Source organism: Dorea sp. BIOML-A1 (genome assembly GCF_009875615.1).
GTDB classification, from domain to species: Bacteria; Bacillota; Clostridia; order Lachnospirales; family Lachnospiraceae; genus Dorea_A; species Dorea_A amylophila.
Map to the genome: position 1 here is coordinate 1 of NZ_WWSA01000022.1, position 49,844 is coordinate 49,844.

At 40.5% G+C, this 49,844-nt stretch carries 57 protein-coding genes and 4 pseudogenes; 14 read left to right on the forward strand and 47 right to left on the reverse strand.

The window, feature by feature from the left end:
- Positions 1 to 459 precede the first annotated feature (459 nt).
- The 4 genes and pseudogenes from GT508_RS09425 to GT508_RS09440 form a co-directional block, all read left to right on the forward strand.
- Positions 460 to 1,656 (forward strand): annotated as a pseudogene (locus GT508_RS09425) (BRCT domain-containing protein); the annotation flags it as partial.
- A 77-nt stretch (positions 1,657 to 1,733) separates the two neighbouring features.
- Positions 1,734 to 2,237 carry an NADAR family protein gene (locus GT508_RS09430; protein ID WP_023921566.1) on the forward strand — a complete coding sequence of 168 codons (504 nt, stop codon included), beginning with the start codon at positions 1,734 to 1,736 and terminating at the stop codon, positions 2,235 to 2,237.
- 21 nt (positions 2,238 to 2,258) lie between these two features.
- Positions 2,259 to 2,732 carry an LPD11 domain-containing protein gene (locus GT508_RS09435; RefSeq protein ID WP_005333427.1) on the forward strand — a complete coding sequence of 158 codons (474 nt, stop codon included), beginning with the start codon at positions 2,259 to 2,261 and terminating at the stop codon, positions 2,730 to 2,732.
- An 89-nt stretch (positions 2,733 to 2,821) separates the two neighbouring features.
- Positions 2,822 to 4,186 carry an ATP-binding protein gene (locus GT508_RS09440; RefSeq protein ID WP_005333425.1) on the forward strand — a complete coding sequence of 455 codons (1,365 nt, stop codon included), beginning with the start codon at positions 2,822 to 2,824 and terminating at the stop codon, positions 4,184 to 4,186.
- Between the two features lie 63 nt (positions 4,187 to 4,249).
- On the opposite strand, the gene GT508_RS09445 is transcribed toward GT508_RS09440, so the two are convergent.
- The 6 genes from GT508_RS09445 to GT508_RS09470 all read right to left on the reverse strand — a co-directional run bounded on the left by GT508_RS09445 (position 4,250) and on the right by GT508_RS09470 (position 6,666).
- Entirely contained in the window at positions 4,250 to 4,612 is a 363-nt protein-coding gene (locus GT508_RS09445) for a type II toxin-antitoxin system HicB family antitoxin (RefSeq protein WP_005333424.1), read from the reverse strand.
- Positions 4,596 to 4,853 (reverse strand): type II toxin-antitoxin system HicA family toxin, encoded by a 258-nt coding sequence (locus GT508_RS09450; protein WP_005333422.1) that lies wholly within the window; start codon positions 4,851 to 4,853, stop codon positions 4,596 to 4,598. Before GT508_RS09450 ends, GT508_RS09445 begins: the two co-directional genes overlap by 17 nt.
- Positions 4,854 to 4,855: 2 nt before the next feature.
- The gene (locus GT508_RS09455; protein ID WP_005333420.1) at positions 4,856 to 5,212 is read right to left on the reverse strand and encodes a hypothetical protein; all 357 of its coding nucleotides are present in this window, start codon (positions 5,210 to 5,212) and stop codon (positions 4,856 to 4,858) included.
- Positions 5,213 to 5,221: 9 nt separating this feature from the next.
- Positions 5,222 to 5,443 carry a DUF5348 domain-containing protein gene (locus tag GT508_RS09460; protein ID WP_005333419.1) on the reverse strand — a complete coding sequence of 74 codons (222 nt, stop codon included), beginning with the start codon at positions 5,441 to 5,443 and terminating at the stop codon, positions 5,222 to 5,224.
- A gap of 46 nt (positions 5,444 to 5,489) precedes the next feature.
- Complete coding sequence (locus tag GT508_RS09465) at positions 5,490 to 6,149, reverse strand: recombinase family protein (protein ID WP_040015506.1); 660 nt, start codon at positions 6,147 to 6,149, stop codon at positions 5,490 to 5,492.
- A 205-nt stretch (positions 6,150 to 6,354) separates the two neighbouring features.
- Complete coding sequence (locus GT508_RS09470) at positions 6,355 to 6,666, reverse strand: winged helix-turn-helix domain-containing protein (protein WP_023921561.1); 312 nt, start codon at positions 6,664 to 6,666, stop codon at positions 6,355 to 6,357.
- Positions 6,667 to 6,958: 292 nt separating this feature from the next.
- Here GT508_RS09470 and GT508_RS15065 point away from each other — a divergent pair, with 292 nt between their 5' ends.
- Complete coding sequence (locus tag GT508_RS15065) at positions 6,959 to 7,261, forward strand: winged helix-turn-helix domain-containing protein (protein ID WP_226861513.1); 303 nt, start codon at positions 6,959 to 6,961, stop codon at positions 7,259 to 7,261.
- A gap of 153 nt (positions 7,262 to 7,414) precedes the next feature.
- Here GT508_RS15065 and GT508_RS09480 read toward each other — a convergent pair whose 3' ends face one another.
- The gene (locus tag GT508_RS09480) at positions 7,415 to 7,939 is read right to left on the reverse strand and encodes a PadR family transcriptional regulator (RefSeq protein WP_005333410.1); all 525 of its coding nucleotides are present in this window, start codon (positions 7,937 to 7,939) and stop codon (positions 7,415 to 7,417) included.
- Positions 7,940 to 8,149: 210 nt separating this feature from the next.
- On the opposite strand from GT508_RS09480, the gene GT508_RS09485 reads away from it, so the two are divergent.
- Positions 8,150 to 9,505 carry an MATE family efflux transporter gene (locus GT508_RS09485; protein WP_005333407.1) on the forward strand — a complete coding sequence of 452 codons (1,356 nt, stop codon included), beginning with the start codon at positions 8,150 to 8,152 and terminating at the stop codon, positions 9,503 to 9,505.
- 130 nt (positions 9,506 to 9,635) lie between these two features.
- Here GT508_RS09485 and GT508_RS09490 read toward each other — a convergent pair whose 3' ends face one another.
- Both GT508_RS09490 and GT508_RS09495 read right to left on the reverse strand, forming a co-directional pair.
- Positions 9,636 to 9,824: a helix-turn-helix domain-containing protein gene (locus GT508_RS09490; protein WP_005333406.1), complete on the reverse strand. Its 189-nt coding sequence runs from the start codon at positions 9,822 to 9,824 to the stop codon at positions 9,636 to 9,638.
- Positions 9,824 to 10,264 carry a sigma factor-like helix-turn-helix DNA-binding protein gene (locus GT508_RS09495; RefSeq protein ID WP_023921559.1) on the reverse strand — a complete coding sequence of 147 codons (441 nt, stop codon included), beginning with the start codon at positions 10,262 to 10,264 and terminating at the stop codon, positions 9,824 to 9,826. The genes GT508_RS09490 and GT508_RS09495 overlap by 1 nt, the downstream gene beginning before the upstream one ends.
- Before the next feature lie 413 nt (positions 10,265 to 10,677).
- Here GT508_RS09495 and GT508_RS09500 point away from each other — a divergent pair, with 413 nt between their 5' ends.
- Complete coding sequence (locus tag GT508_RS09500; RefSeq protein ID WP_005333402.1) at positions 10,678 to 11,007, forward strand: helix-turn-helix transcriptional regulator; 330 nt, start codon at positions 10,678 to 10,680, stop codon at positions 11,005 to 11,007.
- Positions 11,008 to 11,157: 150 nt separating this feature from the next.
- Here GT508_RS09500 and GT508_RS09505 read toward each other — a convergent pair whose 3' ends face one another.
- Together GT508_RS09505 and GT508_RS09510 are read right to left on the reverse strand one after the other, a co-directional pair.
- The gene (locus GT508_RS09505; RefSeq protein WP_005333400.1) at positions 11,158 to 11,529 is read right to left on the reverse strand and encodes a hypothetical protein; all 372 of its coding nucleotides are present in this window, start codon (positions 11,527 to 11,529) and stop codon (positions 11,158 to 11,160) included.
- Positions 11,530 to 11,533: 4 nt separating this feature from the next.
- Positions 11,534 to 12,472 carry a ParM/StbA family protein gene (locus GT508_RS09510; protein WP_070097296.1) on the reverse strand — a complete coding sequence of 313 codons (939 nt, stop codon included), beginning with the start codon at positions 12,470 to 12,472 and terminating at the stop codon, positions 11,534 to 11,536.
- A gap of 181 nt (positions 12,473 to 12,653) precedes the next feature.
- Between GT508_RS09510 and GT508_RS09515 the strand changes: the two genes are divergently transcribed.
- Complete coding sequence (locus GT508_RS09515) at positions 12,654 to 12,998, forward strand: MazG nucleotide pyrophosphohydrolase domain-containing protein (RefSeq protein ID WP_008373991.1); 345 nt, start codon at positions 12,654 to 12,656, stop codon at positions 12,996 to 12,998.
- A 63-nt stretch (positions 12,999 to 13,061) separates the two neighbouring features.
- Positions 13,062 to 13,490: a hypothetical protein gene (locus GT508_RS09520; RefSeq protein WP_021865125.1), complete on the forward strand. Its 429-nt coding sequence runs from the start codon at positions 13,062 to 13,064 to the stop codon at positions 13,488 to 13,490.
- A 102-nt stretch (positions 13,491 to 13,592) separates the two neighbouring features.
- Here the strand turns inward: GT508_RS09520 and GT508_RS09525 are convergent, their stop codons facing one another.
- The 8 genes from GT508_RS09525 to GT508_RS09565 all read right to left on the reverse strand — a co-directional run bounded on the left by GT508_RS09525 (position 13,593) and on the right by GT508_RS09565 (position 22,224).
- Positions 13,593 to 14,039 (reverse strand): hypothetical protein, encoded by a 447-nt coding sequence (locus GT508_RS09525; RefSeq protein ID WP_008373995.1) that lies wholly within the window; start codon positions 14,037 to 14,039, stop codon positions 13,593 to 13,595.
- Positions 14,040 to 14,071: 32 nt separating this feature from the next.
- Positions 14,072 to 14,854, reverse strand: a complete 783-nt coding sequence (gene srtB, locus GT508_RS09530) for a class B sortase (RefSeq protein ID WP_161144118.1) — start codon at positions 14,852 to 14,854, stop codon at positions 14,072 to 14,074.
- Positions 14,851 to 16,071 carry a CHC2 zinc finger domain-containing protein gene (locus tag GT508_RS09535; protein ID WP_005333381.1) on the reverse strand — a complete coding sequence of 407 codons (1,221 nt, stop codon included), beginning with the start codon at positions 16,069 to 16,071 and terminating at the stop codon, positions 14,851 to 14,853. Before GT508_RS09535 ends, srtB begins: the two co-directional genes overlap by 4 nt.
- Positions 16,072 to 16,125: 54 nt before the next feature.
- Positions 16,126 to 17,073: a hypothetical protein gene (locus tag GT508_RS09540; protein ID WP_005333375.1), complete on the reverse strand. Its 948-nt coding sequence runs from the start codon at positions 17,071 to 17,073 to the stop codon at positions 16,126 to 16,128.
- Between the two features lie 83 nt (positions 17,074 to 17,156).
- Positions 17,157 to 19,394 (reverse strand): SF1B family DNA helicase RecD2, encoded by a 2,238-nt coding sequence (recD2, locus tag GT508_RS09545; protein ID WP_005333356.1) that lies wholly within the window; start codon positions 19,392 to 19,394, stop codon positions 17,157 to 17,159.
- Between the two features lie 51 nt (positions 19,395 to 19,445).
- The gene (locus tag GT508_RS09550; protein ID WP_005333354.1) at positions 19,446 to 20,504 is read right to left on the reverse strand and encodes a YqaJ viral recombinase family nuclease; all 1,059 of its coding nucleotides are present in this window, start codon (positions 20,502 to 20,504) and stop codon (positions 19,446 to 19,448) included.
- Positions 20,498 to 21,637: a hypothetical protein gene (locus tag GT508_RS09555; RefSeq protein WP_005333353.1), complete on the reverse strand. Its 1,140-nt coding sequence runs from the start codon at positions 21,635 to 21,637 to the stop codon at positions 20,498 to 20,500. Before GT508_RS09555 ends, GT508_RS09550 begins: the two co-directional genes overlap by 7 nt.
- Before the next feature lie 398 nt (positions 21,638 to 22,035).
- On the reverse strand, positions 22,036 to 22,224 hold the full coding sequence (locus tag GT508_RS09565; RefSeq protein ID WP_425458801.1) for a 2-ketoisovalerate ferredoxin oxidoreductase: 189 nt from the start codon (positions 22,222 to 22,224) through the stop codon (positions 22,036 to 22,038).
- 192 nt (positions 22,225 to 22,416) lie between these two features.
- On the opposite strand from GT508_RS09565, the gene GT508_RS09570 reads away from it, so the two are divergent.
- On the forward strand, positions 22,417 to 22,734 hold the full coding sequence (locus tag GT508_RS09570) for a helix-turn-helix domain-containing protein (protein WP_005333350.1): 318 nt from the start codon (positions 22,417 to 22,419) through the stop codon (positions 22,732 to 22,734).
- A gap of 400 nt (positions 22,735 to 23,134) precedes the next feature.
- Positions 23,135 to 23,977, forward strand: a pseudogene (locus GT508_RS09575) (site-specific integrase); the annotation flags it as partial.
- Between the two features lie 370 nt (positions 23,978 to 24,347).
- On the opposite strand, the gene GT508_RS09580 reads toward GT508_RS09575, so the two are convergent.
- From GT508_RS09580 to GT508_RS09610, 8 genes are all read right to left on the reverse strand, one after another.
- Complete coding sequence (locus tag GT508_RS09580; protein WP_003864626.1) at positions 24,348 to 25,061, reverse strand: helix-turn-helix domain-containing protein; 714 nt, start codon at positions 25,059 to 25,061, stop codon at positions 24,348 to 24,350.
- Between the two features lie 6 nt (positions 25,062 to 25,067).
- On the reverse strand, positions 25,068 to 25,220 hold the full coding sequence (locus GT508_RS14450) for a hypothetical protein (protein ID WP_192934807.1): 153 nt from the start codon (positions 25,218 to 25,220) through the stop codon (positions 25,068 to 25,070).
- A 303-nt stretch (positions 25,221 to 25,523) separates the two neighbouring features.
- Positions 25,524 to 25,751 (reverse strand): DUF5348 domain-containing protein, encoded by a 228-nt coding sequence (locus tag GT508_RS09585; RefSeq protein ID WP_064786715.1) that lies wholly within the window; start codon positions 25,749 to 25,751, stop codon positions 25,524 to 25,526.
- A gap of 83 nt (positions 25,752 to 25,834) precedes the next feature.
- Entirely contained in the window at positions 25,835 to 26,068 is a 234-nt protein-coding gene (locus tag GT508_RS09590) for a complexin-2 (RefSeq protein ID WP_173018017.1), read from the reverse strand.
- A gap of 106 nt (positions 26,069 to 26,174) precedes the next feature.
- Positions 26,175 to 27,317: a helicase RepA family protein gene (locus tag GT508_RS09595; protein ID WP_129794801.1), complete on the reverse strand. Its 1,143-nt coding sequence runs from the start codon at positions 27,315 to 27,317 to the stop codon at positions 26,175 to 26,177.
- Complete coding sequence (locus tag GT508_RS09600; protein WP_129794802.1) at positions 27,307 to 27,642, reverse strand: plasmid mobilization protein; 336 nt, start codon at positions 27,640 to 27,642, stop codon at positions 27,307 to 27,309. The genes GT508_RS09595 and GT508_RS09600 overlap by 11 nt, the downstream gene beginning before the upstream one ends.
- Positions 27,632 to 28,723, reverse strand: coding sequence for a site-specific integrase (locus GT508_RS09605; protein ID WP_129794803.1), 1,092 nt, complete (start codon positions 28,721 to 28,723; stop codon positions 27,632 to 27,634). The genes GT508_RS09600 and GT508_RS09605 overlap by 11 nt, the downstream gene beginning before the upstream one ends.
- Positions 28,723 to 28,911: a hypothetical protein gene (locus GT508_RS09610; protein ID WP_064786371.1), complete on the reverse strand. Its 189-nt coding sequence runs from the start codon at positions 28,909 to 28,911 to the stop codon at positions 28,723 to 28,725. The genes GT508_RS09605 and GT508_RS09610 overlap by 1 nt, the downstream gene beginning before the upstream one ends.
- Before the next feature lie 338 nt (positions 28,912 to 29,249).
- Between GT508_RS09610 and GT508_RS09615 the strand changes: the two genes are divergently transcribed.
- Positions 29,250 to 29,783, forward strand: coding sequence for a helix-turn-helix domain-containing protein (locus tag GT508_RS09615; protein WP_064786372.1), 534 nt, complete (start codon positions 29,250 to 29,252; stop codon positions 29,781 to 29,783).
- Positions 29,784 to 30,008: 225 nt separating this feature from the next.
- Here the strand turns inward: GT508_RS09615 and guaA are convergent, their stop codons facing one another.
- The 5 genes from guaA to GT508_RS09640 all read right to left on the reverse strand — a co-directional run bounded on the left by guaA (position 30,009) and on the right by GT508_RS09640 (position 35,716).
- Positions 30,009 to 31,556, reverse strand: a complete 1,548-nt coding sequence (gene guaA, locus GT508_RS09620) for a glutamine-hydrolyzing GMP synthase (RefSeq protein WP_044919655.1) — start codon at positions 31,554 to 31,556, stop codon at positions 30,009 to 30,011.
- Between the two features lie 81 nt (positions 31,557 to 31,637).
- The gene (locus GT508_RS09625) at positions 31,638 to 32,999 is read right to left on the reverse strand and encodes an MATE family efflux transporter (RefSeq protein WP_161144119.1); all 1,362 of its coding nucleotides are present in this window, start codon (positions 32,997 to 32,999) and stop codon (positions 31,638 to 31,640) included.
- Between the two features lie 106 nt (positions 33,000 to 33,105).
- On the reverse strand, positions 33,106 to 33,336 hold the full coding sequence (locus tag GT508_RS09630) for an HPr family phosphocarrier protein (RefSeq protein WP_161144120.1): 231 nt from the start codon (positions 33,334 to 33,336) through the stop codon (positions 33,106 to 33,108).
- A 125-nt stretch (positions 33,337 to 33,461) separates the two neighbouring features.
- Positions 33,462 to 35,006, reverse strand: a complete 1,545-nt coding sequence (locus GT508_RS14935; protein WP_161144121.1) for a response regulator transcription factor — start codon at positions 35,004 to 35,006, stop codon at positions 33,462 to 33,464.
- Positions 35,007 to 35,038: 32 nt separating this feature from the next.
- On the reverse strand, positions 35,039 to 35,716 hold the full coding sequence (locus GT508_RS09640) for a TetR/AcrR family transcriptional regulator (RefSeq protein WP_022415452.1): 678 nt from the start codon (positions 35,714 to 35,716) through the stop codon (positions 35,039 to 35,041).
- Between the two features lie 311 nt (positions 35,717 to 36,027).
- On the opposite strand from GT508_RS09640, the gene GT508_RS09645 reads away from it, so the two are divergent.
- On the forward strand, positions 36,028 to 37,197 hold the full coding sequence (locus tag GT508_RS09645; RefSeq protein WP_055181723.1) for a CD0519/CD1768 family membrane protein: 1,170 nt from the start codon (positions 36,028 to 36,030) through the stop codon (positions 37,195 to 37,197).
- A 215-nt stretch (positions 37,198 to 37,412) separates the two neighbouring features.
- On the opposite strand, the pseudogene GT508_RS09650 reads toward GT508_RS09645, so the two are convergent.
- The 15 genes and pseudogenes from GT508_RS09650 to GT508_RS09715 form a co-directional block, all read right to left on the reverse strand.
- A pseudogene (locus GT508_RS09650) lies at positions 37,413 to 37,574 on the reverse strand (sporulation transcriptional regulator SpoIIID); the annotation flags it as partial.
- Positions 37,561 to 39,120: a recombinase family protein gene (locus GT508_RS09655; protein WP_055284194.1), complete on the reverse strand. Its 1,560-nt coding sequence runs from the start codon at positions 39,118 to 39,120 to the stop codon at positions 37,561 to 37,563. The gene GT508_RS09655 and the pseudogene GT508_RS09650, both read right to left, overlap by 14 nt.
- A 138-nt stretch (positions 39,121 to 39,258) precedes the next feature.
- Positions 39,259 to 39,918 (reverse strand): hypothetical protein, encoded by a 660-nt coding sequence (locus GT508_RS09660; RefSeq protein WP_055284193.1) that lies wholly within the window; start codon positions 39,916 to 39,918, stop codon positions 39,259 to 39,261.
- A 33-nt stretch (positions 39,919 to 39,951) separates the two neighbouring features.
- Positions 39,952 to 40,476, reverse strand: coding sequence for a hypothetical protein (locus tag GT508_RS09665; RefSeq protein ID WP_055284192.1), 525 nt, complete (start codon positions 40,474 to 40,476; stop codon positions 39,952 to 39,954).
- Between the two features lie 6 nt (positions 40,477 to 40,482).
- Entirely contained in the window at positions 40,483 to 40,749 is a 267-nt protein-coding gene (locus GT508_RS09670) for an ECs_2282 family putative zinc-binding protein (RefSeq protein ID WP_055284191.1), read from the reverse strand.
- A gap of 15 nt (positions 40,750 to 40,764) precedes the next feature.
- Positions 40,765 to 41,469, reverse strand: a complete 705-nt coding sequence (locus GT508_RS09675) for an RloB family protein (RefSeq protein WP_055284190.1) — start codon at positions 41,467 to 41,469, stop codon at positions 40,765 to 40,767.
- A complete protein-coding gene (locus GT508_RS09680; protein WP_055284189.1) occupies positions 41,462 to 42,688 on the reverse strand; it encodes an AAA family ATPase in 1,227 nt (408 codons plus the stop codon). The genes GT508_RS09675 and GT508_RS09680 overlap by 8 nt, the downstream gene beginning before the upstream one ends.
- Before the next feature lie 191 nt (positions 42,689 to 42,879).
- Entirely contained in the window at positions 42,880 to 43,044 is a 165-nt protein-coding gene (locus GT508_RS14455) for a hypothetical protein (protein ID WP_172677227.1), read from the reverse strand.
- A 68-nt stretch (positions 43,045 to 43,112) separates the two neighbouring features.
- On the reverse strand, positions 43,113 to 43,901 hold the full coding sequence (locus tag GT508_RS09685) for an ATP-binding protein (RefSeq protein WP_055284188.1): 789 nt from the start codon (positions 43,899 to 43,901) through the stop codon (positions 43,113 to 43,115).
- Complete coding sequence (locus GT508_RS09690; protein ID WP_262568960.1) at positions 43,901 to 44,395, reverse strand: replication initiator protein A; 495 nt, start codon at positions 44,393 to 44,395, stop codon at positions 43,901 to 43,903. The genes GT508_RS09685 and GT508_RS09690 overlap by 1 nt, the downstream gene beginning before the upstream one ends.
- 657 nt (positions 44,396 to 45,052) lie before the next feature.
- Positions 45,053 to 46,777 carry a hypothetical protein gene (locus GT508_RS09695; RefSeq protein ID WP_161144122.1) on the reverse strand — a complete coding sequence of 575 codons (1,725 nt, stop codon included), beginning with the start codon at positions 46,775 to 46,777 and terminating at the stop codon, positions 45,053 to 45,055.
- Positions 46,778 to 47,059: 282 nt separating this feature from the next.
- Positions 47,060 to 47,173 (reverse strand): annotated as a pseudogene (locus GT508_RS09700) (sporulation transcriptional regulator SpoIIID); the annotation flags it as partial.
- 104 nt (positions 47,174 to 47,277) lie between these two features.
- Entirely contained in the window at positions 47,278 to 47,613 is a 336-nt protein-coding gene (locus GT508_RS09705; protein ID WP_138376411.1) for a hypothetical protein, read from the reverse strand.
- 13 nt (positions 47,614 to 47,626) lie between these two features.
- A complete protein-coding gene (locus tag GT508_RS09710; RefSeq protein WP_138376412.1) occupies positions 47,627 to 48,034 on the reverse strand; it encodes a helix-turn-helix domain-containing protein in 408 nt (135 codons plus the stop codon).
- Positions 48,035 to 48,187: 153 nt separating this feature from the next.
- Positions 48,188 to 48,769 carry a manganese efflux pump MntP gene (locus GT508_RS09715; protein WP_161144123.1) on the reverse strand — a complete coding sequence of 194 codons (582 nt, stop codon included), beginning with the start codon at positions 48,767 to 48,769 and terminating at the stop codon, positions 48,188 to 48,190.
- 355 nt (positions 48,770 to 49,124) lie between these two features.
- Here GT508_RS09715 and GT508_RS09720 point away from each other — a divergent pair, with 355 nt between their 5' ends.
- Positions 49,125 to 49,715, forward strand: coding sequence for a pseudouridine synthase (locus GT508_RS09720; RefSeq protein WP_226853323.1), 591 nt, complete (start codon positions 49,125 to 49,127; stop codon positions 49,713 to 49,715).
- Positions 49,716 to 49,844: the final 129 nt, after the last annotated feature.

The following is a 49,844-nucleotide window of genomic DNA, read 5'->3' on the forward strand; positions in this document are numbered from 1 at the left end:
ATATCGCCAGCCATAGCATGGCTGACGATACAAAAATTTATTATTTTTTATTGTCCTCTTGACGGGGAGCATACCACTGCATCACCCCTACAGTTCTGGCGGCTCATTTTATTATAAATAACCTCTCTTATTTCTATCAAACAATAGTGTTTGTATCCGCTTCAATGCCATGAGCATTTGCTCCGGGAATGTCTTAGTTAAACTTGAAAGAATTAGATTTTCATTCTCATTACACAAATATTATTAGATAACCAATTCAGAAATATCAATGCTCGCTTTCTTCCGTTCAATGTATTAGAAGGAATGGAGGATGTTCCCTTCCCGGACAGCAGAGCCTGCAAATTAGAAGGTTTAACACACCTGGGCTTTGGTTACTGCCCGTTTTTCTCAATTTCAGGAACCGGACTTTCAAAAGAATATGCGGAGAAATTCATTCAGGAATTGGTATCCACAGCAGCAAATTTACATCTTCCTATCGATGGCATTGTCATGATTTTTGACAGTCTCAGCTACTCCAAAAGCTGCGGAAAAACCGGACACCACTATAAGGACGGCCTCGCCTATAAGTTTGAGGATGATACCTACGAAACTTTCTTGCGTGAAATTGAATGGACACCGACCAGATTCGGAGAGATTGCTCCGGTCGGCATCTTCGATACCGTGGAGATTGACGGCTGTGATGTTTCCAGAGCTTCCCTTCATAATCTGACCTTTATCAAAAATCTGGAGCTTGTACCCGGATGCCGGATTCTTGTTTCCAAACGAAACATGATCATCCCACATATAGAGGATAATCTGGATCGTGGAAGGTATACCGACATCACGCCTCCGGTCTGCCCTTGCTGTGGTTCCAAAACCAGAACCTACAGCCGTAAGACCAGCGACGGTCGCACCGTAGAAACTCTGCATTGTGATAATCCGCAGTGCGACAGCCAGATCACAAGAAGGTTTGTCCATTTTGCCAGCAAGAAGGCAATGAACATCGAAGGACTGTCAGAAGCCACTTTAGAAAAATTCCTGAATCTGGGCTATCTGCACTCTTTTCAGGACATCTATCATCTGGAGGAACACCGGGAAGATATTGTGGCACTGGACGGATATGGTGAGAAATCTTTCGACCGCTTGTGGGAATCCATCAACGCCAGCCGGAGGACCAGCTTTGTCCGCTATCTGGTTTCCATGGATATTCCTATGATCGGCAGAACCAAAAGCCGGATTCTGGACACCGTATTTTCCGGAAATTTAACTGCATTTGAACAGGCGGCTGTCGGAGATTACGACTTCACTCAGTTAGAGGATTTTGGCGAAATCTTAAATCACAACATCCATTCCTGGTTTGCAGATGAAGCAAATCTTGATTTATGGAAAAACTTACAGAACGAATTCACATTTGAACAAAGAAAGGAAGAGACCATTATGACAAAAGAAAACAAATTTACAGGATGTACCATCGTAGCAACAGGGAAACTGGAGCATTTTACCAGAGACGGTATCAACGATAAGATTCTGGAGCTTGGTGCCAAACCTGGCAGCTCTGTAACAAAGAAAACCGATTACCTGATCTGCGGGGAAAAAGCCGGCAGCAAACTGGCAAAAGCCCAGAGCCTTGGTATTCCAATTCTTACAGAAGCTGAATTTTTGGAGATGATTGCATAACCATCTCTGCAATAGATGAGAATTATTTTGAGGTGTGGCTGAAAGGCCGCACCTCTTTTACAAAGGAGGAATTTATAATGAATCAAACAAATACAAGCAAGCGCATACCTACACAGATCAATGAATTTCGGGGAGATTATGCTTTTCTAAGCAATTTCTATCCGGCACCGGTCTCTTACATGGGACAAACCTATGCAAATAATGAAGCTGCTTTTCAAGCGCAGAAAACACTCTCTGCGAGAGAGCAACGCAAATTCTGTATTTTTCGGATGCATAATCCTTCTGATGCAAAGAAACTCGGCAGAGATCTTACATTACGCCCGGACTGGGAAAAAGTGAAAGTCCGGCTCATGTATGAAATCTGCATGTGCAAATTCATGCAGAACCCGGAACTCCGGGATAAACTTCTTGCAACCGGAGAGTCCACACTTATTGAAGGAAACAACTGGGGTGACTATTTCTGGGGCAAAGTCAATAACTGCGGAGAAAACCAGTTAGGAATCATCCTGATGGATGTACGTGCGAAGCTGCAGTGGAATGCAGAAACAGCGCCCAATAATATACCTCAATGTCTGCAATAAAGGAAAGGATGGTCTAATAGAATGAATGAAAATGCAAAAACAAAATTAGTGCTTGAGTATACTGGCATGGATGATTTTTCCTGTCCGGTATATAAGGACCAATTCGGAAAGTTGTGGAAGGATATTGACCTTGGCAAAGAGCCTGAACCGAATCTTTATTCTTTATCTTTTAACCATATTGATGGAGAACCTTCCCATCCCATACAGCAGGAGTACACATTTCATCCGGCTCCGTATCAAAGAAGTTCCTATGAATTCGAGTACCGGATGTTAAGTAAATTACAGTCTGACTGTGAATACTATCTGGGCTACGGAAATCGCAGTCCGTCTATCCTATGCAATCATAGCGTTCAAAACCATATTGCCCGTATGAAAGAATTATGGAATGGTTTTCCCACAGATCAGAAACCGGAATGGCTGACCTGGGAACAGCTTCTTCAGTACGAAAAAGTAATGACAGAAACCGGAATACCCGTGAAGAACTGCTCAGACTAGACAATTCATCATTTATCAGAAATTACCCTCTATATTATCCATTCATATTTTGATATAATAGGAACAGTTGAAAGAAAGGAGCATTTCCCATGTATCTGAAAAGAAAAGTTTACGATCAGCTTCTGGATTGGAAAAACGATACCGTCCACAGCACCTTGGAAGTGAATGGTGCCAGACAGGTCGGAAAAACATATATTATCAATAAATTTGCGGATGAGAACTTCAGGCACAAGATCTACATTAACCTGTTTGATTTGTCCGGCAAACAATTTATGGAATGTTACAAAAAAGCCACAGACTGGACTCCCGGTACAAAACGACCGGAGCAGCCGCTTCACGATGCTTTTAAACTCTTCGATCCGGATTTTGAAGATACCAACGATACAGTCATCATTATTGATGAAATTCAGGAATCCTCAGAGATATTCAACCGTATCCGAGAATTTACCCGCTATTTTCAAGCGCATTTCATTGTAACTGGAAGTTATCTGGGACGTGTACTGGAACCGGAATTCAAATTCTCCAGTGGAGATATTACCAGTATCCGTATTTATACCCTTTCCTTTAAAGAGTTTTTGGAAGCATTGGATGACCAGCTTTTTCAGAAGTATCTATCACTTCCACTGGATCATGCAGATGACACCGTACCGGAACTATATGACGAATTAAAGAATGTTTACGACATCTATAGACAGATTGGCGGCTATCCAAAGGTTGTGGAAACATACCTTAACACAAAAGACGTGGAAGCAGCTCAAAAAGAGCTTGTTAGAATCATCCGCATTTTCTTAAACGAATCTATGCGGTACTTTGATGACATCACAGATATTAGTGTTTTTACCAACATCTTTTTAAGCATCTGCCGTATTCTGCTTCGTGAAAAGAAAGGATTAGATGAGGACAGTATAAGTGAAGAACTGCAAAAGCTCGTTACAAAGAATTACTCCAGTAATCTTTCTAAAGCAACCTGCTATCGTGCTATCAACTGGCTTTACCATTCTGGAATCATCGGTTTCTGTGGCAAAATCACAGAACTGGACATCTTGAATTTCAAACCGGGAAGCCGCTGCTTCTTCATGGATCTTGGAGTTGCATATTATTATCTCTCCAGAACTGGTGCTACTGTATCAACTATGGATGGCTCATTGAACGAAAACTATGTTTACATTAACTTGTCCAAACGCCAGGAATTCCCGGAAGAAATTATCTTTGAGACACCGGCTTTTGCTACTTATAAAGGTGGTGAAATTGATTTTGTAGCTCAGACATTGAAAACTCACATCCGCTATCTGATTGAAGTTAAAGCCGGTAAGGGAACTGCATCTACTGCCTTGAAGGCATTGGAACAGGGGAAGGCCAATAAACTACTATATCTGAAAGGTGATACCAAAGGCGGAACCGTTGGAAACGTACAAACACTTCCTATCTATCTGCTAGAACAATATCATTTTTAATCAAAGAAAGAATACTTCGAGCCGCCCATCCGGACGGCTCTTTTCATCTATATTCTTGTATATTTATTTTACTAACAGCGCATCATTCTTTGAAAGAAGATATATACAGTATTGATTCATACTGATGCCTTCTTTTTTTGAGTGTTCCGCCAGATCCCGGTGTAAGCTGCGTGGCATCCTTATTTTAAACTGTCCCGAATACTCTTCCAGGCTTCCCGGTTCGTGAATCTCAATCCCTTCTTCCAGTGCAGCTTCTAACCATGCTTTTTTTGCATCCGCTGCATTTTCAACTGCCCTTTCTATCGTCTCTCCACAGGTGATGCATCCCGGCAGTTCCGGATAAGAAACCACAAATCCACCTTCATCCTTATCTTCCACAATTTCCATGCGATAGGACATTGCCAAATAATCATTCAGTGTCTTCATCGTTTTTCGCCTCACTTTCTACAATCTGCTTTACCATTTCAACATAAATTTTCTTGATTGGTTCGTGTTTCGGTATTGTTATCGGCTGGCATCCCGCTTTACGGAATGTATAATGGCTGCTCCCACTTCTCGGAGCATTTATCTCATATCCATAACTTTCTAATACTTTTCTTAGTTCATCAAAACGAAGGTCTTTCGATAATGAGCAAATTCTTGTCAATAGTTTATCCCATTTCGACATCTTTAATGCCTCCTATCTATAGTATATGTGGTGTCATATGTGGTGTCAATCTGTTTTTCATCTTTCTTGGTCAAATAAGGCTGCAGCTCTTTCTTAGCAGCCGTCACAAATTCTTCTTTTCTCGAACTTACCATATAAATCTTCCAGAGCATCAGATTCAGCTTTTCCGCATCCACTGCTTTGCATTTCTTTTTAATCATGCGGATAAACGGATAGATTACCGTATCCGATAACTTGTTCCCAGCAATCAACATCGTTCCATCCGTTCCATATACCTCATACAGACATTCCAAAATACTCCCCAAATCTGTCACCAATCGGAATGCCGGCTTTTCATATTTCTTTTTAGCTTCCATCATATGCTCCTCCTACATTCGAACCGTCAGTCCACTGAGACTCGTCTTAGGAAGCCCTACCAGATACCAGTCTTCATCCATTTCAATCCGAACCGGAATCCATGCATCCTTTACCTTCACATCAAAACATTCTCCGCAATGAAGACCTCCATAATAAGATTCAATCCCAAACCGGATATCAAATCTTCCCATTGATGGATCATAAATTAAAGTACCTATTCTCTTTTCACTCATATTTCTTTCCTCCTGAAATTCTTTGGTCTATATAAGTAATAGGACTTTAATTTGCAGAATTTGAAAGTTCCGGGTATTTTTCATAAAAAGTTTTTCGATAGCGATAAAAAGTTGAGTGCGTCATTCCCAAATTTTTACGAAGCTGTGTAGGTGTCGTTTCTCCAGAAACTACGCTTTGAAAGTTCTCATCAAAAGTTTCCTGCTTCATCACACTTGGTCTTCCATAATCATCCCATTCGCCCCGCAATTTCTTCGCTTCTATCCCTTCCCGCTGTCGCTTCTCCTTTTTCTCCAGCTCTGCCTGCGCCATAGAAGCATAAAGCTCCAGCATCATGTTATTGATTGTTTCCAGCATCATCCTTGCCATCGCATTATCCATCACAGATAAATCCATAAGCGTAGTCGGCAGTTCCAGAACCATAAGCCGCACTCCCATGTTCTTAATCCGCTGGATCTGTTGCATGGTGTCATACTTGTTTCTTCCCAGTCTGTCCAATTCTGTAACAATCAAAATATCTCCCGGCCGCAGGACATCCTCCACTAAAACGGTATATCTCGGACGATTAAAATTCTTCCCTGTCTCCTGATCCGTAAAAATATTCGTAAGTGCCATCTCATGCTCGTTACAGTACCGCTCAATTTCCTGTATGCCACGGTCAAGATGCTGCTCCTTTGTACTGGTACGGTGATATCCATATATCTGCATCCACATTTCTCCTTTCCATGTCCCAAAATATCCACACTTTTATTGGTATATTTCAAAACTGTGTGTGTAACCTTTTTGAAATATAATCCCTCTTTCCGGAACGTACTTCTAAAATGTATACATTTTGGGATATGTTTCTTTTCTATTTCTGTACGTACCAGAGCCGAAAAGTGCAACAAATATGACAAAAAACTCCCAGAGGATGTTACTCCCCTGAGAGTGGTTGAAACTTATAGCCCACACCTCGGACGGTGCGGATGTAATTCCAGTTCCGTGAATCTACTTTTAACTTTTTACGAAGCTGGCTAATGCAGCACATAACCGCATTAGCACAGTCAATCGGTTCTTCCTTCCAGACATTACGATAAATCTCCTCGTGAGAGAATACCCAGCCAGGATGTTCTGTTAGATATTTTAGTACCGTAAATTCTTTCAGACTCAATTCAATCTTTTGATCATTCATAAAAACAGTATGACAGCGAATATCTATCTGTAGGTTTTTGTCTTTGTAATGCAATTTACTTTCCTCCTAATCTGTTTCACCTTATCACAGCTAATCTAAAATGCTATTATTAGACTGCCAAAACTCAAATTCAAAACCAGAGCAATGCTTTACCTGCAAATAGTCTGGTAATAGACCAGTAGAATCGCAATAGCTGCAAGAGCCAGAAACGGCAAACACATAATTACCGGGGCAGAGTGAAGTGATAAATAAGAACCACTGATTTTTTAGCATTTCAGCCGGATATACAAGCCATCCCCATAGATTGGTGACCGTTACTGTTAAAATTACAGCACTGCCTATATATGTGGCAGCTCCTTTCCGGGTAAAGTTAAAGTCGCAGACCTTTACGACCTACGGCTTAATAGTACGAAAAGACATTAACTTTTCTGTAAAAGAATTTGATGTACTTTATATGCTATATTCTAATCCAGGGATGGCTTTTACTAAACAACAGATTTATGAAGCAGTTTGGCATGAAAAAGCAAATGGTTATTTCCACGCCGTGGAAAACACTATTTTTCAAATACGCAAGAAGATAAAAAAGTATTCCAGCGACAAGAATTACATAAAAACAGTAGTTGGATATGGGTATAAATTTGAAGTTTAATCTGCAGGATATAAGGAGCACCGGGTTTGAGGGAGATTCCCCACTAAGAAAATTTCTATGTTCTGGCTACAAAGCCGGAACATAGGTCGGCATCCATCCCTGTTTCTTCCCAATCCTGCAGACCTAATAAGAAATCAGCTAGTGACTTCTTCATCAAAAGTCTTTTTTTAGAGAAATAATCCATTTTTCAATAGCATCCGCCAAAACTATCTGCTGTTGCAATACTGCCATACCAGTCTTAGGGATTTCCGGATCATTCTCTTTCTCTCGAAGATTTTCCTCCAGATAAGTTTTTAATATTTCAATATTTTCCTCAATACTGGCAATACATGATTGTTGACTTTCAGGCGGTAACTTATCCAAATTTACAATTACTGCATTAAAATCTAAAAAAAAGTGAATGGGTTTAGAGGCTGTTTCCATCATAAGCTTTACAAATTCTTTTTCGCCTTCATCTGTTAATGAATAAACTGCTTTTTCAGGCATCTTACCTTCTTTCACAATTTCTCCTTTAATGAAGCCTTTTTCCTCCAACTGAATTGCTTTTTTGTAAATGGATGGTGTACTGATTTTTACCCATTTTGATATATTACGATATTCCACTAATTTTTGAATATCATAGGCTCCCATCGGTTCCTTTTTCAATATTCCTAACACAATTAAATCTATTGTAGCCATAGTTCACCCACTTTCTATATCCACGAAAGCTATAAAATACTTACGGTTATATATACTGTAATTTATAGTATTTGATTTTATACCTCTTGTCAAGGAAATTGCAGGATACACGCTTGACAACTACTATAAATTATAGTAGTATTCTCTCACGTAGTATACTATAATTTATACTACTATAATTTATATTCTTAATTGAAAGGAGTATTTGAAATGAACAAGAATAACAACAAAATGGATTTATTAGGAAATGCACCTGTTCCCCAAGCACTAATGGCTCTTGGTATACCGATAATGATTGGTATGCTTATTAACGCTCTCTACAATTTGGTGGATGCTTATTTCATAGGAGGACTTGGCGAGAGTCAAATGGGTGCAATTTCCATTGCGTTTCCTTTAGGACAAGTAGTTGTTGGTTTAGGTCTGATGTTTGGCAATGGTGCCGCCTCCTACTTATCAAGACTTTTAGGGCGAGGAGATAGGGAAGCTGCAAGTAAAGTCGCCAGTACTGCATTATACAGCAGTGTTTGTATTGGCGCAGTTATTATTATCGGAACTGCAATTTTTTTGAAACCTATTTTAACCATGTTAGGTGCAACAGACACGATTATGCCATACGCCCTTTCTTATGGAAGAATCTATGTTATTTCATGTATTTTCAATGTATTTAATGTAACGATGAACAATATCGTTGCAAGTGAAGGCGCCGCAAAAACAACTATGTGTGCATTATTATTAGGAGCTGTATTGAATATTGGTTTAGATCCTATTTTCATCTATACTCTCGACATGGGGGTTGCTGGTGCGGCAATCGCTACAGCAATTTCTCAAATGGCTTCTACTCTTGTATATTTAATTTATGCATTACAGAAAAAAAGCGCTTTTACATTTTCCATTAAGGAATTTTGTCCTTCTAAGCAGATCATAACTGAAATTCTGAAAATCGGTATACCCACATTGACTTTCCAGCTTCTTACAAGCCTTTCTATCGCATTCATAAACCGGGAAGCTAATATCTATGGAGATGCTGTTATCGCCGGAATGGGCGCTGTTACAAGAATCACTTCAATGGGAACTCTGGTTGTGTTCGGCTTCTTAAAAGGTTTCCAACCAATTGCCGGCTTTAGCTATGGTGCCAAAAAGTTTGATCGGCTCAGGGAAGCAATTAAAACTTCTATCTTATGGTCAACAATATTTTGTGTAGTTGTGGGATTGACAATAGCCCTATTTTCCACACAGATTATTTCGCAATTTACAGAAGGCAATACAGAGATGATTTCTGTAGGTCAAAAATCGCTAATGGCAAATGGATTTTCCTTCTTCGTATTTGGATTTTACACAGTGTATTCTTCTCTGTTTCTTGCACTTGGAAAAGGCACCGCCGGATTCGTTCTTGGGGCTTGCCGACAAGGTATTTGCTTTGTTCCGATCATTCTGTTGCTCCCATCATTCTGGGGCATAAATGGAATACTATATGCACAACCGATTGCCGATGTAATTTCTGCTATTGTTACTGTGTTTATGGCTCTACATCTTCATAAAGAACTGGCAACAACAAAAGAGCATTAAAGCATCAGGCAACATAATAGATCAACACCGTCTGCCGCTTCGAACTGAGGCAATATCACCCTTCAAAAAACAATCACTCCCAGAGGATGTTACTCCCCTGAGAGTGATTGCAGCCTTTGTTTAAGATAACTTACTCAATTATCTGGAATCTCTGGATACACTGAAGCAATGTACTTACCAGTTCCTGATACAGATCTTCATCAAATCTGCCATTCACAATCGCATTCTTAATTAAAAGCGGCTTATATATCTCTAAAATCTTCAGTACCGCATCTGCATTTCCTTCTTTTGCCTTTAAAAGTAATCGTTCAAAATTCATTAGTTTTCACCTCCCATCACCTTGCGGATCTTCCGGATTGCATAATAATAAATACCCTTGCATCGCTCCTCTGATAACCCGTTTAGCCTGCTCATTTCCTCAAAAGTACGTTCTTCAAACACATGCTGGTAAATCAGCTTCCGTTCTTCATCCCGCAGCGTATGAAGCGCTTTCATCAGTCTTTCATCTGACATCTTATTCCATTCTGGATATTTCCCCTGTGCCTCCTGCAATAAAAGCTGCTCCCTCGTTTGGTTCTCCAGCAATTCTTCGATTACAATTCTTGCCTCCATCTGTCCAATATCCTCCAACAGTTCTTCTGCATCAGCCATCTGGATTTTCTTCTCCAGATAATCATGTCGTTTTCCACGGACAAACTGTATCAGATATGCTGTAAAGTGATTTTGTATCTTTGATCCTGTATATGTTTTTTTGTTCATTTGTTTTATCCTCCGAAATTTTTTATCACGTTCCAAAAAATTCCGAGGATGGCGGTGAGCGGCAACAAAACGTGACACTGCCTTCATTTTTTCGAAAAAAAGAAAGGCTGGACCACTCTATTCGTAGTCCAGCCGATACTTCTCTTTCTATGTAATTGTGTAGGATATGCGATGATAGTATCTCATATACTGCATATTCTAACTTCTCTCCGACACATTGTATGGATAAGATTTTTTTAACAGATTCAGTTCCTCTTTGGCTTTTATCTTATGCTGTCCATTCATGTCTGTCGTACTTACTTCCATGTTTCTCTATTTGTGCATGTGTTATCCTGCTTATCATAACGCACTTTAACGCATTTCGTATAGTGTTAATCTACGATAAAATATATGCATTAAGTGAGGTGATATAGATGGTGAAAAAATTATTGGGAGATGCAGTCAGGGAAGAACGTCTCCGCCGCAATCTTTCGCAAAACAGCCTTGCGGAACAGGCAAAGATTTCTTTACGGACTGTCTCTGATATTGAAAACTATATTGGCAATCCACAGTTGGAAACACTTTATGCCTTGGCAACTTACTTACATATTTCCATAGATGCTATATTTTCTAACCAGAAAACGAACCCGGATTCTACCATGCAGCAAATCATGGCAGAACTAAATTCCTGCCCGGAGGAGCAGAAACAGCTTGCCCTTTCTACACTGCGTGGACTTCTGGATGGATTCAAGAACCTAAGTTAAGGCTCTCCCGTATCCTTCATCATCTACACATTATACAAAGACAATCTGTGAGTAATCTGTGAATAGTCTGTGAGTTTTCTGTCTATTCCCATTCTGATACAAAGAACAGGAGAGTACACTGCCATAAGCATGTGTATCTCTCCTGCTTTTTTATGCCCTGCGAAATGCACTGATAGCATCCACTACATTCTGTCTCATAGTCTGATCCATCCGCAGCGGTTCTTCTTCCATCAAATCAACTTCTGTGGGCATTTCTCTATTTATCTTAGAAACGTCCTGCCCTTCCAATACCTTTCTTACTTCTTCCCGGATGATTTGCTGCATCATTGGCCGGAGCATATCCGGTTCCATGCTTATACTGCCATTACCTGTCTCATCCGTTCTTCCCGTATATGCCAGAATTGCCGCAACGATCAGTTTTGCTTTTTTCTCTGTCGTATTCAGAAGTTCTGTCACATACACGTGATCTGGATCCGACTTATCAAAACCAATAGTGAATACAAACGGATTTTTCTTTCCCATAAAATCACACTCCAGCCTGTGTCATGCGATACAAAAGATCATATCCATCGGCATTTGCTTTCATATCCCGGATAAAGGTATGTTTTCCCAACCGGTCTGCCTGCTCCAGAAATCGTTCCAGAAGCACTGCTCCGCCGCCGATAAACACCGTATAAGTAGATTTTGTATCAATGCCCCGCTCTCGGATGCTGTTCAGAAGATCGGTAACAAAATTCTGAACCATGGTTTCTACTGCCTGTACAACAGCTTCCTCATAATACTGCGTTTTTCCCTTGATGATACTGTCGATATCTGCCTCCTCCAGAAGCATGTCATATTCACTGTTAATACTGGAAATGATATCGTTATACATGGTAATCACACCTTTTTCCAGAGAATCACAATAATCCATATCCGGTCTGCCACTTCTCATCAGAAGATAATCAGAAGTAAATCCGCCAATATCAATCCCTACGACTTTCGGAATCTCACGGATTTCCATCATCCTCGTCATCATGGCTGCATAATCCTGCGGAAACGCCATTACATTCTGTATACAGAGGTGATAGACTTTATCGTTGAAGCACAGTTCCTGCACCTTCCCGTCCCCTTTGAAATAGCGTTCATATCTCTCACAAAGCTCTGCAAAATGCTTCGGCGGAAGCCCAATCGGAAGTTCCACCTGAATGACATCCTCCGGCTGAATCTGGCTTTTCTGCTCCAGCTCCATTGCAATGGCAAATAAGGTCAGAATCCAGAATCGGTTCCGGCTGTCCTGCGTCTTGTCTCTCTGGTACGGAATCCGCTTCTCACTAAGGGTATAATACTTTCCCTGATATTTCAGATACTTCTCTCCCCTGGCAGGCTTTTTGTCCTGTTCTGTCAGTCCAGTGGTAAATACAAAATTACAGGTTTTCATGTTCCGGTTCCCGTGATCCACGGCTACTCTTAATTTTTTTATCATGCTACATTCACTCCTTTGTACTTGATACTTATTCTGTACGTAGGAGATACTTAAAGTGCAACTTTTTAAAAACTATTTCCATAATTTTTCTTCCTGTATACTTCCATATCGTTGATATCATTGGTAAAACACAGTATAATGAACATATTATCAAATATGAATTTGCGGAGGAAAAGATACTGTGAAAATTACAATAGAGGAACTGCAAGAATACTTATTCGACCATTATAAAAATGGTGGGATTGACCAAAGCCTGTTTATGAAACTCGTAGAAGAAATAGGTGAAGTGGCAGAAGTACTAAATAAAAAGGCAGGTAGAAAATCTGTTGGTCAAGAGGATTTACAAACCCAATTAGGTAACGAATTAGCCGATGTGGTACACTACACTATTGCGATTGCTGCATTAAATGGAATTGATATGAATGATATTATACTCTCTAAGGATAAGGATGCATCCATAAAGTATAATCACAGAATAAATTTAGAGCAGTTTGTAATGGAACGCAGAACGAAAGATAACGACTAACAGTTCCAGTTGTTCAGGATGAATGACAGAGCAAAAAAATATGAATTTGAAGAGGTAGTGATTATGAAAAGATTGATAGCAATGGTTCTTTGTCTTTTATTTGTTATATCTTTAGCTGGTTGTGGAAAAGGAAATACAAAAAATTTAGTTATTGATTATGGGACATCATCTATATACACAAAAGATGACATGGATGAAGCTATTGATGTTATAAAGAAACAATTTAGTTCTTTTGAGGGGTGTGAATTGCACAGCCTATCTTATACATCTGATGATGCGTGCAATAATGAGGATAATATTGCCTGGATGAATGAATTGGAGGAAGCAAATGACAATAAAGAGAGTTTCACACAATGTATTTCGTTTGATAGTAGTTTCAGGTCACCTAAAAATGGAGGTGGAGCGTGGAACGCTAATGAAGAATACACATGGTCATGGTGGTTGGCGCGTAGCGAAGGCGGAACGTGGAAATTAATGACTTGGGGATATTAACGGTCGGTTCCTAAGTAACAAATAACAGTTTGTCTAAGAAAAAAAGATACCAACCATTCTCAAAAATGCTTAGTATCTTTTTTCTTTTGTTCTGTCATTGTCCTATGCTGAAAGCTTTTCCACCAATTCCGGCAGGCACTTCTCAAATAATTCCCGATATCTTCGATACCCTTCATCCCGGAGTGGACCTTGCAGTGATGTCAGAGACCAAAGGAGAAGCTCTTCCTCTTCCACAGCATACGGAGAGGTATAGACAAATTTTTTCCCGTCAAAATGCGGTTTTGATAACTTCAGTATTTCCGTAATCTCTCCTTTTGTTTCCGCCTGCATAATCATTTCCACTTTCTTCCGATGGAACTCGCAGACGATGCTCTCCAGAAATCCCTGCTTCAGATAAAATTCCGCCCTTCTATAAAGTTTTACAAGAGCCTCCACTCTTTCATCAAATAACTTGTCCTTTTCACTGACTATCATCTGTGCCAGTGCGTTTGCATGTTCCATAACCAATGCTGTTCCCATTACATTTCCTCCCATAATAAAAGCTGGCATAAGAAATTTCTTCTCACACCAGCACGATTCTTTTATTCCTCTGTGATGATCTCACTGCTTAATTTTCCATGTACCAGATAGCGATAATTCCGTCTGGAATTGACACAGGTAGACAGCGTAACTATCCGATCCGTTGCCGACAGCTCGGTGCCGGTATCATAATCCCTATAAGAAGACACCGTATCCAGAAACGTCTGAAAATCTTCCGCTTCCGGGAAATGATACCTATATCCCTCACTTCCGGTTCTTCCCGCATAGCAGGAAAAGATACGATACTTGAGGATCTTGTCCGGCAAATAGAGATAAAACTCCGGATGTTGTTCAAATAGCTCTTTGTCTTGGTACTTATCCAGAGTTCCGAACATGCTCCCGTTTTTCATATTATGCCCGTACACGATCGTATTCTGATCCGTAAAGACCGGCTGATTATGGCAGTCCACAAAGATGCTCCCGTTGATATTGGATTCTCCCGAAAAAAGGTGATGAAGATAATATGCATTATCTTTCCCCTGTACCACCGGATAACTAATATCCAGTGCCGGAATCTGAATCCACGCTATGACATCCGGATTAACCGCTTTTAAACCTGCAAAATCAATTTCTAGATACCTATTCTTAGGTTCCTCCTTTTCTTTCTCAGACTCCGGTGATTCTTCTTCCTCTGGTTCCTGAACATATTCCTGCAGTTTCTCGTAACTTACGTCCCCTTTCTGATACTTCAGATAAGCACCAAAGAGTTTTCCTGCCGCTGCGAGAAAAACAAGCAACAGGCAGATAATGAGTCCTGCAAGAACCGTATTTCCTTTTTTTCTCATGATTGTTCTCCTTTCGGAAGAGCCGAAGTCTGTGCCCCGGTTCCTTCCTTCTGTTTGATGGCGGCTAAATAGTCATCAATCCCCTTGTGTTTCCCGTTCCACTCCCCGCTCTCATCCATATCCCAGACCATCCGGTTCATCGGCAGGGAAAGCTCCCGGCAGATTTCATAGACCTTATTGCAGCCGTTCTGGATAATCCTCCGTTTCTCCGCCTTATGCTGGCAGATAACAGGGGAACGCTCAAAACAGACCGCACACTTACTGTCATGCTTATTGCAGGCTACTTTCATCTTCTTATCCATGTCATACGCCTCCAAAAGCTGTTTCATCCCATATCCTTTCATCCGCTCCAGCACCGGTTTCAGATTCCGGTACTGGTTCACTCCGGCAACGCACACAAAGGTAGCGCCGGACAGATAATGGGCTATGGTCCCTTTTAAGGCTCCTTCGGTCAGATAGACACGTTCTGCGGCAAGATCACCGATCACATGTACCGGACTTCCGGAGGAAACTCCCTGGTCATAATTGACACTGGACAGCCAGATATATTTTTTCGTGTCAGTCACATGATCTACCCGGATCTGAAAACCCTGGATGAACCCGTCCAAAGAAACTATGGGAATCAGGATTCCTGAGTTTTCTGCTTTGAAGTTAATCGTCCAGTTTCCGTCTGTATCCCGGTAGAATCCCGGCACGCCTTTCACCATATATCCTTCTTCTGCCAGCCTTTTGACCAGCTTCTTCATTCCAAACAGCGGGACACTCCGGTAACGCTGTGCTTCGATCTGTTCCGGTTTTAATCCTCGTCTTTGCAGATCCTCCTGATGCTTCCTGTTAAGCGTGAGCATGGACAGCATTCTCTGATACGTCCGGTGGATTTCCTCTATGGGTGCAAGCTCTGCCGTTGCCTTTTCTTCCTGTACCGGCGTTGCTTTGATATAATCCGTCCGGTATTCTCCTTTTCCTAATGCTTCCCGGATCTGCTGATTTGCTTCGGAGAGTGTAACATTGTGCAAATCCGCATAAAGCTTCAGCATCCCCCCGGACGCATCACAGCGGTTGCACCGGAATACATTCTTTTCCACATTGATATTCAGTTTTCCATGCGTCTCTCCACAAAACGGGCAGTCATAATAGTTTCCCCGCCGCTTTCTGAGATGCAGCACCTGCACCACATCCAGTATTCCATAATCAAACCCAGACATATCATAATACATCCCGGTCTCTTCCTCCTTTCCCCCGCAGAAAAAAGCTCTCTGCGGGGTTCTTCCTTAACCAGCCATCGGCATTGCTTTTTGTAAAATTACCTTTGCTGCCGCCGGAACCAGATTGTTCGGTCCGGAATATTGCTCGGCAAACCACTGGATCGTTGACGGGCTTTCAACTGCCACCTGTCCCATGGTCTTTCCGCCGTATTTTCCCTTTCCCGGAATCACAGTCCCGACTGCCATTTCATAGTTCATGTGTTTCATCAGTTCTTCTACCGGAAGGGACGTATCCAGATTCTGTAATGCTCCCTGCAGCATCTGTCCGGTCTTTGGCGGCGTAGAGGCAGCCGGAGCGGAACCGTAGCCAGGCATTTGTCCACTGCCATGGTAAATGGTGCTTCCCGCCGCCTGTGCCTGCTGATAGAACTGATTCATCATCTGCTGGCCTGCATATTCCGGCTGACCTGGCATCTCTCCATAAGTTGGCATAGGGGCATTTGGCATGACACCCGAATCCGGCATGGCTGCATTTTCCATGGCACCTGAATCCGGCATCTGTGGATTCTGATATGGAATTCCGGCATCTACCTGTGCAGGATCATTTTCCTCTCCCACATCCGCAAACTGCACACCATATCCGGCATCCGATAATGCCCTTCCTACGGCTGCTGTTTCTGCCATTTCCAGAAATTTGTCTCCAAACTTCGGGTCATCGCTCCGGAATTTCTGCGAAAAGGAATTGGCTACATAATTGTCTTCCTGATCACATTTATCCAGATAGATACGTGCTTCCACAACTGCCATGTTCTCTGTGAAAGTGATAATCCGGCTGATGATCTTTCCTGCCGGATTGACCAGACGAAACCATAGCTTCCGGTATTTCACATCCAGATAAAGCTGCTCCTCCTGCCCTTCTTCTCCAATCTTTCTTGCCAGTTCCATCGGATGGAAGCCATCCACACGGTTCAAAGCGGCAACTGCCTCTGATTTCTTATACAATAATTCTTTCATTCTCTGCTCCTTTCATTTAGAAAAGCAGACGTTCCCCTATATAAGAGTAATAGTCCGCTTATTTCAAAAATTGAAAAATATTTTTAAACAACAAGTTTTAACTGCTCCATTTCCGGTTTCTGTTCACTCTGATACTGATCGTAATACTGTACGATCCGCTCACTCAGAATGGTGTTCCTTGTCCCGCTGTCATCCGTATGGATTGCCTGACAGACTGCAGCCCATTCCCCTACCAGATAAACCTTGCTTTTCGCTCTGGTCACTCCGGTATAGAGAATATTGCGCTTCAGCATCATATAAAAGGCTTTTACCCAAGGGATGATGACAACCGGACATTCGGAACCCTGTGCCTTATGGATGGTTGTTGCGTTAGCATGTTCGATCATTTCCATCTGGTCAGCTTCATATTGCACCTGCCGCCCATCCGGGAATCCGATCACTGCCCTGGCATTTCCATCCTCATCCGTGATACAGTCCAGTATCCTGCCCAGATCGCCGTTACTCGCCATCTCGGTATTTTTATTCTGTAAAATCTTATCGCCAACCCGGAACACCTGACTGCCGATATGCAGTTCCTTCTTCCCTGCGATTGGCGGATTTACAAAATCCTCCAGAGATTTGTTCAATTCATCCACTCCGGCAGCACTGCGTTTCCGATACGGAGTCAGGATCTGTACCTGATCCATGCCGTTTTTTGCAATCTCGTCCAGATAAATCCTCCGGACAATCTCTGCCGCTTCATCTGCTCCTTTACAGGCAATGAACTGAAAATCCTCCCCAAAGCTCAGATTAGTCTTATTCTCCTGCATCAGTTTTGCATTATAAGGTATGCTGCTCAAAGCGCCCTGCCGGTAAACCAGATCCAGTACCGTGACCGGAATCAGCCCGCAGGCAATCAGTTGCCGGAACACATCCCCGGCTCCTACGGATGGAAGCTGGTTCTTATCCCCGACTAAAAGGACTCTGGCATGTCTGCTAACCCGCCGGAAAAATTCATAGGCAAGATGCATGTCCACCATGGACACCTCATCTACATTTAGAAATCCGGCAGACAGGTACTCAAAATCCGGTTCAAAATCCGTATCATCTCCCAAAAGCCCCAGGGCCAGATGCATCGTGGATGCATTTTCACAGCCGGTACTCTCCACCATACGTCTTGCCGCACGTCCGGTCGGAGCCATAAGCTGTACCTCTGACCTGCATAACGCCTGATGGATATAGAGAATCACCTTGAGAACCGTTGTCTTTCCGGTTCCGGGACCTCCGGTAATAATACTGATGGGATGTGCAAACACCATCCGCACTGCCTGTTTCTGTGTTTCTGACAGCGTGATCCCCAGTGTCTTCTGTGCCTTTTCCAGCTCCGGTTCAATGGACAGCAAAACCGGCTTCTCCAAAAGCCGTCTGGCTATCATGGAAGCGGTCTGTGTTTCTTCTTCATACTGCCGGATAGAATAGATCCGTTCTTCCTCCACAACAATGCTTTTTTGCAGCACCAGCCGGTAAAGCACCTGACTGACATCCTGCTCCGATACTGCCATGACCTGCAGATCCCGGTTCAGCATTTCCAGTGCTTCCCTGATAACCTCCTGACGCTGCTTAAACAGATGTCCTTCTTTCATTGCCTGATTCATGATATGTCCGATGCACCCGGATATCCGCATGGGATCATTGAGTGCACAGCAGCACTGTCTTCCGATCGCATCCACAGTCAGAAACCCGAAGCCTTTGACTGCACTCAGCATGTAAGGGCGGTGCCGGATAATATCCACCGATTCATTTCCGAATTTCTTCAGAATCATATTCACTTTTTTGGGTGTTACCTTAAAAGGCGCCAGAAACGTCATCAGTTCCCGGAACACCTGGTTTTTTCCATAGGACTCCACAATAGCAGCCAGCTTCTTCTCGGAAATTCCACGGATCTTCAAGAGTTCCTGCGGGTTGTTTTCCATGATTTCCAGTGTCTGAAGCCCAAACTTCCGGAAAATAGTATCTGCCATCTTGGGACCGATACCTTTGATTGCACCGGAAGAAAGGTATCCTAAGATACCCTCCTTTGTCCGTGGTACAACCTCCATGAAATTTTCCACCTGATACTGAGTTCCATGCTCTCCGCTCTCCCATCTGCCTTCCATCTCAAGCTCAATCTCGTCTGTAAGCGGAAGACCGAATCCAATCGCTGAGAAGCCGATGATATTCCGGGATGCCAGATATTTGTCTCTGGCTGACAGGGGGACAGACGTATCCTGTGTGGTGAATATGGCAATCGTATACCCATTCTCCTCATTCTGGAAAATCTTATGTTTAAATCTGCACCTCATTGTTTATATCCCTCCAGCTTTTTATCCGCATCCGTTCATTTGGTTTTCTCATTACGCCGCCTCCTTCTTAATTCGGAAAGTACGGCTCTCCGTTGTTTTTGTATATTCCTCATAGATATCCGGATGCTGGTTTTTCAGCTTCTCCATCTGGTCTTTCCCAACCGAAGTACGTCTGGTCGGATTATAGGTAATACGGTAACGGTTCGTACCGTCCTCCAGCACTGCCTTGCAGCCCTGCCCCAGCTGTTCCACAAAAGGAACACTGATTGCCCGCTGTTCTGCTTCGATTTCCTTTTTCCGTTTTTCCAACTGTGACTTTTCCTCCGAAAGGGTAAGATACTTCTCAAGATTTTTTGATTCCAGACCGGAAAGCACAATTTCCGGAATAGATTTGTCTGCAAAACCACCATAATTACGGATATTTGCCAGAACCAGATCGGAATTCCCGTTATGCGGCGGTACTACATTTTTCAATACATGTTCCTGCCAGAAATACGTTTCCTGATCAATGATGTCTTCTTCCTCAATCAGATCACGCTCAATGGTGCGATACACAAACTCATTCTCGTTATTTCCATACAGGCATGCGATAAAGGCTTTCTGCATATTCATCACAGACAGATAATGCCTTACCTGCAGCACATAATGAGCTGGAATACCCTCATCAGCCCACTTATCTTTCGCATTATAATTGCAGGTTTTACATTCCAGAATCGCAAATGTCCCATCCGGCATACGAACAAAAAAATCCACATCTGCAAGCATGAACGGATATAATGGATGCCGGAACATGACACGTACCGGAAATACTTCCAGTCCGGTCTTTTTGGAAAAGATTTCTGCCACCAGATCTTCCAGCCGGTGTCCGACTTCCTTGGCAACCCAGTTGCTTTCCTCTTCCTCCTGAATGACCGGCTGCACACCTGTTTTGTTGTAAAACAGATCCCGGATAGTGGCAAATGGAGAGATCCCCATGATTGCCGCTACATCACTGCCGCCGATTCCTTTTTTGCGGTATTCCAACCAGTCTTCTCTTGACAGGTTACTGATATCCACAACCTTTTCCGGTGTATACTCTGCTTTGTTATTCATTCCAATTCCTCCTAACATTTGACTGCTCCATAAACGTCATATTTTTTCCAGTCTTTTATAAGCGCCTTCGTAATATCCTCCTCCAGCTTCAGGATGCCCTGTCCGGACATTCCTTCACAGGCTGCAAAAAAGGAGGCTTCATTCATGGCATAATAAAGATCATGTGCCGTACAGGCACCTTCCCCGTTCTGGGATACAAATAGCTCCACCACCTCATTCCGGATCTTCTGTTTAATGCCAAGTTCCTTCATCAGCAGCTTCAGGCAGTTCACCGGATTACGGATCTCAATGTCCATAAGCTGAGTAAGATTCTTCATCGCATCCACATAGCGGGCGCATACCTGCTCCAGATTTTTCCGGAAGTCCAGAATCGTTGCCCCTTTATCGTGAGCCAGCTTGATTGGACTTCCCAGACTGATAACGCCGTTTGGTCCGTCTGTCAAAAGCATCGGATACAGATTTGCACCGCTCGCTGCCACGTCAGATGTGGTAAAACGAAGTGCCGGTGACAGGATCTTCTCATCCATTCCGTGTGCATCCAGTGCTTTTCGGTAAGTATCCAGAAGTTCCTGACTTCCTCCGAGCTTCCACATGGCAGATACAATGGAATGGTCATAGATACCAGAGCCCTCCATGTAAACACTGCCTTTGAAATTCAGATTCAGATATTCGCAGGTTGTCTCAAACATGGCTTTCATATCAAGGATGCAATAATCATGTTTATCCCCGCCATGTACTGCGGAAACCTTTCCGTCCGCAATCTTAATCAGGGCATCCCCTTTTGCAACCCGCAGGCAGTAATTGACTACCTTCGCATATGTTGCCTTATCCAGCTTGCGAAGCCCGTCTCCATTGACACCTGCGCGGCTTAAAATGGTGCGGATGGCACAGTCACGTACCGGATAGGATTCTCCTCTCATTTTCAGTACAAGCTGCGTATTCTTCTCTGTATCCTCCAAAATTTCTTCCATGGATGCATCTGCCGCATCCAGATTTTGAGCCTCCTTTTCCAGTGGTGCCAGCCGTAACGTATTCGTTGGCTTTCTGATCCATTTGGCATTTCTTCCTCTCTCTGCCAGAAACTCCAGCAGATCTTTTACTTCTGCAAAGGATCTCTCAAATCCATCTGCATACACTCTTGCTTCATTCATGTTCTTATTCCACCTTTCTTAAAATAATATTTATCCATCAACAGCCGAAGCTGGTTGTGGCATGCAACTATGCCGAAACCTAAATGTAAGCACAAAAAAAGAATGAAAAGAGAGTCTTTTCTCTGTTCATTCTTAAAAGTCTGGTTTCTTCCTGAAAAAACAAAAGTGCCACGCAGCCAAAAAAGGCATACCGTGACACTCACTACAAACATAAACTACTTATGCCAGGAATCAGCTCCTGCTGTTTCCTGTAAGTTTGGAGATTCTTATGAATCCCGAAACTCCCCAAAAAGGGTGTGCATAAAATAAACTATATCAGTATACTAGCACAAGATATTCCTCATGTCAATTCAGGCTTATACTATATATGGTGTTTATATTTGTTCAAAATACTACATCTATTTTTCTACTACGAATTCAATCTTCTCTTTCAGATACTCCCGGCAGCCAAACCGAACCGTTCCACACTGCTTTGACTCCTCTTTCGCCTTTTCATTACAGCAGTCCAAGTAGGGACAATCGTTACATTGATTCCGCAGTGCTTCCTTCGCCCATTCAATTTCCTGCTCATTTCCTATAATCCGCACAGACATCCACTTCCTTTGCTATCATCATACCCCAAAATCCATTTTCTATCATCCATAATTTCTTTTTTTGTATCATTTTAGTAAATTACGGTTATATTACGGAATAATCACTATATTTCAAATATATCTCTATTTTATTCCGTAATTTGCTGTAAGTAAATAGTTTAAAATGTGGAAGAGAGGTGTAAATGTATGGATAAAAACTTTATTGGAGAACGCATCAGCGAACTGCGTTTAAAGAAAAATGTATCTGAATATCAGATGAGTCTGGATCTTGGCAAAAATAAAAGCTACATCCAGTCCCTCACTTCCGGACGTTCTCTGCCTACCATGCAGAGCTTTCTGGATATCTGTGACTATCTGGAAGTCACTCCTCAACAGTTCTTCGATTCAGAGCTGCACAATCTTCCTCTGATTGACAAAGCAACTGATCTGATGAAACAACTCGATGACGAGGATATGCTTGCGCTCATTTCCATGCTGAATCGTCTGGCTCTAAAACGCAAATAGATTTCCGTAGCTGCCAAATCAAGGCAGCTTTTATTTTTATCATTTTTTCTCAAAATTTTTCAATCTTAAAGAAAAGTCCCCTATTCCTTAATTGAATGGGTAATATATCCATTCGCCGTACCTTGAAAACAAAAGAAATCTTTCGGGAGATTGATATAGGTGACTGCAGATAGTTTGCATCTTCGCACGCCTGCAGCTTAATAGTTACAAAGTAACACCGTTTTACGTGGCCGGAACGGGCATAGGAACTGGCTTCTGAAAGAATAACATAGACTTTTGGGATTTTAGCTTATAGCGCTTTTATTAGAGAACTTTTACTCAAAATTTGATATAATAATAGACAGGTATCAAGTTGATTCCCTGTCTGTGGAAAGGAGATTCATGATAACTGTAAGCGATAAATGTACAGACCTGGCAGCTCAAGTTGGCAAAACAATTCAGTCCAAACTATGTACGCATTGTTCAGGGAATGTTATGTTTAGCTTTTGACCGGGCGATTATCCTCGGACTTGCAAAGAAGAATCCTGCCCGCATGATCGGCAATATCAAATCTAAAAAAGTAAAGATCGACTTCTGGACTTTGGAGGAGTTTCAGAAGGTAATATCCCTGCTGTACAAAGGTGACTACTACGAGCACTATCTCTTCATCTCGTTCTGGCTTTTATTTATGACTGGAATGCGTATTGGAGAGGCTGCCGCCTTACAGTGGGATGATATTGATTTTGAAACAGGTATGCTGATTATTAGTAAAACACTGTACTATAAAACAATGAATGACTACAAATTCGTTGAACCTAAGACGCAGGCAAGCAACCGTACCATTTATATTGATGCTGATACCATCAAGGAATTACAAGAATGGAAGGCGGTTCAGGCAAAGGTTTTACCAAATTGTGGATTCGTCCTGAGTTATAACAGTACACCCACCAGCAAAACAACACTTCCAAGAGCATTGGAGAAATTGGCAAATTTAGCTGGTGTTCACAGAATCAAAATTCATGCCCTGAGACATTCGCATGCTTCCCTGCTTATCAGCATGGGCGAAAATCCACTGCTGATTAAAGAGCGTCTTGGACATGAAAAAATACAGACGACACTAGGAACTTATGGTCATCTGTATCCAAACACCAATATTGAGATTGCAAAGAAGCTGACCGGGGTTCTCAGCTACCAGTCAGCTTCTCAAAGTATTGCTAATTATACCAGTAATCAGCATACTGCAATGTATCACAAAGAAATATAAAAATGCAATGATAATGCAATTTCAAACACCCAAAGCCGCAAAGCCCCGTGGTTACGGGCTTTGTAGCCCAGCGTCAACTATTCAAACTCGACAATTACTAATCAATTTTGTTTAGAGATTATTGGTTGCCGTGTTCGTTTTTCTTTCAATTATTTGATTTATCCATATTATCCTGCCTATATGGGCTAATGTTATCAGTTTGTTATCGGTGTTGATAACACTCGCTCCGTAACTGTGGATAATAACAATATGTTCCGATTCAGATTATAAACGGTTTTGCTTAGAAAAGCAACAGTATATAATTAAAAACAGTAACCACTTCAGACAAATTAAATACAACTACTATTCCTTATTTATATTCGCCATCTTACTAACGCCGATATACATTTTTATGAATTTCCAATAACTGCTTTAACACATCCTCTATCATCTCATTATTTTCGGTATAAAAAATGTTCTCTTTCTCGTTCAAAGTATTTTCCATGATCTCGATATTGCTATCTTTATCAAAGCAACCTTTTATACTTCTAAAATGATTAAATTCAATAGCAAAATCCTCTCCATCATAAATAGAAATACTAATCTCTATATCTTCAATCATAAAATCGGCATAACTGTTTTTTACATGAAAGTCCTTCTTTAAGAACGGGAGTTTTTGGTTTGGCAGTCGATACCGAACATTGTCTTTTTCTAATTCGTAAAGTTCTCCTTTTACGAATCCTAATTTCTCTGCATTCATTTCAAATGCTTGATTCATATTTCTTTCTGTAATTTTCCAGTTAATAAATACAATTGCAAATATAAGCAAACCAGCCAACAGACACATGCCCACTAATCGAATTGCCTTTTTATATTTATTGTAAAAATCTATTTTCTCAACAAACTCTTTATCCTCGTTTAATAGCTTATCCAAAGAAACATGATAGGTGTTACAGATATCAATCAACATTTGAAGATCTGGCAGACTTCTTCCATTTTCCCAACTGGAAACTGTCTGTCTTGAAACACCAAATTTTGCTCCATATTCTCCTTGAGTCATGTTTGCTTCAGTCCGAGTTTTTTTTATCATCTCTGCAACTGTCATTTCAGCTCACCTTTCCATTGTATAATAATGCGCTGTCTCAAGTATGCCATAGGTCGCATAAAGATGTTCCTGTCTTTTCGGATTGGAAATATAATCAATTCTTCCTGCCACATCAGACAGCTTGTTTTGTCTGATAAATGAATGTCTGCCTATAAGCATTCTCCTTTCCGGCTCTCGCCTGCTTTGCTGTGAGTAGGTGCATAGGCACCTGTTTACGAACTAACTGCCGTTTCCGGCACAAATAGCTCCCGGCAGGGCGAAATACCCTGAGTACAAATCTCTGATTTGTGCGATGGGTGTATTTCGCTCTCAAACGCCGAGGGCTTTATAAGGTGCTACCTTTCTCTACCACGTTTCGGCTTTTGCTTTTCATCTTGGGCGTATCCGCCCTTTTTATTTGCCCGTATCCGGGCTTATTTTTTATCCCTGACAGCAAACCGATTCTTTACTTTTCTATCTGATTTATTTCGGTATTCTTGCCCGTACATACTCCAGATCGCCGCAATAAGGTGTTCCCACCAGATACCATTCCATTGCAGGATTCATCTCCATTCTTGTCCGTACCCACTGGTCATCCACTAAAACTTCCATACACTCTCCGCAGTGAAATCCCGTATCAATCCATAAGTCCATTGACAATAATCCATATCTGCCATTTTCACAGTTATAACCTAATCTTCCTTCTCTCATTGCATGGTTCTCCTTTCCAGATTTCTCCGTGTCTACTGTCCACAGGGGCGTGCCACGCTCCTGTTCTTATCATCAAGGAAGAATTACCATCGAAAACTCTCCGGCACTCCTCGTCTGTCCAGATACTCTTTTCTCGCCCGTTCCCGTTCTTCCTCTGTCGGGGCAGTCTTGAATTTTCCATACAGGTCACGCATGACCATCCTGTCTAATTTCTTCTCTAACCCCTGCTTAATTTCTTTTTCGCAGCTCTCATCTTCAACTAAGTGAAAGCGGAGCAACTGCATAAATAATTCCTGTGATATTTGCACATTTCCCATCTTATCCATCCTTTCCGTGACAGTACGTGACGGTATGTGACAGTCGTGACGGTTATTTTGATACCGCCCCTGCTGTCAAAAATACCGTCACAACCGTCACGTACTGTCACGCATTCTCTGTATTGTCTTTCCAAAATCTTAGTTTCCGTCCCTCATGGACACGCTCACTCCGAAATAGAATCCCATGTTCTGTATACAACCGTCCTGCAAGAACGTTCAGTTTTCTTGTGATAACGTGCGGTTGAATGTCCATATTTATCAAAGCGACAAGTGCTGTTGGCGAACCTTCCCAATAAGGATTGTCCTTCATAACAAGCTCTGCAATCTCATCCAGTAACGGCTCTGGCGGTTCTTTCCACAATTCCGTTTCTGCCTTTTGCAAATCCCACAACAAGGTTTCTGTATTGCGGATCAGATACAACTTCTGGTCTTGCTGATCTCTGCCTGATACTTCCAGTGTTGCGGCATTACCTGTCCGCTTTTCTTTCTGAAGAAGAAACGCCCCGTCTGCCGCCCCAAGCAATCCGCTTGTCCCGGAAATCATGTCAAACTTGTCATCCGCATTCTGCTTTCTTGTATGGTGTACGAGCAACAGACAAAGCCCATGAGCATCTGCAAAACTTTTCAGTCTTGCCATGATCTGATAGTCATTTGCGTAACTGTAATTATCGCCGCCAACCTCACGCACTTTCTGAAGCGTATCAATGATAATCAGCTTCGTGTCCCTATGCTCTGCCACAAATCTTGCAAACTGTTCATCCAGTCCATTTCCAAGCTGACTGGCAGAAACAGAGAAGTAAAGATTATCGGTGCTTTCTGTTCCAAACATCCGGTACAGACGCTCCTGCAAACGGCGGTAATCATCCTCAAGTGCCAGATACAGCACCGTTCCTTTTCGGGTGGGATAATTCCAAAGCGGTGTGCCTGTGCTGACATGGTAGGCAAGCTGTGCCATCAGAAAGCTCTTTCCCAGTTTGGGCGAACCTGCAAAGATATAAGTGCCGGGGTAGAGCAGACCGTCAATCAACGGCTGCTTACTCCGATACTGTGTGTCAAACAGTTCATTCATGGAAATAGTCTGGAGATAGGACGGGTCTGATTGCAACTGCATTTCCCTTTGCAATTCCTCAAAACTCTTGATATTTCCACCATTCTCGGATATACTACTTATAGTGTTTTTAGAAATCGGCTGCTCCGTATCTGCGCCAACAGATACATCCGGGGCAGTCTTTTCTTTTTTATTTTCCATCCGTATCCTCTCCTTTCAGACCGCCCAGAATAACAGCGATCAGTTCAATGACATTCAGCAGTTCTTCATCCACACCGTTTCCTGCTTCAATCCGCTTTAATTCTGTGAGGACAGTGGCAAGTTCCGTTTTAAGTGCCTTGAATACTCTCGGATTGCCCTGTACCACTACATCCTGATTCAGACAACGGCGGTAACAGTATTCCTGCTTTGGCAGTCCCGATAAGGCGACTGCCTTGTTGATGAGTTCATTTTCTTCGGGCGATACCCGAAACCCTACTGTAATGTTTCTCCAACGATTTTTGTTATCTCTGTTCTTAGCTGACATTTTCAATCTCTCCTTTCCCTAAATCGTCTAATCTATCTGCCATTTCCGTCTGTTTTGACGGGAACAGATGAGCGTACTGGTAAGTGATGTCAATGCTTTCATGCCCTACACGGTCTGCAATCGCCACCGCCGAAAATCCCATATCAATCAACAGACTGATGTGGCTGTGCCGTAAATCATGGATACGGATTCGCTTTACTCCTGCGGCTTTCGAACCTCTGTCCATCTCATGATGAAGATAGCTTTTTGTGACCGTAAAGATTCGGTCTTTCTTCTTCAATCCGTAAAGCATCTGCAAATACTCCTGCATTTCTTCACAGAGGAACTTCGGCATTTTGATGATGCGGTTACTTTTCTTTGTTTTCGGTGTGGTAATCACATCTTCTCCGTGTAATCGCTGATAGGACTTGTTGATTCTGACCGTTTCTTTCTCAAAATCGAAGTCAGCGGCAGTCAATGCCAGCAATTCTCCTTCACGGATACCGCACCAGTAGAGCATTTCAAAAGCGTAAAAGGAAACAGGCTTGTCCATCATCTCGAATGAGAATTTCTTATATTCTTCTTTTGTCCAGAACAGCATTTCCTTGTGTTCCTCACTTCCCATATTTCCCGCTTTAGCGGCTGGATTGGAACGCAGCTCATAATACCGCACCGCATGATTGAAGATAGCGGACAACTGATTATGGAGTGTTTTCAGATAGGTCTGTGAGTATGGCTTTTTCTTCTCGTCCCGATAGGCAAGCATCTCATTCTGCCATGCAATGACCTCTTTTGTGGAAATCTCGCTGATTTTCAGCTTGCCGAAATACGGTAAAATCTTCGTGCGGATGATATGTTCCTTTGTCAGCCATGTGTTCTCCTTCAGACGGCTTTTCATATCCCGGATATACAGTTCGGTAAAGGCTTCAAAACTCATATCCATATCAGAGGAGTTCTGCAACTGGAACATTCGCTCCCATTCCTGTGCTTCTTTCTTGGTAGCAAAGCCACGCTTGCATTTCTGCTTACGCTCGCCTTTCCAGTTGACATATCTCGCCATCACATACCAAGTTCCATTGCTCTCGTTTTTGAATACCGGCATTATTCATCCCCCTTTCCTGCTCCGTAGAGTCTTTCATAAAAATACTGGCGGTTTACCCGTCCTGAAATGGTAATAAAGCCTTTTGCTTTCAGTTCCTCATTCAACTGACGGATTAACTTGTAAGCATACGGCTTTGATACGCTTAGTTCCTGTGCCACTTCTTCGGCACAAATAAATCTGTTTTTCATATAATAATCAGTCCTTTCTTTTGTTTTTTATCGCCGTTCTATCCGAATGCAGTTCCAGCAGGTATTCCCTGTTCGGCACTGTGCTGTCTCGATATATCGTAATATGTCAGGCGCTCGCTTGCTATCTGGCAAGGTCTTTGCGGTTTATACTGTTCGGACGGTCATTTTTGTTTTTATTAAACTTATTTGCTTAATTTGAGCTTATTATACTAAGCATATTTGCTTGTGTCAAGTGGCTTTTTGGAAAATATTAAACTTTTTTGTTTTGTATTATCTTGACTTCTCCTAAACATATCTGCTATACTCATTGTAAAATATATACAAGGAGTGGACACGTTATGGCGATTGGAGAGAGAATACATTTTTTCCGCATTCTGCGTGGGATGACACAAAAATATCTTGGTACGATTGTCGGCTTTCCTGAGCGAAGTGCCGATGTACGTTTAGCACAATACGAAACAGGAACAAGAAAACCGAAGGCGGAACTTACTGCTGCACTGGCACAGGCTCTGGATGTTTCCCCTCATGCCCTCGATGTGCCTGATATTGACAGCTATATCGGACTGATGCACACTTTATTTACCCTTGAAGATTTGTACGGTCTGACTGTCAGTGAATCAGACGGAGAAATCTGTCTGAAAGTCGATACTTCCAAAGGTAAAGACGCTCACGAACTTCTGAAAATGCTGTATGCCTGGAAAGAGCAGGCTGACAAGCTATCTTCTGAAGAAATCAGTAAAGACAAATACGATGAGTGGCGTTACCACTACCCGGAGTTTGATACTACGCAAACATGGGCGAAAGTTCCGTCACAGGAACTTAGCGATGCTCTGGTCGAAATGTTCCAAGACAAACTCAAACCAGATAAATAAATACGACAAAAAAGCCCTTAGCTATGAGTTCTTACCCACAGCTAAGGGCTTTCTAAATAATATGGACTTATTTGTTGCACAACCACCTGTCAATCATTCTCTAACCCTAAAACCACTGGATTACAAGAATAATGGCGCTCATGCAACTGTTATCAATTTGTTATCAAAAGACTTTTAAAAATGCTGCAAACCCGCATAAACGCTGGGTTTACTAAGCATTTTTGCTTATTCAAACTCAATCGTTCCAGGCGGTTTAGAAGTCAGATCGTAAAATACTCTGTTAACTCCCTTAACCTCATTAATAATTCTGCTCATCACCTTATTCAGTACATCATAAGGAATTTCAGCAGCCTCAGCTGTCATGAAATCTACAGTTGTTACTGCTCTTAAAGCAACAGCATAATCGTATGTTCTCTCATCCCCCATAACTCCGACACTTCTCATATTTGTCAGTGCTGCGAAATACTGGTTAATATTCTTGTCAAGTCCTGCGTTTGCAATCTCTTCTCTGTAAATGGCATCTGCATCCTGAACGATCTTAACTTTTTCTTCTGTTACTTCACCGATGATACGGATTCCAAGTCCAGGTCCAGGGAATGGCTGACGGAATACCAGTCTCTCCGGAATTCCAAGCTCCAATCCTGCCTTACGTACTTCGTCTTTGAACAGATCACGAAGAGGCTCAATGATATCTTTAAAATCTACATGCTCCGGAAGTCCACCTACATTGTGGTGAGATTTAATCACTCCGGATTCTCCACCGAGTCCGCTTTCTACAACGTCCGGATAAATGGTCCCCTGTGCGAGGAAGTCTACAGCACCAATCTTCTTGGCTTCTTCTTCGAAGATACGAATGAATTCTTCACCGATGATCTTACGTTTTGCTTCCGGTTCTGTTACTCCGGCTAGTTTATCGTAATATCTCTGCTGCGCATTTACACGGATAAAGTTCAGGTCGAACTGTCCATTTGGTCCGAATACACCTTCTACTTCATCACCTTCATCTTTACGGAGAAGACCATGATCGACAAATACACATGTCAACTGCTTTCCGATAGCTCTGGATAACAATCCTGCTGCCACTGAAGAATCTACTCCGCCTGACAGTGCAAGAAGTACTCTTCCGTCGCCGACTTTTTCGCGGATCTCCCGGATTGTATTCTCTACGAATGCATCCATCTTCCAGTCGCCTGCACATCCGCAGACACCTAATACGAAGTTCGATAACATCTTAGTTCCTTCTGCTGTGTGAAGTACTTCCGGATGATACTGGATTGCATATAATCCAGCTTCTGTATTCTCAGCTGCTGCGACCGGGCAGTCTGCTGTGTGTGCTGTGATCTCGAATCCAGGTGCAACCTGTGAGATATAGTCAAAATGGCTCATCCAGCAGATGGTCTTCTCAGATACACCTTCGAAAATCTTGGAATCTTTCTTATCTACCAGCACTTCTGTCTTACCATACTCACGTACCGGAGCGGATTCTACCTTTCCTCCAAGTACATGCATCATAAGCTGTGCACCGTAACATAATCCAAGAACCGGGATACCAAGTTCGAACAATTCTTTTTTATATGTCGGGGAATCTGCTTCATAACAGCTGTTTGGTCCGCCTGTCAGGATGATTCCCTTAGGATTCATAGCTTTGATCTTCTCAATATCTGTCTTATATGAGTAGATCTCGCAATATACATTGCATTCTCTGACACGTCTTGCTACCAGCTGATTGTACTGTCCACCAAAGTCAATGACAATTACTAATTCTTTTTTCACAAGAACTTCCTCCTATTTGTTTTCTATATGGCTAATCTCTATTATAAAATAGAAGACCTGTTTTTACAAGAGACTTCTATCTTATACGATCGCCTTTTTCTTCCAGCTTCCTTTGAAATAACGGATCACAAAGCAGAGCGCACGGAATACCCAGTCAATGACCATCGCAACCCAGACACCAAATACACCCATGCCCAGATATTTCCCAAGCACGTAACTGAATCCGATCCGGAATATCCACATGGATATACTTGAAATATACATACACGCTTTCGCATCTCCCGCCGCACGGAATGTCGCAGGCAAACTGAACGCAATCGGCCAGATGAAGATCGCACCGATTCCGTGGAAATGTATGATATCTGCCGTCGTTCTTGCTGTAAGATCCGACAGATTATATGCCTTTAATATAACCGGCAATAATGAAAATATGAATAATACCATCGCAGTCATACTGACATAAGTAATGAGCATTAATTTCTTATTATAATACTTCGCCTGTTCATAATCGCCCGCACCCACACATCTGGAAATAACCGGTGTGATTGCCAGCGTAATTGCCATTCCCGGAAGGATCTGGAACAATCCGATTGCATTTGACACCGCATTTGCCGCAATCGCATAGGTTCCGAATGTCGATACCAGGCTGAGCACGATAATCTTTCCAAGCTGAAACATGCTATTCTCCAGGCCATTCGGCACACCGATACTTAGAATCTTCTTAACCATTTCCCAGTTAATTCGGTAACGCCAGGTCTGTTCTATGTGAAGCGTCCGTTTCTCATCACACAATAGCACAATTATAATAATCGCCGCCGTCATCCTTGACACCAGTGTCGGAATCGCAACCCCTTCCGTTCCACGGTGAAAACCATAGATCAAGATCGCATTTCCTCCTATATTAATAACGTTCATGATGATCGATATTTGCATTGTTACCTTCGAATTGCCCATTGTACGGAAGATCGCCGCTCCTCCGTTATACAGTGCCATGAATGGAATCGATGCCGCCACGATCAACAAATAAACGTCTGCATGATGCATTACATCCTGATCAATCTTGCCGAATACCGTATGCAGGATAAATGATTTCCCTAAATATACAAGTACCGTAATACCGATTGCACATATAGTAATAAACCATACCATCTGAGTTGCCGATTTACAGGCCTCCTCTTTTCTATCCTGTCCCAGAAACTGTCCTGCGACTACTGCACCTCCGGTCGCCAGTGCGGCAAATGCATTAATCAAAAGTACCATTATCTGATCCACCAACGATACTCCCGACACCGCCGCCTCGCCGACGCTTGCGATCATAATGGAATCTGCCATTCCTACCAGGACCGCCAGGAACTGCTCAACCACCAGTGGCAGGATCAGCACCAGCAGAGCTTTATTGTCAAAGAAATATGCCTGCTGTTTCTCTTTTTTACTCTTTCCCATTTTCCTCTCCTGTAATGTTTATATGCCGAAAAAATTCCCCAACGTATATTCTTATTATACGCTGAGGATTCTTCTCATACAATATCCAGTTACTGCAGAAGTAAACTTATGCAGCTACAAATTTATCCAGTTCTTTCCAAAGATTTTCGCATTCTTCTTCATATACTTTCAGTTCTATTTTCTGGTCAAATCCAAGATTCATAAGACCTAACAGGGACTTTGCATCTACAATATATCTGCCCCGTTTCATATCCATATCAAAAGGATATTTTTCAACAATCTTTACAAAATCTATTACATCATCTGGATTCGAAAAAATAACACTTTTCGTACTCATTATTGGTCCCTCCTTTTTTCTTATTGGAAATATCTTAACATTCTCCCGTATTTCTACAAGGGGGAAATATTAAAAAAAGGATGACTTTTTTTGACTGAATTTGTGTTTTTTTAACGTTTTTTAATCTAACTGTTCTTTTTTCGGTATTCGAGAGGCAGCATTCCAGTCTCTTCTTTGAATACACGGCTCATATATTTAGGGTCTGTATAACCCACCATTTCAGCAATCTTCGTCAGTTTCCAGTTTGTAACCGTCAAAAGTTTTTTTACGTGTTCAAGCCTGTACCCTCGGATCGTCTCGGTAAATGTCCGTCCTGTTTCTTTTCGGAACTGAGTACTTAAGTACTCCTCTGTCACATGCAGTTTTTCTGCAATTTCTTCCAACGTTATTCCCTGATCATAATACTCCCGGATATTCTCCAGTGCCTTTTGCACCAGAAGACTTATATTATTGTGGCATTCTTCTTTGCTTGTCAGATATTCGAAGAATTCATCTGCTTTTTCTTCTACGTCCGTCCATCCATTGGCTCTCGATATTCCCTGAAGAAAGGCCTGTCCTTTTCTCTGCGCTTGTAGTGCCCCTGCTTCTGCCGCCATCTGGATCAGGACCAATGCGATATGTGTACATCCTTCCTTTGCCTCCTGTGGTGTACATGGAAGTTCCCTGCAATATGCCTGATACCTGGAAAATATCTCTTTAAAACGCTTCAAATCCTTATTCATCAGTGCTTCTTTGGCTTCTATTTCAAGGTGCAGCGGATACTTATATGAATGCAGCTTAATTTCCTGTATCTTTTCCTTACAGATTAATGTTCCCTTCTTCAGAATCAGATTCCATTCTGCCGCATGATCTAGTTCTCTGACCGCTTCATGCATATTTTCAAATCCATCACTGACCGCCCAGGTACATATCACCCTTCCACGTGCAGTATTACAGATCATCGGAACAATTGTCTGTTCCAGATACCGATACGTCTCCTGTTCATTTCCCATATGATAAAAAAGAACCACAAAACTCTGACGTCCACGCATCTCTATTGCATACGCACAGAAATCCTGTTTCTGATTAAAAATCTCCAGTTCTTTCAGAATCTGCTTCACCTGTTCTTTATATTTCTCATAATTTGAGCCCATGCCGATTCCCAGAACGCCAATCCTTTCGTCCGGTGCGATTCCATAACCTTCTTTTATGAGTTCTTTTATCTGCAGGTCATCTTTCAGCTTTCCTGCCATCGCATTCGGGAAAATGTAATCCAGCTTCAGTATGTGTTTCCACTTCTTCTCGCTTTCCAGCTCTCTTCTCAATCTTCTTAGTACATTGCGGACTTCATAAGTTTTCAATGGTTTGACTAGAAAGTCAACGGCACCAAGCTCCATTGCACGTTTTGCATACAGAAATTCTGGACAGGAACTTGTAATCACAATTTTGCAGGATATCTTTCTTTTCTGCAGGGCTTCGATCATCTCGAATCCATCCATCTCCGGCATCCGGATGTCTGTAAATATCACGTCCGGACCAGCTTTTTCCCGGACCAGCTTTTCCACCAGCGCAAGTCCTCTGGCTCCATTGGCTGCACTTCCTATGATCTCTATATCTGATTCTTCCTGCTCCAGACATTGTAACAGTTCATCTCTATACAATTCATTGTCTTCTACGACAACTATTCTCACGGGGAATACCTCCTTCCAGATTATATCTTACTCTATCCCAGATGATACGCATCCAGTGTCTTCGCCAGATATCTGACTGTCTTATCCACCGCCTCGTCTACCGTCGGCTTGTCCCTGTCACTTCGCATGATTGCAAGCATTCCCCGATAGATCAGCACACTCATTTCATTCAGTTCTTTGATCTCCTGCTCAGATATCTCATAATTTCTTTCTCTGATCACATCTCTTAGCAGATCTTCGTTGCGTTTGAAGAAATCTCCTTCTTTCAAAAATCCTTCGTAATCTTCTGTCTTTTCTTCCTTTTCATTTGGATAAATCTCATAATATCTCCGGAAAACCTCATTCAGGTTCTGTGTCCCTTCCGGACTGAAGAATAAGAAGTTATAGATTCTCGGTCTCTGGAACGAATGTCTGCAAAAGCAGCGCCACTGTCCCAGATACCACTCCTGAAAATCCTTTCCCTCGGCCTTGTGTATCAACGTTTCCTGCATATATTCATCCAAACATTTTACACTTGCAAATAATTCCAGTTCATCCAGATTAGAGAAATAATGATACAGCGTTGCACTGTTGTATTTTGCCTGTTCTGCAACCTTCCTGATCGTCAGATTCTCAATTCCTTCTTTTTCCATTAATTCAATTGTCGCATTGATGAAATACGACATAATCCTTTTTCTCTTTTCCTGTCTGTTTCCTCCAACTGTTGCCACAGTCTGCTGTCCTCCTTCATTCTCTTCCTTAATTTTAACTTTTTGCAATTTTTAACAACATTTCATACATCCGATTTATTTATCTCTTCTATTAATATATCCATTTTTATATTAGCATTTCAATAAAATTTTTTCAATTCATAATAATTATGTATAATTTATTTTTATTATCTACTATCATTTTATCTTATATGCACAATTTGTAAACAACGATTGACTTCCATTTAATTATATAGTATCTTATTACTATGCGTTTTATATAAGCTGGGAAACTTGGATAAAATACGTGTATAAAATATTGGAGGTTTTTTATGGGAAACAAAAGAACAAAAAAATCCATCAGTCTTGAAGGATTCGTCTTTCTGGCAATCTTTTTAGGAATTTTCGGTGGTATGGGTATGAAAATGGGCGGTGTCAATATGCTGAACACATTGATGAACACCGGCTACCAGCTGCTTCTTGAGACAGTCTTCTATATTATGGCAATCGCGGTTCTTGCCGGAGCCATTTCAGGACTGTTCTCAGAATTCGGTGTCATTTCGATGGTGAATAAATTACTGTCACCGCTGATGAAGCCACTTTATAATCTGCCGGGTGCCGCAGCACTCGGTGTAATCACTACTTATCTGTCCGACAATCCGGCAATCCTGGGACTTGCTGAAGATAAGAATTTCCGTAAATATTTCAAGAAATTCCAGCTTCCGGCTTTAACGAACCTTGGAACATCTTTCGGAATGGGACTGATTGTAAGTACATTCATGATCGGTCTGAAGTTAAAAGGTGGACACGCCGGAACTGCTGTACTGGTCGGTAACTTTTCCGCTATAATCGGCAGTATCATCAGTGTCCGCATCATGCTTCATTTCACCAAGAAAGAATATGGAACCGAAGAATACTGCATACAGTTCGAAGAACATGAAGACATGGATGCCATCATGAATACCCGCGAGATCCGTGACGGAGGCATCGGCGGACGTGCCATCGAGGCACTTCTTGAGGGTGGTAAAAACGGTGTGGATGTCGGCCTTGCCATCATCCCGGGCGTTATCACCATCTGTACACTGGTCATGATGCTGACCAACGGCGCATCTGCAGACGGAACTTACACCGGTGCCGCTTATGAAGGAATCGCTTTCCTTCCATGGCTTGGAAAGAAGCTTGAATTCATCTTATCACCGCTTTTTGGATTCACAGATGCATCCGGAATCTCCGTTCCGATCACGGCACTCGGTGCTGCCGGTGCCGCAATCGGACTGGTACCGCACATGGCAGAAGCCGGAACCGTCCTCGCCAATGACGTAGCCGTATTCACTGCAATGTGCATGTGCTGGAGCGGATACCTCAGCACACATGTGGCTATGATGTCTTCACTTAAAGTGAACAAGCTAACCGGAAAAGCAATTTTAAGCCACACGATCGGTGGACTCTGCGCCGGGGTCGCCGCCAACTGGATCTTTAAACTGGTGATGTTGTTCTTATGATTATGAAGGCTGTGTTTTTACAATTCGAGACATCATAATTCTTGGAAATAATTAGTTGTATAAAAACTCCGCAAGGATATTCGAATGAATCGTCTATATATGATGCTTCTCCAGAATATCTGTGCGGAGTTTTTTGTTCTGTTGTTATCTTTTATCCCATGAAATCGACTCGTTGCTGTCCGAAATTATAAGAGCTTTTTGTTCTGTTACTCTCTTTATCCTGCGTGCCGATGCTGATGAAGATATTTCTCCCGGGTGGCAAGTCCGCCGCGGATGTGGCGTTCCTGTTTGTTCACGTCAAGAACTTTGCGGACGCTCTGCGCCAGGGTCGGGTTGATCTGCTCCAGGCGGTCGGTGCAGTCTTTATGTTTGGTCGTCACAATTTAGAACGGTTTCATTTTCTTCAATTAATACAGACTCATCTAACCCAAGATCTCCAAGCAAGCGTAAATAAATATCTACATTTCCATCCTTATCTACTTCTATCTTCTGAATCAATCGCTTTAACTGCTGATTGGTCATCTGGTGTACATCAGTAATGTCTTCAATTTCTTTAAATGTATTATTTAAAATATTCTCTAACTGTTCCCCTTTGGTTAAATGATAAGATACCATCTTGAGTTCATTTTCTATTCGTTCCATTTCCTGGCGAGAACCACCAATCTTCTCATTCAACTCTTCACGAGAAATCAAATCATCCGTATACATATCCATATATTTTTGTCTGGTCTTTTGCAATTTAGCAAGTTCTGCATTTAATTCTTTTTCGTACTCTACATTTTCATCTTTAGCTTTATATACACGCTGAAACTCATTTACCACATGAGCAATCACTTTTTTCTTTTGTTTCAATACATTTGTAAAATATTCCTGCAGAACTTCAATGAGTTCTTCCTCATCCACAACCGTTTTATTGGGGCAGCTATCTACGCCCCGGCCATTTCGCCCCGAGCATACCCACCGTACATACGTGTTCTTATAAGTACGAACCGTTCTACGGAAGGACCAGCCACATTCTTTACATTTGATCAATGTCGAAAACAGATGCTTATTACTCTGCCGTTCGTGACTAAGATTAAATGCATCATGTCTGCCTCTTAAAATCTCCTGTGCTTTTTCAAATGTCTCATCTTCTATGATTCGAAGTTCCGGCCGCTCCACTACCATCCATTCTGTCTCGTCCTTATCTCTTCTCTGACCTGTTAGGAAATCACTGACTTCTTGCTTGCCATTGATAATTTTTCCAGTATATATTTCATTTGTCAAAATACGGCAAGTTGCATTCTGACTCCATTTGCAATTTCGTTTTGTCTTATAACCTTTTTCATTTAGCATATTGGCAATCTTAGCAGCACCGTAACCTTCTTCTGTGTACCACTTGTAAATCTGCTGTACAACTTTAGATTCTTCTTTATTGATTGCAAGATTAAAATAATCTCCGATTGTTTTGTCGTATCCATATACAATATTCGGAACTCGTCCTTTTTCTGCGTTCATCTTCTTTCCAAATTTTACACGCTTGGAAGTATTGGCACTTTCTTCCTGTGCTAGAGCTCCAAAGATGGTAAGTACAAATTCGCTGTTTCCCATGCTGGTCATATTTGCGGTTAAGAACTGCGTTTCGATTCCCAATGATTTTAGCTTACGGACATTTTGTAAAAGATCTACAGTATTTCTTGCAAAACGAGAGATGTCTTTTACAACAACCATATCAAATAATCCCTGCTCTGCATCAGCCATCATGCGAAGAAATTCTTTACGATTTTTAATTTTAGTTCCGGAAATGCCTTCATCTGCATATACTCTTACTAAAGTGTCCCCTGTGCGTTTTGTGTATTCTGAGAAAAATTCCTTTTGGGCTTCCAGACTGTTGAGCTGATCGGCTTTGTCGGTGGAGACTCGACAATAGGCTGCAATGTTCATAGTATCACCTCTCTGTTATAGCTGTATCGTTCTGTTACATCTTTTATTATATATCCAAAAAAGAATTTGTAAACAAAAAAAGGAAGTAGATCACCCCTTTCATTAATAAGTGTTCTACTTTCTTCAACACATACTTTATTATTCTTTCCAAATAAATTTCTTGGGCAAGCCATACTTTTCCACTAATTCATCATTTGTAGAAATCATTTTCTCATGAAAATCTTCCATTCCGCTTGCTGCCTCCAATGTTTTCAGTTCGCGCATAGAAGAATTATAAAAAATTGAAGGATTTACTTTTTCTCCTGTCAAATCATATCTAATACACGATGCTAACAAAGGCATTGAATAGAAATAATATTTATACGATTCTAAATCTCCTTTACCATTTTCAAGTTTCATTTGAATACTATTATAGGAATCAAAAAATAGATTTACAAGTTCAGTAGAACCATACGCCGCAATCTTCCCTTTAATGTTCTCTAACTCTTCCGAATGCATTTGCATATAATTAGGATAATTACTATCTATTTTTATAAGTTCATCAGCTTCACCATTAGCATCGGCAACTAAATAGAATACTGCTTTACTTCCATGACTTGATAAAGTCATATATTCACTCATCAAATCATCTGCCAATTCTAACCTATTAGAAAATCGTTGTTCTTTGAGAGTTGAATTAATTTGTGCAAACCCCAAATATACACCAATGACCGTACATATTGCAGTTATAAACATTATAATTAGTTCTATCAGATTTTTTGATTTTTCGATCTTATCTATCACATTCTTTAATTTCACTGTTTTCTCCTTCTGTATTCCCTATTCATATTTTCAACAACTACGCAATTGCTCGTTCAAAAATTCATTTCCCATTTCATCTTCCCATTTCGAAATCACCTTAAACTTAGGAGCTGATTGCATATGTATTACAACACATTCTTCAAAGCTATTTCCTGGTTCAAGATATTCAAATGGCATCTTGTCTTTCATAATAATGACACTATATTCTTTAGGAATAGAAACCTCAACATTATATGCTGTTTCATTACCTGAATTCCACACTTTCAATCTATAACTTCCTTTTGAAATCTTAATAACTCTTGCTTCTATATTAGCTTTTTTCTCCTTATTTTCTTCTGCTTGAATCTTTTCTAATTCACGTTTCTTTAATGCCAATTCATATTCCTTTAATTTTTCTTCCACTTCTGATAACTGAACTTGTACCTTCATCGTATCATTAGAACGTTTCAATGCAATAAGTGAGACAATAAAAGCCGCTATCGGCATAACGTACAATGCTACGCCTTTTACAACTTCTATTACAATATTAAAACAATTCACAATTTCCTCGTTCATCTAAGACTATCTCCATTTCTTTAGTACTTTCGATAATTCTTTTTCAAATTCCTTAACAGCCTCTTTTTTTATATCCTCTATATTAGCCTCTATTACTTCTTGATTTAATTCAATCAACTCAGCTTTCGTGAAAATCTTTCCACAATCCGAACATTGCATCTTTGTTTCATCTGGAGCCTCCTTTAATTCACAGTCAATATCATTTATTATTGAAAATTGATCATTACCGCATACATCACAATATAATTTTACATTTCTACTTAAATCTTTCATTCACACTCTTCCTCTCTAGTCAAAACATTTCTTCTGTTTCCCCGGCAAATACTTCGCCAGTTCCTCCACCAACTCATACACCTTCGTTCCTGGTGCTATCTCCGCAGGTGTTTTCCCTTTTCCATTGTTAATAATCCGTCTTGCATATCGAATTGCCAACTTCGGATTTCCACCATTCATCAGCGTCTCAAATATGTCATCCATATTCTTCTCATACTTCCCAATTCCCAGTTCCTGAAATTTCTCATTCAAAAACTTTTTATACTCAGATCTGTGATTATTTGCCGTATAATATGCAAAATGTAACATGAACCAGAATTCGATACACTCGTTACTCCACGCCGCATGATACTGAATATCCGGATTCTTTTGATTTAATACTTCTGCCCGCTGGACTACTCCATTGACATCACTGGATGGGAAACTGTCTTTATCATAGACACACCATATCTGCCCTTTCGTAATCTTATTCTCACGCACATACTCTTCAGCCTTTCCGATTACCCGCATCGTCTCAGCCTGGCAGCCTTCAATTTCAATCAAAACCATATCTCGATAAATGGGATTATCTTCAATATACCGTTTGAATCCTTGAAAATATTTAGGTTCCGTTGCTTGTCCCTCGCAGAAAATGTAGTAGCGGAATTCTTTCTTCTCCAGATATTCCTGCCGACGTTTCTTCTTCCAGTTGTCTTTCTCTTTTCTGCCTCTTTTAGCCATTCACCGTCCCCCAATCTATAATCTTTCTGAGGTATGGATCTGCACCATATTTCCCTTCCAGATACTGTTTATCGAACTTGGCATCCTTTCGTACAGATTCACCTTTCTTATTTTTAAATTCTACAAGAGAATATAATTTTGAGTTCTGACGGTTTCCTTTTGCTACAAACCAGATTTCATCTCTTCTGAATACTTCACTGTTCATAGTAGACAGATCATGTGATGTAAAAATCAACTGTGCACCCTTTTTATTTTTTTCCATATTACTGAAAGTCATAATAAGGTATTTAAGTAATACCGGATGTATCTTTGCATCCAATTCATCAATCACAAGTGTCGTTCCTCTCAATAAACTTTTTGCAATAAATGGGAGCAATCCAAATAATTTCTTTGTTCCACTGGATTCATCAAATAAATTCAATTCTGCTTCATATTCATCTACTACGTGTTTTGTAAATACTTCGATCCGGTCATTCTCCTTTTCTTCTACACGGAAATCTACAATATCCAAATCCATCTCCTGAATCATCTGAAGCATCAGTCTTTTTACATCCTCTGACTTAGAAACAGCCATTCGTAATTCCTGCATAGGATTTCCATAATTCAGGAAATCAATCTCTTCATCAAACCAGTCAAGCACATCCTGTACCACTTCATTTTTGCTGTAAGTAATTCCAAGATACGATAACAACGGCAATGTATCGGATAATTCATCACTGGTTTTCAATCTTGCAAATGCACCTTTCAAATTAATTTCATCTTCATCTCGTTCAAAAAGTGCTGATTTCCGCCCTGTTTCTAATTTTATACGATCCAACCTTTCGTATTCGATTACTTCTTTTTTTACGGTTAATTCATAGCGATACTCTGCCATTGCCGTTCTAAAAAACAGTTCAAATTCTGTTGGCTCATTTCTTGTTTCTTCATCAAAAGCAAACGGCTCTATCACAAGCTTTTTCATTTTTATTGCAATCTCTTCGTTATTACTTGTAGCATATAATGGTCTCAACACCTTCGTAACCAGACTGTGTAACGCTTCAAGAACATTAGATTTGCCTCCACCATTTGGTCCGTATACAGCAGATACCGGTAAATATAATTCCTCATCTTTATCTTTTATAATTCTGTCTTCATGCTCAGAAATGGCGGCAGCCTGCATGTCAAATGTTACCTCATCCCGTATACTCTTAAAATTTTTCACTGTAAATTGGCATAACATCTTATTTACCTCCATTAGTCCAAACTTCTTGCCTATATCCTTATTATATTCCGTTTTTTTATTTTAGCAATAGTTTTATGAGATGAAATCTCATATTTTATATTATAATTTACATTTCGGCAATTTTCGGCAAAATTATACACCTTAGACTTCATATTAATGACTTTCAATCCATTCCTCATCTATCCGCTTTATCCCAGTTCACATTCATTTACTTCCATCTGCACCATATTCTCCCGCAATATCTTCTCCACCTTCTCAGTATTCGCTTCTATCATCACTTTCAATATGTAATCGGCGGTTACTTCCACCGGATTTGGATTATGAAATCGATAGTTCAGTTTTCTTTTCGCCACGGTGAAGTTTCCACCTCCTCCCTGCTCACTCTTTGTCCATTACTATGAAAATTCCTCCTGAAATAGTCCTAGATTTTCAGAATGTTTTTCATAGTCTGCATATTGTCATTTGCCATGGCTTCTCGTCTGCTGACTCCATCAATTTTTACCGGAATACATCTTTCCAGAATTCTGTCATAAATTCTTTTCTTCTCAATTTTTGTCTCTTGTTTTAATTGTGCTAAAGGAAGATTTGTTGTGATAATCAAAGGTTTCCCCGATCGATATCTCCAATCAATCACACCGAAAATATTTTCTAATGCATACTCACTGCTCCGTTCTACACCAAGATCATCAATAATTAAAAGCTCATATCCATTCAATAATCTGATATATTCTGTCTTGTCTTCAGCTGCAAACAAATCATTTAATATGGTGTTGAAATTTGTCATTTTCACGGTAACTTCTTTTTCCAGCAATGCATTCGCAATACAAGCAGCCAGATAACTTTTTCCTGTTCCAACTGGTCCCCAGAACAAATATCCCATATGGTTTTGCTTCATTTTTTGCCAGTTTGTTACATATTCTTCTGCGATTCTTATAACGCCACTATCTCTTTCTACATTTTGAAATGTAAATCCCTCCATTTCTTTTTCCTCAAAGCAGATTTTCTTATTTCTTGCGATTAGCTCCCGATGCTCTTTTTCTTTATAATATTGTGCCTCTTCTGCATATGCCTTCCTTTCACACGCACACTGCCTGTGATGCTTTCTCATTTCAAGCAAAGAACCTTTTGGATAAAATGCTTCTACGGGTTCTTTACAAACAGTACAATGCATCAATCCATCTGCGCCTAAATATGTTTGTATCTCATACATCACAGGCTTTCTCCCTCCCCACACTCATAATTCATCTTTTGATTCTTTATACTGTAACTACTTACTCCATACTTATTACTTGAGTTATTTTTCTCTATTACTTTATTAGATGCCGTATTTATATCCTTCGTAGAGTTATCATTCTGACCATATGAAAGCTCATTTTTTAACTCTCTATCGGCTTTCTTTATATCTGTCTGTAATTGTACCTTTCCAGAAACCTCTACTTTGTCTGGTATCATTACATACATATGTCTTGGTTTTGAAAATCCACCAAATTTCCGAATTAGCAGTCCTGCATCATCTAGTTCTTTCAAAGCCTTTTTAACAGAAGATTTGCACTTCCCGGTTTTCTGTGATAGTTCTTCAATTGGAAATATTGCATATACTCTTCCATCCTCATCTGTCCAATTATTCTTTCGTGATATTCTCGCCCGGTCATACAACAGCATATAAATAATTCTTGCATTCTGACTTAGCTGTAATTCCAGCAAGAATTTTGGAAATTAATAATACTGCTTCTGCCGCTCCTGCTCATTCATGTACAAATATTTCATTTGTTTCTTCCTCACCTTCTCAATATTTGAGGAAATATATTTTTGAATTTTATATCCACAAAAATTTATCCCTCTATATATACAAAGGGAGAGGGCATAAAATACAGCCCCCTCATCAGAATTTTTTTAATTTTTTCATAATTTCATTACTGTGCATCCCAAAATTCCGCATAATCTTAAAGATAAGCAGAGAACCAGTTAAGGTACTATAAATCCCTAGTGAATCTCGCTCTTTGTTATTTCTTTCTTCTTTTTAATCTGAATTTTTATACAAGAGCAAGATTCACCTGTGTTTAACAAGTTTATTCTTGATGAATATTCTATTTTTATCCTCTTGATTCAATTTCATCTTCATCTAATTAGCTTCCATCAAAGATTTCCGCACCATTTACATGATATTTTCTTTCAAAATATTCAAAAAAGCACCCGGCTTCTGCCAGATGCTCTGTAAAAAATATTCAATTTTTACCTGCTTACATTTTCAATGTAGCCAATATAATATTCCTAATTTCTAAATATTATTTTCAATTATTACGATACGGTATTACCCGGATGGATCTTGCTCTTTATTATTCATGTAGAATTTCTTATATATTAATTACTTTGCAGAATTGACTGATAAATGCTATTATCAATTTCTAGTCTTTCCATTTCTCCAATAGTCTCTTCTCTATTACTTATACGCAATATTTTATCGTTCCACTCTCTAACAACATCTTGAAATAAAAGATATTGAATTGATTTTATAATTTTCGAAGCACTATATATTTTTTTATCCGTCACTAAAACAGCTAAATCTGTTAATTCTGTGTTTCGAACAACTATTTCATTATTTGAATCGATTTTTTGCCATTCAACATATCCTGAAAGTAAAGAAGGCTTCTTTTCTGCAAGAAGTGTATATAAATCTTTATATACATATTTTTGTTCCATATCATACGCAAAATATGGGGTAATTTTTCCATCCACCGGATTAATATATATATGATTATAATAATCAATATCGACAATGCAGCCATGAATACTACCATCTCCACCAATTGATTTAATTACTTTAGAGATATTCAACAATTTATCCATGTAAGAATTCATTATTGTTTTTATATTAGACACATATTTATCGAGATTTTTGTAATAATAATTCAATTCATGATAAAGCTGTTTTGGACTACCTCCATTTAATAGCATCAGTTTATTACTATGATTATAATATACAAACATATGTGCAAAGCCCTTTTTTAATAATACAATTTGCTTTCCATCATTTTTCTTTTTTAATCTAACATTTTTCCCAATATTAAAATCAATATATTGTTCATATGTAATCTTATAAATACCATCAGAATAATTTATAAAGCTATCATATGTACCGTTAATTAAAAAGTATCTCAAATCGTAATCATCACTAGAATATCCAACCTGATTGTCTGCGAAAACTGTTTTATCTGAGGACATATGAAATATATTATGGTGTGTATGCCCACTAAGATAGATGAAATTAGAATTATAGCCCCTTTCACTCCAATTATCCAGCGGACAATGGGTTGCAATAATAACATTATAATTAGATAATGCTTCTAATACTTTTAAATATGCTTTTTCACTTTTTTCTGCTTGTATAATATCTTCCGCAAGCGTAGGAACAGCATCTCTATATAATCCTATATCAGCATTATATATACTACCTTCTGATGTTAAAGTTTTACACTTTCCGGAAAAACCTAGTCCTCCAAATACAATCATTTTTGCTTTTTCTGCATACACTTGTATTTCATCAATTGCTAACTCTGATAATTCATTTTCCGAAATTACATGATGATGACTGAACGAAAGTAATTCTCCATTTCCTGTTCTATCATCATAAAAGAATGCCAATTCATTTTGTAGCATTATCACATCATGTTTTTTACAAATAACTCGATACCTTTTAATTATTTCATCTAAATCAGAAACCGCCATGTCATAAGCCCATATCTCATGATTTCCCAATACAAAAATTATAATACCATCTCTGCGCATTCTAAGCTGTGAAAAAAAATAATCCACATTTTCTGTACAACAATCAATATCTCCCACTATAATCAATGGATTATCCCCAAATGGATCATCTCCGTTCATCTTTTTAATAACATGATTTATATATTCCTTATCAGAAAAATCCTTAAATCCCTTTTTCATTTTCATATCACAATGAATATCACTTATATAAAAAACTTTTCTTCTTCCCTGCATTGTCATATTATTATGTACACAAGGCAAGGAATCAACAACTGGTTCGAGAGCACATATTTCTTCATAAATATTCTCACATTTTCTCAATTAAATGGTCCCCCAATCCTTTCAATATATCTTCCTTTTTATTTTCTTCTGGTATATTTTTAATGTAAATCAATTATCCTAATCAATAATTCCATTTTCATTATCTAAAATATAACACCTATCTATTTCCTTTTCAATCTGCTATCTAACTTCATATAAAAACACTAAAAGCAAGCCCAAACAAATATTTCCACCCAAATATTTCTTCAAACTTGCTTCCTTCTATATCTTATTTGATTGAATATATTATATTTGTATAACGTTCTATTTTATTACTACTATATGTATCGTACTCTTACTAACCCCAAATTCCTTTGCAGTCTGACGCACAGTGGCTTTATGTTCGATGATATAATATGCAATTTCTACTGCCCTCTCCTCAATGTAATCTTTCATAAAAATAACCCCTGCATAAATTGTTTTTTACAATCTATGCAAGGGCATTTTGATGTATGTCTGCATTTTTCTTTTGTACTTTCGGAGTTTCCCTTATATAAGCCTTATAAACCAACTCTTCCCAAACACACCAGCAATCCAATCGCTCCGACAGCCACAAACACTAACCCGATACCGGCTGCCTTTTTCCTTTTCTCCATAACCACTAACTGTCTGCTGTCTATAGAATTCACCGGATAGTTCCTTCGACCTATTAGATATAGTAACAACCCACTCGAATTATTCCCGTTCGCAGCAAGCAGTCCCCATAATTTTGGATGTTTTAATCCACGGGCGGCTGCATCCATCACCGTTAACCGATAGATCTGATATACCGTTTCCATAGCTCCGACAACTGCGGCCGCACCAAATATCACAGCCAATACAATATTTTTGTCCATTATAATTTCTCCCTTAAATACGTCTGATAATCTGATAAAGCAATACTGCTGAGCTCACAATAGCCAGACAAAATACCATAATCAGATAATAGTTCTTATCCGGCAGGAACATACTTAAGGTAATTAACAGAATGACCGTGATAATATTAAGTATGATCGCTCCTATCAATTTTTGATTGCTTTTGACTACATTTGTGCTTTCTTCCAGATGTTCCATCATTCTTTCGTCCCCTTTCAATAAATCATCAAGACTTATGGAATAAAGGCTGCTCAACTCAATGACGCTTATAATATCCGGATAGGATTTTTCATTTTCCCAGTTTGAAATAGTCTGTCTGGACATATTGATCTTTTCTGCAACTGCTTCCTGGGTAAATCCGGATTTCATACGAGCGTCTTTTAGTTTTTTTCCAATTTCCATATCTGTATTTCTCCTTTCGAGAACATCTTTCCACATTGCGTGTCCAATGTCTATCAAACTTCCTTTACATGACCGTTTTTCGCATCAATTTTCGTGTCAAAATTATTTTACACAGCGTATTTACGCAGCCTGCCACCGGAGACAGAAAAAAAGTCACATTCCCCGTCCCCATGACACAATTCCGATTCCTATCAAGATTACGCCGCCCAGAACATCTGCCTTTCCTGACAGCTTTGTTCCCAGAGTCTTACCGAGGCACAACCCTGTCTCACATATCACAAACGTTACCACTGCCACGATCAGTGAACAGACTACAGCCATAACCAAACCATACCCGGCAGTGGTAAATCCTACCGACAACGCATCAATCGATGTTGCAATCCCCTGCATCATAAGCACGGCAAAACTTAATCTTTTCACTTCTTCCTTTTCCTCTTCACTCTGCACAGATTCTTTGATCATGCTTCCTCCGATATACAAAAGCAAAATCAATGCGATCCACGGAATGAACTTCTGAAACTGTCCAAAAACCTGTACGATCGTATGCACACATATCCATCCTATCATAGGCATCAGGAACTGAAAGAATGCATATACTCCCGCAATATAAGCCATTCTTGATTTCTTCATATTTTTTTCATTCATTCCATTTGCCAGCGAGACAGAAAATGCATCCATTGCCAGTCCCACTCCAAGTAAGACACTGTTCATAAAGAATAAAAAATTCCACTCCATTATCATTTCCTCCAAAATTAAGTTCAAACGCATGACAACAAAAAAACCAGATACAGCAGCTGCCTGCCATACCTGGTCTATACTTTCTTTATAGGATAGAGAGAGTCCACGCATAGATATTACAGCTACACATGAGTCTCACAAATTAAAACAAGCCAGATCCATCGATCAGTATGTTGACTTGTTGCGTTATACGCCTGTTACTCCCCCATCGGTCATTTATCATCTAAAAGAAAATATCATAATTAATAAATTTTGTCAATAAGCAATCATTTATTCCTTTTTCTGTGGTATGCTTTACACAGAGATTTTCCCCGGAACAACTCTGAAAAGAACCAATAAAGGAGTCACAACAATGCCTCACTACTACATGTTTCACAAACCTTTCGGCTGTGTCACTGCCAGACGCGATGACCGCTATCCGACGGTTATGGACTATTTTGAAGAATTACATAATGACAGGCTTTCTCCGGTCGGACGCCTTGACCGTGAGACGACCGGACTTCTCCTGATCACGGATGACGGTATCTTCAATCAGAAGCTCACTCATCCTTCCTATCACAAAGAGAAAACTTATGAATTCACCCTTCTCGGCAATCTGACACCGGAACTGGTACACAAGCTGGAAACAGGTGTCATTCTGAAAGGCGCCGATACCCCGACCGTCCCGGCTGAAATTACCGTAACAGGACATGCGGTAATGTCCGATATTCTTTCCACATTACCGGTGGAGATTCAGAAAGATATCCACAAAAACCGTCCTGAACACCCTGTTACCTATGGAATAATTACCATTTCCGAAGGGAAGAAACGTCAGATCCGGCGCATGATGAAATCGGTCCACTGCTGCGTGATTGAATTGAAACGCATTTCCATCGGAAATATTGTACTTGATGAATCACTGCGTCCCGGTGAGTGGAAAGAAATCTTTCCGGATAATGCTTAAGATAAAAAAACTCCCCGTCTATTCTGCCGCACCAGAATGGTGCCATGCCAGAATGATATGCTACCCTCATATAGGACAATGAAATATAAAAGTCCTATATGGGGGTATTTTCATGTTCAGAAAGAGTAA

Bases quoted from the DNA above. Each gene is read 5' to 3' on its own strand.
- GT508_RS09645 (WP_055181723.1), top strand. From the start codon at position 36,028: ATGGGAAACAAAAGAACAAAAAAATCCATCAGTCTTGAAGGATTCGTC.
- GT508_RS09595 (WP_129794801.1), bottom strand. From the start codon at position 27,317: ATGGAAAATAAAAAAGAAAAGACTGCCCCGGATGTATCTGTTGGCGCA.
- GT508_RS09710 (WP_138376412.1), bottom strand. From the start codon at position 48,034: ATGGAAATTGGAAAAAAACTAAAAGACGCTCGTATGAAATCCGGATTT.
- GT508_RS09535 (WP_005333381.1), bottom strand. From the start codon at position 16,071: ATGTATTATGATATGTCTGGGTTTGATTATGGAATACTGGATGTGGTG.
- GT508_RS14450 (WP_192934807.1), bottom strand. From the start codon at position 25,220: ATGCTTATAGGCAGACATTCATTTATCAGACAAAACAAGCTGTCTGAT.
- GT508_RS09580 (WP_003864626.1), bottom strand. From the start codon at position 25,061: ATGACAGTTGCAGAGATGATAAAAAAAACTCGGACTGAAGCAAACATG.
- GT508_RS09615 (WP_064786372.1), top strand. From the start codon at position 29,250: ATGGCGATTGGAGAGAGAATACATTTTTTCCGCATTCTGCGTGGGATG.
- GT508_RS09485 (WP_005333407.1), top strand. From the start codon at position 8,150: ATGAACAAGAATAACAACAAAATGGATTTATTAGGAAATGCACCTGTT.
- GT508_RS09680 (WP_055284189.1), bottom strand. From the start codon at position 42,688: ATGTTATGCCAATTTACAGTGAAAAATTTTAAGAGTATACGGGATGAG.
- GT508_RS09655 (WP_055284194.1), bottom strand. From the start codon at position 39,120: ATGAACATTGCAGCCTATTGTCGAGTCTCCACCGACAAAGCCGATCAG.
- GT508_RS09605 (WP_129794803.1), bottom strand. From the start codon at position 28,723: ATGCCGGTATTCAAAAACGAGAGCAATGGAACTTGGTATGTGATGGCG.
- GT508_RS09665 (WP_055284192.1), bottom strand. From the start codon at position 40,476: ATGAACGAGGAAATTGTGAATTGTTTTAATATTGTAATAGAAGTTGTA.
- GT508_RS09435 (WP_005333427.1), top strand. From the start codon at position 2,259: ATGAATGAAAATGCAAAAACAAAATTAGTGCTTGAGTATACTGGCATG.
- recD2 (WP_005333356.1), bottom strand. From the start codon at position 19,394: ATGAGGTGCAGATTTAAACATAAGATTTTCCAGAATGAGGAGAATGGG.
- GT508_RS09505 (WP_005333400.1), bottom strand. From the start codon at position 11,529: ATGGGAAAGAAAAATCCGTTTGTATTCACTATTGGTTTTGATAAGTCG.
- GT508_RS09465 (WP_040015506.1), bottom strand. From the start codon at position 6,149: ATGCAGATATATGGATATCACCGTACCAGTACAAAGGAGCAGCATCTT.
- GT508_RS09495 (WP_023921559.1), bottom strand. From the start codon at position 10,264: ATGAACAAAAAAACATATACAGGATCAAAGATACAAAATCACTTTACA.
- GT508_RS09490 (WP_005333406.1), bottom strand. From the start codon at position 9,824: ATGAATTTTGAACGATTACTTTTAAAGGCAAAAGAAGGAAATGCAGAT.
- GT508_RS09585 (WP_064786715.1), bottom strand. From the start codon at position 25,751: ATGAGAGAAGGAAGATTAGGTTATAACTGTGAAAATGGCAGATATGGA.
- GT508_RS09550 (WP_005333354.1), bottom strand. From the start codon at position 20,504: ATGTTAGGAGGAATTGGAATGAATAACAAAGCAGAGTATACACCGGAA.
- GT508_RS09520 (WP_021865125.1), top strand. From the start codon at position 13,062: ATGAAAAGATTGATAGCAATGGTTCTTTGTCTTTTATTTGTTATATCT.
- GT508_RS09590 (WP_173018017.1), bottom strand. From the start codon at position 26,068: ATGGGAAATGTGCAAATATCACAGGAATTATTTATGCAGTTGCTCCGC.
- GT508_RS09625 (WP_161144119.1), bottom strand. From the start codon at position 32,999: ATGGGAAAGAGTAAAAAAGAGAAACAGCAGGCATATTTCTTTGACAAT.
- GT508_RS09555 (WP_005333353.1), bottom strand. From the start codon at position 21,637: ATGAATGAAGCAAGAGTGTATGCAGATGGATTTGAGAGATCCTTTGCA.
- GT508_RS09610 (WP_064786371.1), bottom strand. From the start codon at position 28,911: ATGAAAAACAGATTTATTTGTGCCGAAGAAGTGGCACAGGAACTAAGC.
- GT508_RS09525 (WP_008373995.1), bottom strand. From the start codon at position 14,039: ATGCCAGCTTTTATTATGGGAGGAAATGTAATGGGAACAGCATTGGTT.
- GT508_RS09670 (WP_055284191.1), bottom strand. From the start codon at position 40,749: ATGAAAGATTTAAGTAGAAATGTAAAATTATATTGTGATGTATGCGGT.
- GT508_RS09630 (WP_161144120.1), bottom strand. From the start codon at position 33,336: ATGAGTACGAAAAGTGTTATTTTTTCGAATCCAGATGATGTAATAGAT.
- srtB (WP_161144118.1), bottom strand. From the start codon at position 14,854: ATGAGAAAAAAAGGAAATACGGTTCTTGCAGGACTCATTATCTGCCTG.
- GT508_RS09720 (WP_226853323.1), top strand. From the start codon at position 49,125: ATGCCTCACTACTACATGTTTCACAAACCTTTCGGCTGTGTCACTGCC.
- GT508_RS09460 (WP_005333419.1), bottom strand. From the start codon at position 5,443: ATGAGTGAAAAGAGAATAGGTACTTTAATTTATGATCCATCAATGGGA.
- GT508_RS09445 (WP_005333424.1), bottom strand. From the start codon at position 4,612: ATGAAGACACTGAATGATTATTTGGCAATGTCCTATCGCATGGAAATT.
- GT508_RS09540 (WP_005333375.1), bottom strand. From the start codon at position 17,073: ATGAAAGAATTATTGTATAAGAAATCAGAGGCAGTTGCCGCTTTGAAC.
- GT508_RS09480 (WP_005333410.1), bottom strand. From the start codon at position 7,939: ATGGCTACAATAGATTTAATTGTGTTAGGAATATTGAAAAAGGAACCG.
- GT508_RS09500 (WP_005333402.1), top strand. From the start codon at position 10,678: ATGGTGAAAAAATTATTGGGAGATGCAGTCAGGGAAGAACGTCTCCGC.
- GT508_RS09430 (WP_023921566.1), top strand. From the start codon at position 1,734: ATGAATCAAACAAATACAAGCAAGCGCATACCTACACAGATCAATGAA.
- GT508_RS09715 (WP_161144123.1), bottom strand. From the start codon at position 48,769: ATGGAGTGGAATTTTTTATTCTTTATGAACAGTGTCTTACTTGGAGTG.
- GT508_RS09705 (WP_138376411.1), bottom strand. From the start codon at position 47,613: ATGGACAAAAATATTGTATTGGCTGTGATATTTGGTGCGGCCGCAGTT.
- GT508_RS09440 (WP_005333425.1), top strand. From the start codon at position 2,822: ATGTATCTGAAAAGAAAAGTTTACGATCAGCTTCTGGATTGGAAAAAC.
- GT508_RS09675 (WP_055284190.1), bottom strand. From the start codon at position 41,469: ATGGCTAAAAGAGGCAGAAAAGAGAAAGACAACTGGAAGAAGAAACGT.
- GT508_RS09685 (WP_055284188.1), bottom strand. From the start codon at position 43,901: ATGTATGAGATACAAACATATTTAGGCGCAGATGGATTGATGCATTGT.
- GT508_RS09600 (WP_129794802.1), bottom strand. From the start codon at position 27,642: ATGTCAGCTAAGAACAGAGATAACAAAAATCGTTGGAGAAACATTACA.
- GT508_RS09455 (WP_005333420.1), bottom strand. From the start codon at position 5,212: ATGATGGAAGCTAAAAAGAAATATGAAAAGCCGGCATTCCGATTGGTG.
- GT508_RS09570 (WP_005333350.1), top strand. From the start codon at position 22,417: ATGGATAAAAACTTTATTGGAGAACGCATCAGCGAACTGCGTTTAAAG.
- GT508_RS09450 (WP_005333422.1), bottom strand. From the start codon at position 4,853: ATGTCGAAATGGGATAAACTATTGACAAGAATTTGCTCATTATCGAAA.
- GT508_RS09510 (WP_070097296.1), bottom strand. From the start codon at position 12,472: ATGATAAAAAAATTAAGAGTAGCCGTGGATCACGGGAACCGGAACATG.